The organism is Achromobacter sp. JD-1 (genome assembly GCF_038594925.1).
In the GTDB taxonomy this organism is placed as follows: Bacteria; Pseudomonadota; Gammaproteobacteria; order Burkholderiales; family Burkholderiaceae_B; genus Achromobacter; species Achromobacter spanius_C.
Window position 1 is genome coordinate 114933 of record NZ_JBCGCS010000001.1, and the last position, 57055, is coordinate 171987.

Sequence of the window (57055 nt, forward strand, 5' to 3'; positions counted from 1 at the left end):
GCATGGCTGTCCACGATGCCTGTGGACGGCGACACCAGCGCGGCGGTGCATTGCAGCGCGGGTTCCAGGCGCATGGCTTCTTCCCCCGAGATGAATTGCAGGTCGTCCACGCCATTGGCGCGGGCGCGCTGCGCAATGCCTTCCAACTGGGCCGCCTGGTCACGGTCGGTGGCGACGATGAGCTTGCCCAGGCGCTTGTGCGGCACGCCGCGTTCGGCGCAATAGGCGTACAGCAAATGTTTACCGCGCACGCACAGGCGCGCCTTCAGGCTGCCTGCGGGGTAGTAGATGCCGGCATGGATGACTTCGGAATTGCGCGAGCTGGTGCCCGTGCCGATGGCCTCGGTGGCTTCGGTCACCAGCACTTCTCGGCCGGACTGCGCCAGCGCCCGCGCGATGGCCAGGCCGACCACGCCCGCGCCGATCACGATGCAATCCACATCCGCGCTCATGGTGCTTTCCTTTCAGAGCGGGTGCCGGCGGGAGTCAGGTCGAAGCCGCCCGCGTGAAATACCAGCGGCGGCTCGTGGCTGTGGCCGCAGCGCTCTACTTCGCCCACCATGATGATGTGGTCGCCTTCTTCGTAGCGGCTGCGGTTGCGGCATTCGAACCAGGCGGCGCAATGGCCGTCCAGCATCGGCGTGCCGCCCGGCGCGTAGTGCACCGTCAGGCCGGCATAGCGGTCGGGCGTCTTGCCGGTGGCAAAGCGCCGCGCCAGCGCGATCTGCTCGGCGCTCAGCACGTTGACCACGTACCGTTCGCATTGCTCGAAGATTGCCAGCGACGACGACGCGCGCGACAGGCTCCAGAGGATCAGCGGCGGGTTCAGCGATACCGAGTTGAACGAGCTGACCGTCAGGCCGATGGGGGCGCCATCAAGCCCGGCGGCCGTCACGACCGTTACGCCGGTGGCGTAGCGACCCAGCGCGGTGCGGAAAAAAGCGGCGTCAAAATCAGGGGAGGAGGCGGGCATGCAATCGGTAATTGGGCGGGCGCGGCAAGGCGCCCGGCATCAGGGCGACAGGCGTTCGATCTTCCAGGCCGAGCCGTCGGCTACATAGCGCAGACGGTCGTGCAGGCGCGAGGGCCTGCCTTGCCAGAATTCAATGGCGGTGGGCTTCAGGCGGTAACCGCCCCAGTGCGGCGGACGCGGCGGCTGTTCGCCAAAGCGTTCGCGGAATTCCTTTTCACGGGCTTCCAGCGCTTCGCGGGTAATGGGCTGGCTCTGGGGCGAGGCCCAGGCGCCGATGCGCGAACCGGCGGGGCGGCTGTGATAGTAGGCATCCGATTCTTCGGGGGCCACTTTTTCCACCACGCCTTCGATGCGGACCTGGCGTTCCAGCGGCTGCCAGAAAAACAGCAGGCTGGCGCGCGGCTCGGCCAGCAGGTCTTGGCCCTTGCGGGATTCGTAGTTGGTGAAGAACGTGAAGCCGCGCTCGTCAAAGCCCTTGATGAGGACGATGCGGGCGCTGGGCTGGCCACTGGCGTCAACCGTGGCCAAGGTCATGGCGTTGGGTTCGGGCACCTTGGCGGCCAGGGCTTCGTCGAACCAGCGGGTGAATTGCTCGAACGGCGAGGCGGCGGCCTGGCTTTCCAACAGGACGTTCTTTTCGTAGCTTTGACGCAGATCGGAGACGGACATGGAGGCGTGGGATTCAGCGTGGATAACAGGGAGTTTATACCGCCCGGGTGGCCGTTCCCTTATTGACCCCGCGCAGCCTCGGGCATGTTTTCCGTCTTGGGGGCGGCCAGTGACGCGCTCAGGCGCCTTCTGGCAGGGTGTGTCCGTCTTCTTCCAGCAGCCGCGCGATGGCGTCCAGCCGGGCGTCGTGGATGCCGGCGGCGCGCAGCGCCTGGGCCGTTTGCACCACGTAATCGGTGCAGGGGCCATAGCGGCCAGCCGCGCGGCGCACAATGGCCAGCAGTTCGGCGTCGGGCAGCGCGCGGATGTAGGCGGGGTTGTCGCGGTTCATGATGAAGACCAGGGCGCGGACGGTGCCGGCGTCGGTCGTGCAATTGATCCAGCGGGGCAGGTAGGCGCCGGTGGACATTTCGCGTTCCCACAGCGCCGGGAAGTAAGCGGGTACCTGGCTGCCGGCCAGGCGGTAGACCACGCCCCGGCACGAGCCGCCACGGTCCAGGCCGAACACCAGGCCGGGGCATTCCGGCGTGCCCCGGTTCACGCGCGACCACAGGCACAGCGCCCGGTGATGACCGCGCAGGGTGGCCAGCCGGCGTTCCATGAAGTCAAAATCAGGGCGCCAGATCAGTGATCCGTACCCATATACCCAGACGTCTTCCCCGGCTTGCCAATGGCGCAGCGCGTCATCCAGCGATGCCTGCCTTTCCTCGGGCGTCCAAAGACGGAAGGGCAAGCTGGCGCCGGCAATGCCGGAGGCGGGGGAAGAAGACTGCATGGTCAAAGCTCTACGGTTTTCGTTCAGAGTCGAGCGGGGGATTGCGATTGGCCCAACCGCCCGCCATCAAGGCCAGCGAATAGGCCCAGAACAACGGGGCGACGCCAATTACCGCACCCAGCGCGCCGAAGGTCAACGGCAGGGACACCTGCGAGCCGTTGATCAGCGCCATGCGCAAGCCCACGGCTTCGGCCGCGCGCCCGGGCGGGCTGTGCTGGTGCAAGAGGGAAAGCATACTCGGTTGGCAGCACCCCAAGGCAAGCCCCAGGATGAACGACAGCACGATCAGGACGGTAACGTCGGTGAAAAGCGGGTAAAGCAGGAAGTCGATGGCGGCCGTGGCCATCGCCACCCGCACCAGCGTCCACGAGCGCACCCGGCGCATGATCAGCGGCAATACCAGGCGGATAACGAAAGTTGCCGCCGCGAAGGACGCCAGAATGACGCCGATGGTGGTGGCGGACAGCCCGATCGCCACGCCAAAGATCGGCACCACGAACAAATGCGTGTCCCACGCGCCGGACAATATGGTGTTGACCATCAGGATGCGGCGCAGGGCCGGCACGGCCAGCAATTCGGTCACGCGGCGGCGCTGCGCTTCCTTGGCGCCCGACAGTTGCGAATCCACCGCCTTCAATTGGTGACGCAAGGCGTACAACCCGATGCCGGACAGGATGGGCCCCAACGCCAGCAAGCCGAACGCGGTACGCGTGCCCAGGTTGTCGATGGCCAGCCCGGCGATCAGCGGCCCCGAAAATCCGGACGCGGCCAGCGCCAAGGACAGGAAGGAAAAGTTGCGCATCCGTTGCGCGGGTTCAGCATGGCCCAGCAGGTCTTGCGTGGCCACCTGATGCAGCATGAAACCGATGCCGATACAGCAGGACGCAATCAGCAAGGTCGTTTGAGTCTGCGAGATAAACGGCAAAGCGGTACCGATCGCCACCAATGACGTGCCAATGACGAGCGGGCGTACGATGCCCACCCGATCGACCCAGCGCCCCGCGCGCACCGAAAACAGCATGGGCAGCACCGCGAACACGGCAACCAGCATGCCTACCTTGAACGTGGACAGCCCCATTTGCAGGGCCGTCAGGGATACGGTGATGCGTCCCCCTGTCAACGCCACATGATTCATCATCGCCAGCAGGCACAGCAGCACCGCCCCGGAAAATTCCGGGGAACCAGAGGGCGAAGAGGGGGATCTGTTGGAGGTAGACACGGCGTTAACTGCATTCATTCTGTTCGTATCGTCCCCCTATGTCGAGGCGCGCTTTTTTTGCAGCGCCGCATATTGTTCTTGAGCGTGTTAACAAGATAGGCGCCATCTAGCGGCCAAGTTGCGCGCTTACGGTGCAAGATCGCGGCAGGTTGTCGGCATGTTGACGGCGGGCGCCCGGGGCGGGTTTCACGCGCGGGTCGTTGGCGTTGTATCGTTCACGCAACGGAACAATCCAAAGCGCGTTGCGCCGCGCGGTGCAACGCTAGTGTTTTTTTCCCGTTTCAACCGACGACAGCCGGTTGATTGGCCATCCCGCCCGTTTAGGATGGCGTCCTGGTTCCGCAATACGGGCGGCGTGGCTCGCCCCTTATCCACTGGTGCAATGAAAAAGTCCCGCAGTAAGTTCAAACGCTACGCAATCATCGCCGTCGTGATCCTCTTGGGGGTGTGGGGCCTGCGAGCCGCGTTCTTCTCGGCGCCGCCGCCACCCACTTTCGCGGTGGCGGAAGTGACCCGGGCCAATCTGGAAGACAGCGTGCTGGCCAGCGGCACCATCGACGCCATCGAGCGGGTCAGCGTGGGTGCCCAGGCCACCGGCCAGTTGAAGTCCTTGAAAGTGGAACTGGGCGACCGCGTCAAGAAAGGCCAACTGGTTGCCGAGATTGACGACCTGACCCAGCAGAACGACTTGCGCAACGCCGAAGCCGCCTTGCAGACCCGGCGCGCCGAGCGGGCCGCCAAGGTCGCCATGCTGAAACAGGCCGAGCTGGCGTTCAAGCGCCAGCGCCAGATGCTGGCGGCCGACGCCAGTTCGCGCGAAGCCTATGAATCCGCCGAAGCCACGCTGGGCGTGACCCGTGCCGAGATCGCGTCGCTGGACGCCCAGATCGCGCAGGCTGAAATCCAGGTGGATACGGCCAAGGTCAACCTGGGGTACACACGCATTGTGTCGCCGATCGACGGCATGGTGGTGGCGGTGGTGACCAAGGAAGGCCAGACCGTCAACTCGATCCAGAGCGCGCCCACCATCATCAAGGTGGCCCAGGTGGACACCATGACGATCAAGGCGCAGATTTCGGAAGCCGACGTCACCCGGGTCAAACCGGGGCTGCCCGTGTACTTCACCATTCTGGGCGAGCCCGACCAGCGCTATCACGCCACCCTGCGCGCCGTGGAACCCGCGCCGGACTCCGTCCAGAAAGACGACGCCACCACGTCGATGACCTCGTCCAGCAGCAGCTCCACCACCGCCGCCGTGTACTACAACGGCCTGTTCGATGTGCCCAACCCCGACGAAAAGCTGCGCATCTCGATGACCGCGCAGGTGTTCATCGTGCTGGGCGAAGCCAAGGACGCCGTGGTGGTGCCCGCCTCGGCGCTGGGCAAGCGCGGTGACGATGGCCGTTATGCCGTGCGCGTGGTCCTGGAAGACAACAAGACCGAGGTGCGCCAGGTCAAGATCGGCATGAACAACAACGTCCAGGCGCAGGTGCTGGAAGGGCTGGAGGTGGGCGACCGGGTCGTGTCGGCGGATTCCGCCCCAGCCGTTGGCGCAGCACCGGGGGCCTGACATGAGCGGTCCGCTGATCGCGCTGTCCGGGGTGCGCCGCGAGTTTCCCGCGGGCGACCAGACCATTGCCGTGCTGAAAGACGTCAACCTGACCATCGAGGCCGGCGAAATGGTCGCCATCGTGGGCGCGTCCGGTTCGGGCAAGTCCACGCTGATGAACATCCTGGGCTGCCTGGACCGCCCGACCCGGGGCGACTACCGCGTCGACGGCCGCAGCACGGGCGAGCTGGACCCGGACGAACTGGCTGAACTGCGCCGCGAGCATTTCGGCTTCATCTTCCAGCGCTATCACCTGCTGTCTGACCTTAGCGCCCAGGGCAACGTCGAAATGCCCGCCGTCTACGCCGGCAAGCGCCGCGAGGCGCGCATTGACCGCGCCGACCAACTGCTGGACCGACTGGGCCTGGGCGACCGCTCGGAACACCGCCCCGGCCAGTTGTCCGGCGGCCAGCAGCAGCGCGTGAGTATCGCGCGCGCGCTGATGAACGGCGGCGACATCATCCTGGCCGACGAGCCCACCGGCGCGCTGGACACGCACACCGGGCAGGAAGTGCTGCGCATCCTGGAAGAGCTGAACGCCGCCGGGCACACCATCATCATCGTCACGCACGACATGAACGTGGCGCGCCACGCGCAACGCATCATCGAGATCAGCGACGGCGAGATCGTGGCGGACAAGCGCAACCCCGACGCCCCACACCGGGACGCCGTGCGCGACGAGCCGCCCGAACTGCCCAGGCGGCCGGCCTGGCAGTCGTACCTGGACCGCTGCGGCGAAGCCTTGCGCATGGCGCTGCTGTCGATGAACGCGCACCGGCTGCGCACGTCGCTGACCATGCTGGGCATCATCATCGGCATTGCCGCCGTGGTGTCGGTGGTGGCGCTGGGCGAGGGCTCGCGGCGCAAGATCCTGGAAGACATCAGCGCCATCGGCACCAATACGGTGGAGGTCTTTCCCGGCAAGGATTTCGGCGACGAAAAGGCCGTGAATATCCGCACGCTGGTCGCGGCCGACGCCGATGCCCTGGCGCGCGAACCCTATGTGGACAGCGTCACGCCGGAAGTGGCCACCAGCAACACGCTGCGCTATCGCAACGTGTCGGTCAACGGATCCATACAGGGCGTGGGCGAACAGTACTTTCGCGTGCGCGCCATCAAGCTGGCGCAGGGCAAGTTCTTCGACGAAACCAGCGTCGTGCGCCGGGCGCAGGAGGTGGTGATCGACGACGGCACGCAGCGGGCGCTGTTCGGCTCGCACACGGAGCCCATCGGGCAGGTCATCTTCCTGGGCTCCATGCCGGCGCGCGTGATCGGGGTGACCGCCAAGAAGGACTCGGTGTTCGGCAACAACGAGTCCCTGAACGTCTGGATTCCCTACACCACGGCCTTGTCGCGCGTGCTGGGCCAGCAGCACCTGAAGAGCATCACGGTGCGTGTCAGCGACGCCACGCCGCCCGCCGCCGCCGAAAAGGCCATCGAGCGCGTGTTGATGCGCCGCCACGTGGTGAAGGATTTCTTCGTGTTCAACACGGACGCCATCCGCAAGACCATCGAACGCACCACCGCCACCATGACGCTGCTGGTATCGCTGATTGCCTTGATCTCGCTGATGGTGGGCGGCATCGGCGTCATGAACATCATGCTGGTGTCGGTCACCGAACGCACCCGGGAAATCGGCGTGCGGATGGCGGTGGGCGCGCGGCGCAGCGACATCATGCAGCAGTTTCTGATTGAAGCCGTGCTGGTCTGCCTGATCGGCGGGGCGCTGGGCATCATTCTGTCGCTGGCTCTAGGCGTGCTGGTGTCCAAGGCCACGGGCGGCTCGTTCCAGATGATTTATTCCACGGCATCGATGGTGGCGGCATTTACGTGTTCGACGCTGATCGGTGTGCTTTTTGGCTATTTGCCGGCGCGCAACGCAGCGCGCCTGGATCCCGTCGAGGCGCTGGCCCGGGAATGAGGACGATGAAAGCGGTTTCCCTGAAATGCAAACCTGTCGCGCGGACGTTGGCGCTGGCTCTGCCTTTGGCTTTAGCGGGATGCGGCAGCTTGCTGCGCACCGACTATGAACCGCCGCTGACCCAGACGCCCGCCGCGTGGACCTACGGTGGAGCGGCAGACGGACAGGCCGGTGCCCAAGTCCCCCTGGCTGACGGCGGCGCCTGGTGGCGCAACTTCAACGACCCGGTGCTGAACGGCCTGGTCGATGCCGTCCTGGCGCGCAATAACGACCTGGCCGCAGCCGCCATCCGCGTGCGCCGCGCGCAATACCAGGCGGGCTTGACCGAAGACAAGCTGATCCCGCAGTTGGGCGGCGACGCCAACGTGACGCGCAACCGCAACCTGTATGGCGACCGCGCCATCACGCGCGCCAACCAGGCGCAACTGACCGTCAGCTACGAGGTAGACCTGTGGGGCAAGCTTTCGCGCCAGCGCGACGCGGCGCAATGGGAAGCGCTGGCCACCGAGCAAGACCGCCAGTCCGCCGCCTTGTCGCTGGTGGCCACCACCGCCACGCTGTATTGGCAGACGGCCTTCATCAACCAGCGCATTGCCAGCAGCGAGGAAAGCATCGCCTACGCGCGCCGCACGCAAGACCTGGTGCGCGCGCAATACGCGGCGGGCGGCGCGTCGGCGCTGGAACTGGCCGAAGCCGAGCAGACCGTGGCCAGCCAGCAGGCAGCGCACACCCTGCTGGTGCAGCAGCGCGTGGAATACACCAATGCGTTGACGATTCTGTTCGACGGCCCGCCCGACCGCAGCATGGCCAACCCGCCCAGCTTGCCGCAGTATCCGCTGCCCGAGGCGCGCGCGGGCGTGCCCGCGGACCTGCTGAGCCGTCGCCCCGACCTGCGCGCCACCGAGCTGCGCCTGCGCGAGGCGCTGGCTACCGTGGATGCCACCCGCGCCAGCTTTTATCCGCCGGTGACGCTGACGGGTGCGGTGGGCAGCGCCAGCCCCACGCTGTCGAACATGCTGCAAAACCCCATCGCCACGCTGGGCGTAGGTCTGACGCTGCCGTTCCTGCAATGGAACCAGATGCAGTTGAACATCAAGATCTCGAAGGCGGATTACGAAGAGCGTGTGGTCAATTTCCGGCAGGCGCTGTATCAGGCCATGGCCGATGTGGAAAATGCGCTGTCGAATCGAACCCAGTTGGCCTTGCAGGCCGAGCAGCTTGCGCGGTCGCTGCGCGCGGCGCGCGAGGCCGAGCGCCTGTACGAGGTTCGGTATCGGGCGGGGGCGGTGTCGTTGAAAGACTGGCTGGACGCGCAGGAAAAACGGCGCACGGCCGAGATTGCCCGCGATGAGAACGGCCTGAACCGCCTGGTGAACCAGGTGACGGTGTACCAGGCGTTGGGCGGGGACGATGCGGTCTGAGGCTGGAGTTGAAGTTACAAGCTTGATGCCTGCCCTAAAATAGCCGCCATGAACTCGCCCGACCACCCAGCCCCCTCCGCCGATCTGGACCGCCGTTTCGGCGGTCTGTCCCGTTTATATGGCCCCCAGGCGCCCGCCCGCCTGCAAAGCGCGCACGTTGCCGTGGTGGGCCTGGGCGGCGTGGGGTCCTGGACGGTCGAAGCCCTGGTGCGATGCGGCGTGGGCGCGTTGACGCTGATCGACCTGGACCACATTGCCGAGTCCAACGTCAACCGTCAGATCCATGCACTGACGTCCACGCTGGGGCAGTCCAAGGTTGATGCCATGGCCGAGCGGGTGTTGGAGATCAACCCCGAATGCCGCCTGACGCGTATTGACGACTTTGTGTCGCCCGAGAACGTGGCCGAGGTCTTGCCGGGGCCGTACACCGTCATCATCGATTGCACCGATCAGGCCTCGGCCAAGATCGCCATGATTCTGCATGCGCGCGCGCTGGGCGTACCCATGCTGCTGTGCGGCGGCGCGGGCGGCAAGACCGACCCGCTGGCCTTGCGGGCGGGCGACCTGTCGGCAGCGGTGAACGACGCCTTGCTGGCCAAGCTGCGCAACAAGCTGCGCCGCGAGCACGGCTTTCCCCGCGCGTCCGACCAGAACGGCAAGGCGCTCAAGCGTGTGCCGAAGATGGGTGTGCATGCGCTGTGGTTCGACCAGCCGGCCATTCTGCCCGATGCCTGGACGCGCCCCACCGAGGGCGAAGACGACGTTGGCGCGGCAGCGCAGAGCCCCGCGCCGCAGGGTTTGTCTTGCGCGGGATACGGGTCGGTGGTGACGGTGACCGCGGCCATGGGCATGGCGGCGGCCAACGAAGCGTTGCGAATGGCAATCTGAACGCGGGCCGCGCGGCTTGCTATCGCGGTGGCCACGTGGGCTGCGGCATTGGTAGTCGCAGCGGCCGCTACATCCCCACGAACACCATCCCGTCCTCGATCCTGACCGGGTAGGTCGCCACGTTGTCGCGCAAGGGCGAACACAGCGCGCGGCCGTCGCGCACGTCGAAGCGGCCCTGGTGCAGCGGGCATTCGATTTCATGGCCGGTCAAGAAGCCATCGCAGAGGCGAGCGTTGCCGTGGGTACAGAGGTTGTCGGTGGCGTAAACCTGGCCTTCCACGCCGTACAGCGCGATTTCGCGGTCGCCCGCCTGCACGGCGATCACGTCGTCTTCGGGCACATCGGCATGGGCGATGGCCTTGATCCATTGGGTGGTCATAGTCATGGCTGTGATCCTGGCTAGGCTAGATGGGGTAGATAAGCGAATTGGGCACCAGTTCGCTGTCGAAGATGCACAGCCGCGATTCAAACTTCAGCCCGTCCGGCGTGCTGCGCACCACGTCCAGGTAGCGGCCCACGTTGAACACCGTGGTCAACTGGTTGGGCTTGGTGCGAAAGACGGCGTAATTGGCTTCGGATTCGATGCGGTCGCCTTGCACCAGCAGCACGCGCGGTGCGCCCACCACATGGCGCTGGTAGTAGGGGTCGTGGAAGATCGTTTCGGTGGCGCCGTAGATGCGGTCTTTCAGCATGGCGCGGCTTTCGAACGCCATGGTGGCCAAGGGGTAGCCGCGTTCGTGGTTCTCGCGGGGCAGCACCTTGTAGGTACAGTCTTCGAGAAAGAAGTCCGGCCACTTCTCCCATTGCTCGGCGTCCAGCGCGGCGGCGTAGTCGGTGTACAGGCAGGTCAGGCGGTAGTAGAGCGGAAAGTCCAGCATCGTCATGCCTCCATTACGCGGCGCCAATACGCGTACATGCCGCGTATCAGCGTTTCGGTCACCATGTGGTCGGTGTTCTCGGCGGTCTTGCCGCCCAGTTCCGCCACGCTGCGGTGCCACGGTTTCTGTTCAAAGCCTGATTGCGAAAATTCAATCACTTCGCCGTCGTCCGCCGATACGAAGCCGGCCGGGCCGAACAGGTTGGCCTGGCGCAGCCGCCGCCGCGTCATCTCGGGGGTGTCGTCGGCAAAGCCGAAATGTGTCCAGACGAAGTCAAACGCGTCATGGCCCACGGGCTGGATGTGGCGGGTGGACAGCGAATTAACCTGCTGCTGGATGATCACGCTGGGAAACAGCGTCATCAGCACGGCAGTGGGGCCGTTCCACCAAGGCTCCGGCACGATGTCCAGGAAGCGGTCGTCGTTCAGCGACATCTGTTCCTTGAAGCTGGACACGCCGCTGGTCACGCTGCCCTTGCCGCCCTGGCCGCGCGTGGAAATCATGGCGGCGTGGCGGAAATGGCGGTCCATCTTCAGTTCCGACCGGTTGTCCGCGCGCCACAGGCCGAAGGTGACGAACCAGGTGTGCAGCAGGCCGGGGTGATAGGGATCCTTGATGTTCTCCTGCATCAGCTTCCAGTTGCCCGGAATGCGCTGGCGGCTGTAGCCATGGATGACCAGTTCACGGCCATCGAAGACACGGTCGAAATAGTGCAGGATGTCTGGCCCCAGATAGTCTTCCAGCGGTTCGGCGTCGTGGTCGAACGAGGCGAACACCACGCCGTTTCGACAGGCCACCGCCAGCTTGGTCAGACCGTGGTCTTCGGTCTTGAAATCGGGCGGCATGCCGCCGTTGACCTTGCCGTCTTGTTTGACGCCGCGCCGGAAGGGTACGCCGATAAGGTTGCCTTCCAGGTCGTAATTCCATTGGTGATAGGGGCAGACGAATTCGCTGCGGTTGCCGGCGCGTTCACGGCAGAACTGCACGCCGCGATGAGCGCACACGTTTTCCACCACGCGCACCTGGCCGCTCTGGTCGCGCAGCAGAATCACCGAGCGCTCGCCGACAGCGGTGCGCTTGAAGTCGCCCGGGTTGGGAATTTCAGCTTCCAGGCCGACGTAGCACCAGTGCGCCCGGTAGAAGAAGCGTTCCAGCTCGCGTTGGTGCAGCGCGGCGTCGGTGTAGACGCCAAAGGGAATACGGTGGGAACCGTCGCCCTGCCAGGGCGGGTCGATGTGCATGGCTTGTCTCCTATTTTTATTGCTTCATCATCGGGCAGGCGATGAAATAAATAAATAGAATCTGATCAATAGAAGACATCACCAACATCAATATTGGTGGAGACAAACGCATGAACCTGAAAGACGTGGACCTGAACCTGCTGGTCGTCTTCAACGAGCTGCACAAGCACGGCCGGGTGTCGGCCGCCGCGCACAGCCTGGGTATCTCGCAACCTGGCGTCAGCAACGCGCTGAGCCGCTTGCGCAAGCTGCTGGGCGATGAATTGTTCCTGCGCACCTCGCGCGGGATGGTGCCCACGCCCTATGCCGAAGCGCTGGCGCAACCCATTGCGGATGCCTTGGGCGCGCTGCATGGCACGCTGAACGCACGCGCCGTGTTCGACCCGGCGCGCAGCGAACGGGCGTTTGTGATTGGTGTGAACGACGTGGGCGAAACCTATTTCCTGCCGCGCTTGATGCGGGCGCTGGACTCCGCCGCGCCGGGCGTCACGATACGCACGGTGCGGACCACGTCGATCGATGTGCGCGATGAGATGGAACGCGGCCGTATCGACCTGGCCATGGGCTTTCTACCCAGTCTGCAAAGCGGTTTCTTTCAACGCAAGCTGTTCAGCCAGCCCTATGTGTGCATCTTCCGGCGCGACCATCCGCTGGCGCGTTCGGGGGTGACGGCCAAGCAGTTTCGGGCGGCCGAGCATGTGGCGATCGTGTCCGAGGGCACGGGGCATGGCGTGGTGGATGAGGTGATTGCCCGCGCGGGCATCCGCCGCCGCTTGCGGCTGACGGTGCCGCACTTCATGGCGGTGGGGCCGGTGCTGCAGGCCACCGACATGATCGCGGTGGTGCCGCGACGCTTTGCCGATTGCGCCTGTACGCCCTTCGGGCTGGCCACGGCGCCTTGTCCGGTGAAGATTCCGGAGTCGGTCATCAATGTGTTCTGGCACGCCGGCAACCACCGCGAGCCGGCCAATCAATGGCTGCGCCAGGTGGTGGTGGACCAGTTCGCGGATCAGGACGGAGGGGTCAGGCTTCCCGCAGCGTGACGGTGAACCAGCCGCGCAGCGCGTTGGACAGGCGGATTTCCTTGGCCTCGTGCAGGTCGTCCAGCGTCAGCACGCGTTCGCGGGCGTTGGCGGTGTCCAGTAATTCACCACGTTGCACGCCGGGCAAACAGCCGCTGGACACGGGCGGCGTGCACCAGCGGCCGTCCAGCAGCAGGTAGACGTTGCTGCGGCTGCCTTCGCAGAGCTCGCCGCGTTCGTTCAGGTAGAGCAGGTCAAAGATGTTGGGATGCGCGGGCAACCATTCGATGGTCTTGGTGTACCAGGGCCGGTGCGTGGTCTTGTAGCGCAGCAGCGGTTCGGACGACCGCAGCGTTTCAGGCGCCAGCATCACTTCCTGCACGGCGGGCAGCGGGGGCAGCGGGGCGGTCTGGATATGGCGGCTGCCGTCGCGGGCCACCAGCAGGCGCAGCCGGTGCGGGCCCGGCGTGACCAGGCCCATGGCCGCGATCATGATGTCGCCTTCAATGGCGCGCCCAGCCCATGCGTAACCCAGATCCTTGCAGGCGGCTTCCAAGCGCTTCAGATGGCGCGCCAGCAAGGGCACGCGCTGTTCGGCATCGACCAGGATGGTCTCGATCAGTTCGGGTTGCATGGGACGCTCCTGGAAAATCGCGGTTGTGGACCGCGCTCTATGCTACTACCGAGTGGTGGATCGCGGGGGGCGTGGGCGTGGCGGGTCGCGGGACATGGTCGTAGGATGGGTGAAGCGCGGCAGGGCCGCCCCAAGAACACCTTCGTCAATCGCGCGTAACCCATCAATCGGCGCCGGGTATATCACCAACGCTGCATGATGGGTTACGCGCGGCAGATGTTCGCGTTCTTGCGCACACCATCGCGCGCTTCACCCATCCTACGATTGCGGATTGCGGATTGCCGACATGCGTCGCGCCAGCCATCACCCCCGCAAGATCCGCGCTTTCCAATGGCATTCCTGCCATTCCTCCGCGGGGTCGGAATCGTGCACTATCCCGCCGCCTACGCTATACACGCCGTGGCCATGGTCATCCAGCACCAGCGTGCGGATCGCGACGTTCAGTGAAAAATCGCCATTTGGCGCCAGCCAGCCTACGCTGCCGCAATACAGACCGCGCGGGGCGGTTTCCATTTGGCGGATCCTCCGCATCGCAGCCACCTTCGGGGCGCCGGTAATCGACCCGCAAGGAAACAGCGCATGCAGCACCTCTTGCAGCCCGGCCCCGGGCGCCTCGGCGGACACCGTGGACGTCATGGTCCACACGGTGGGGTAGCGTTCCAAGGAAAACAACGCATCCACCTTGACCGAGCCCGGCTGCGCCAGGCGGCCCAGGTCATTGCGCAGCAAGTCCACGATCATCAGGTTTTCGGCGCGGTTCTTCTCGCTGGCCAGCAAGGCCTGACCCAGGCGCGCGTCTTCGATCGGGTCGGGATGGCGCGGCGCCGTGCCCTTCATGGGGCGGGTCGTCAGCCGCGATCCCTCGCGCCGCACAAACAGTTCGGGCGAAAACGACAGCACCGTGCGCGCGCCGTCTTGAATGAACGCGCCATGCGCCACCGGATTGCGCGCGGCAATGCGCCGGTACAAGGTGGCCGGGTCGCCCTGGTATTGCAGGTCCAGCGGCTGGGTGTAGTTGACTTGATACAGCTCGCCGTCTTCGATCAGCCCGCGTATGGCGTCGACCTGACGCACGTAGTCGGCCTCGGTCATGCGCGGCGTGGGCAGGCTGATGGCGGCGGGGGCGCTGGCCGCATCGGGCGCGTCCCAGGGCGCTTCGTCCACCTTGCGTTCGAACACCAGCGCCGTCAGCCGGGGCCGGCCATCATCTTGCGGGGGCGTCCAGGGGCCGGCGGGCGCGGCCAGCGTGGCTTCGGGCAGCAGCCATTCACCCAGTTCATAGTCCAGCAACAGGGCCACCCAACGCCCCTGTTGCCGCGCGGCCTCGATGGCCGCCAGCGCCGGAGCGACGTCGGCAGCGGTGCGCGCTTCGATCCGGGAACAAAAGCCCTCGAACCGAAACGCGCGACCGGCCAGCCGGTCTTCAAAACGACAATCCATGCTTGCTACCGCGCTTGATGTGCCAGGAATTCCGTCAGGACACGGCCGGTGTGGGAATGATCGGCCAGGGTCATCACATGTTCCGGCGAGCCTTCGGCCACCAGTTGGCCGCCGCCCGTGCCGCCTTCGGGGCCCAGGTCCAGCAGCCAGTCGGCTTCGGCGATGACGTCCAGATTGTGTTCGATCACCACCACCGTATTGCCGGCTTCCACCAGGCGATGCAGCACGTGGATCAGCTTTTCAACGTCGGCCATCGACAAGCCCACCGTCGGTTCGTCCAGCACGTAGAGCGTGTGCGGAATGCGCGAGGCGCGGCCGGTCTTGATCAGCCCGTCGGTCAGACGCGCCTTGGACAGCTCGGTCACCAGCTTGATGCGCTGCGCCTCGCCGCCCGACAGCGTGGGCGACGGCTGGCCCAGCGTCAGGTAACCCAGGCCCACGTCTTGCATCAGTTGCAGCGGGCGGTGGATCTTCGGATGCGCCGCGAAGTAGCCGATGGCGTCGTCCACTTCCATGGACAGCAGCTCGCCGGCGTTCTTGCCGCGCATCTGCACGCTGAGCGTGTCGCTGTTGAAGCGCGCGCCGTTGCAGGCGTCGCACGGCACTTTGACGTCGGGCAGAAAGTTCATTTCGATGGTGCGCATGCCCTGGCCTTCGCAGATGGGGCAGCGGCCGTCGCCGGTGTTGAACGAGAAGCGCGCCGCCGTCCAGCCGCGCATGCGGGCTTCGCGGGTGTCGGCGAACTGCTTGCGCACGTCGTCCCAGAAGCCCACATACGTGGCCGGGCACGAGCGCGGCGTCTTGCCGATGGGGGTCTGGTCCACTTCCAGCACGCGGTCGATGGCTTCCCAACCCTTGATGCTTTCGCAGCCGGCCCAACCCGGCGCCTTGCCTTGCGACACGGCTTGCATCAGGTTGTCCAGCAGCACTTCGCGCGCCAGCGTGGACTTGCCGGAACCGGACACGCCGGTCACGACGCTCAATCGGCCCACGGGGATCTTGGCGTCCACGCTGCGCAGGTTGTGCAGGCGCGCGCCACGGATTTCGATCATGGGCGTGTCGGCCTCGACCGGACGGCGGCCTTGCAGCGGATGCGCCAGCGGCGTCTTCAGGTAGCGGCCGGTGATGGATTCCGGCGCGTTCATCACGTCTTCCACCGTGCCTTGTGCCACGACTCGGCCGCCACGGATGCCCGCGCCGGGGCCGATGTCGATCACGTGCGAGGCGCGGCGGATGGTGTCGTCGTCATGTTCCACCACCACCAGCGTGTTGCCGTTGCCTTCCAGGCGCGCCAGCGCGTCCAGCAGGATGCGGTTGTCGCGCGGGTGCAGGCCGATGGTGGGTTCGTCCAGCACGTAGCAAACGCCTTGCAGGTTGGACCCCAGTTGCGCGGCCAGACGGATGCGCTGCGCTTCGCCACCAGACAGCGTGGGCGCGGCGCGGTCCAGCGCCAGGTAGTTCAGGCCCACTTCCTGCATGAAGTTCAAGCGACCGCGGATTTCGGTCAGGATGTCGCGGGCGATCTCGCCTTCGCGGCCGCGCGCCACCAGCCCGGTGAAGAAGGTGTGTGCGTCCGACACCGGCAGCGACGCCAGTTCGGCAATGGACTTGTCGCGCCAACGCACGGCGCGCGCCACGCGGTTCAGGCGCTGCCCGTCGCATTGCGTGCAGGCCTTGGCTTCGCCTTCATACCAGGCGTTCCAGGCGGTTTCCTCGCCGGTCTGCTCTTCGTCAAAGCCCTGCAATTGCAGGCCCGTGCCGTAGCAGCCCGTGCACCAGCCGTGCTTGGAGTTGTACGAGAACAGGCGCGGGTCGGGTTCGGGAAAGCTGGTGCCGCAAGACGGGCAGGCGCGCTTGACCGAAAAATGCTGCTGCTGCAAATCGCTGTTCAGCGCTTCGTGCAGCTTGTTTACCGGCCATACCACCGACATCACGCCCTGGCCGTTTTCAAGCGCGCTCTTGACGGCGGCGCGCAGGTCGGCTTCGTTGGCCGGGTCCACCACCACGTCCGCCACGGGCAGTTCAATGGTGTGTTCCTTGTAGCGGTCCAGGCGCGGCCACGGGGCCACGGGGATGAACTCGCCGTCCACGCGCAAATGCGTATGGCCCTTGGAACCGGCCCACTTGGCCAGGTCCGTGTAATAGCCCTTGCGCGCGGTCACCAAGGGCGACAGCAGCCCGATGTGCACGCCCTTGTGGTCGCGCAGCAGGCGGGCCACGATCTGGTCCGTGTTCTGCGGTTCAACGGCCACGTTGCAATCCGGGCAGTACTGCGTGCCCAGCTTCACATACAGCAAGCGCAGGAAATGGTGGATTTCTGTCATCGTGGCCACGGTGGACTTGCGGCCCCCACGGCTGGTGCGCTGTTCGATGGCCACGGTGGGCGGAATGCCGAAGATGGCATCCACGTCCGGCTTGCCGGCCGGCTGCACGATGGCGCGCGCGTAGGCGTTCAGCGATTCCAGATAGCGGCGCTGGCCTTCGTTGAACAGGATGTCGAACGCCAGCGTCGACTTGCCGGAGCCGGACACGCCGGTGATCACGGTGAATTTGTCGTGCGGGATTTCAACGCTGATGTTCTTCAGGTTGTGCTCGCGCGCGTTGCGGATCTCGATGGCCATATTGCCTTGGCGACGCGCGCGCATCACGGACTGCAGCGGCGTGCCGTCGCCCGCGCCGGAGGCCACGGCGGCGTCGTTGTACACGGCGGTCGGCTCGGCAATGCGCGCGGTCAAACCGGCTTGCTCGACTTCTTGCGCGTCGATGTCGCTGGTGACCACCACGTCGGCCGGCAGAATGCTGACTTCGTAATCGCGCAGGGCTGCGCCCGTGTGCGACTTGGGGTTGTCCATCAGGTCTTGCGGCGTGCCCACGCCGATCAGCAGGCCGCCGGCGTCGCCGCCTTCAGGGCCCAGGTCGATCAGCCAATCGGCCGCGCGGATCACGTCCAGGTTGTGTTCGATGACCAGCAGCGTGTGGCCGGCGGCCAGCAGCTTGCGGAAGGCGCGCATCAGCCGCGCCACGTCGTCAAAGTGCAGGCCGGTGGTGGGTTCGTCGAACAGGAACAGGCTGCCCTTCTTGGCCACCTTGGCCGTGGAAATACCGCTGCGGGCGGCTTCGGCCAGGTGGCCGGCCAGCTTCAGGCGTTGGGCCTCGCCACCGGACAGCGTGGGCACGGGTTGCCCCAGCCGCACGTATTCCAGGCCCACGTCGGCTAGCGGCGCCAGGCCGGTCTGCACGTCGCGCAGGCCCTTGAAGAAGTCCAGCGCTTCGCTGACCGTCATGGCCAGCACTTCGTCTATCGATGCGCTTTTGCCCAGATGTTCGACACGCACTTCCAGCACTTCGGGGCGGAAACGCTTGCCGTCGCAATCCGGGCAACGCAGGTACACGTCGGACAGGAACTGCATTTCGACGTGTTCAAAGCCGGTGCCGCCGCACGTGGGGCAGCGGCCGTCACCGCCGTTGAAGCTGAATGTGCCGGCTGTGTAGGCGCGTTCGCGCGCCAGCGGGGCCTGGGCGAACAGCTTGCGGATGGCGTCAAAGGCGCCCACGTAGCTGGCGGGGTTCGAGCGCGCGGTCTTGCCGATGGGAGTCTGGTCCACCATGACCACGTCGGCGATCTGTTCGGCGCCCAAGAGGCGGTCGAACGCGCCGGGCGCTTCTGACGGCTTGCCCTTTTGCTTCAACAGCGCGGGGTACAGCACGTCTTGCACCAGCGTGGACTTGCCCGAGCCGGACACGCCCGTCACGCAGACCAGTCGGCCCAGCGGCAGTTCAACGGACACGTTCTTCAGGTTGTGCGCGTTGACGCCTTCCAGCAGCAGGCGCGGCGTGTTCGCCGCCACCGGCATGGGGCGCGGCGCTTCCACGCGCTGGCGCGCGCCCAGGTAGTTGCCCGTGAGCGTATCGGCAGCGCGCAGTTGTTTCGGCGTGCCGTCAAAAACGATGTAGCCGCCGCGTTCACCGGGGCCGGGGCCGATATCGATGATGCGGTCGGCGGCCACCATGACCTGCGGGTCGTGCTCTACCACCACCAGCGTGTTGCCGGCGTTGCGCAAGCGGTGCATGACTTCAACCACGCGGTGCATGTCGCGCGGGTGCAGGCCGATGGACGGCTCGTCCAGCACGAACAGCGTGTTCACCAGCGAGGTGCCCAGCGCGGTGGTCAGGTTGATGCGCTGCACTTCGCCGCCCGACAGCGTGCGGCTCTGGCGGTCCAGCGTCAGGTAGCCCAGACCCACGTCGCACAGGAACTTCAGGCGCGCGCGGACCTCGGTCATGAGCAGGTCGGTGGCGGCGTCCAGCGCGCCCGAGAACGACAGCCCGTCAAAGAAACGCCGCACCCGTTCGATGGGCAGCAGCATCACGTCATGGATAGACAGGCCGCCGATGTTATTGAGTTGGTCGCGCGACCAGTTGGCGCCCACCGGCATGAAGCGCTGATAGCGGCCGTCTTCAGGCGGCAGCACGGTGTCGGCTTCTTCCTTGGTGCCCAGGCGCCACAGCAGCGCGTCGGGTTTCAGGCGCGCGCCGTTGCAGGTGGGGCAGGGCGTATAGCTGCGGTACTTGGACAGCAGCACGCGCACATGCATCTTGTAGGACTTGGTTTCCAGCCAGTCAAAAAAGCGCTGCACGCCGTACCACTGATGCTTCCAGGCGTCGTTGCCGCCCTTCCAGTCGGGCGTGCCATAAAGCACCCAGCGCTTGTGTTCTTCACTCAGGCTTTTCCAGGGCACGCCCAGCGGCACACCCGCGCGCGGCGCGTACTTTTGCAGTTCGTCCTGGCATTCCTTGTAGGACGGCGTGGTCCACGGCTTGATGGCGCCTTCCATCAAGGTCTTGTTTTCGTCGGGGATGACCAGGCCGAAGTCGATGCCGATCACGCGGCCAAAGCCCCGGCACGCTTCGCAGGCGCCCAGCGGCGAATTGAACGAGAAGCTGCTGGGCAGCGGGTCGGTGTATTCGATGTTGCAATCGGCGCAGTGCAGGCGGTCGCTGTATTTCCAGATATGCGCGTTGTCGCCGTCGGCGTTCACGACGTAGACGGCCAGGTGCCCGGCTCCCATGCGCAGCGCGGTGTCCAGCGCTTCCATGACGCGCTCGCGTTCGGTGCCGGCAAAACGGAAGCGGTCCTGGATGACGTGCAGGATGCGGCGTTCTTCGCCGGCGTCCTTGGCGGCCTTGGCTTTCTTGGCGCCTTTGGCGGGCTTGGCGACGGTGGCGCGCGGCACGGCGGTTTCCTCGGCGTGCACGCGGGTGTAACCCTGCTGCTCAAGAAAGCCGCGCACTTCGTCTTCGGTGAAGTTGGCGGGCACGGCGATGGGAAAGGTCACCACCAGGCGCGGGTCGCCGGCCACGGCGGCGCGTTCGGCCAGCGAGTGGTAGATGGAGTCGGGCGTATCGCGCCTGACCACCTTGCCGCAACCCCGGCAGTACAGCCGGGCGCCGCGCGCGAACAGCAATTTCAGGTGGTCGTTCAGCTCGGTCATTGTGCCGACCGTGCTGCGCGAGCTGCGCACCGGGTTGGTCTGATCAATGGCGATGGCGGGCAGGATGCCTTCGATGCGGTCAACCTGCGGCTTGTCCATGCGGTCCAGGAACTGGCGCGCATAGGGCGAGAAGGTTTCCACGTAGCGCCGCTGCCCCTCGGCGTAGAGGGTGTCGAAAGCCAGGGAGCTTTTGCCGGATCCCGACACGCCGGTCACAACGACCAGTTCGCCGGTGGCAAGGGTAAGGTCCAGGTTCTTGAGGTTGTTCTGGCGTGCGCCAACGATGCGGATTTGGGAGCTCATGGACGGTATCGTAGCCTGAGGTAGGCGCCTGCCCGAGCGATAACCCTTCGCTGGTTCCAAGCGCGGCGATATGGAATAATTGCCTATATTGTGAGGCGCTTGTCCATATTGTGGACAAAACTAGGCGGTGTAGCTGTACAAATAAACAGTATCGCAGATTCGTCTGATATTCGTGCTGTTTGCCTTGCGAATTCTGCGGATTCATCAGCGCAGGCGTTGCTGATGGCGCATTGCCACATTTGGGGACGAACTTGTTGGAAACCAAGGTCGCGGGCGCCGCGGCGTTTGCGAAATTCATGGCGGTGCTGCAAGCCGTGGCCGATGCGCCCGAGCCTCCCACCGCCGCCACGCTGGCTCGCACCTGCGGCTATCCGCGTCCCACCGTCTATCGCATCGTGGCCGCCCTGGCCGAGCAGGGCATGGTGGCGGAATCGGGCGGGGCCTATCGCCTGGGCACGCGTCTGATGTCGCTGGCCAGCCGCGCGTGGTCACAGTTCGACCTGCGAGCCGCCTTGGCGCCCGACTTGCAGGCGCTGCGCGACGCTACCGGCGAAACCGTCCATCTGGCCGTGCCGGCGGGCCAGGAAATGATCTATATCGACAAGCTGGAAAGCCCCGGCCCGGTGCGTATGGTGTCGCGCGTGGGCTCGTCGGTGGCCCTGCATTCCAGCGCGGTCGGCAAGGCGTATCTGGCGGCGCTGGATGAGGCCACCCGTGAACGCCTGCTGCGCGGCCTGCCGTTGCCGGCGCGCATGCCCGGCACCGTCACCAGCCTGCCGGCCTTGCGTGCCGTGCTGGACGAAGCCCGCGGCCGTGGCTATGCCATGGACGACCAGGAAAATGAACCCGGTATCGTTTGCTATGGCGTGGCGCTGTGTGACGCGGCCGGCCGGCCCGTGGCAGGCGTCAGCGTCAGCACGCTGCTGTTCCGGCGGCAGCCCGAGCCGCAATCCGCCTATATCGATCCCTTGCTGCGGCTGCGCGATGCCGCCGTGGCCAAACTTGCCGTCTTGCCGGTGTCAGCCGGCGGCGCCTGACCGTCAGCCCCAGAGGAATTCCATGAACGCATCCGCTCCCCTCGCATCCAAGCTTTCCGCCCTGCTGGCGGCCCGGGTCGTGCCCGTGCTGCGCTATACCGATGCTGCCACCGCCGCCTATGCCGCCGAAGTGGCCGTGGCGGCGGGGTGCACCACCTTGGAACTCACCTGGACGATACCCGGCGTGACCGACCTGGTGCGCGCGCTGCGCGACAAGCACGGCTCCAGCCTGCTGCTGGGCGTGGGCACGGTGTTGGACGAAAACCAGGCGCGCGAAGCGCTGGTGGCGGGCGCCGACTTCCTGGTGTCGCCCGCCTTGGCCACCGACATCGTCGACCTGGCGCACGCCGCCGACGCCCTGTGCCTGCTGGGCGCCTTCACCCCCACCGAAGTGCTGGCGGCTCGCCGCGCGGGCGTGGACGTGGTGAAGGTATTCCCGGCCGACACCGGCGGCCCCAAGCATCTGGCCGCGCTGAAGTCGGTTTACCCCGACACCATCTTCTGCCCCACGGGCGGCATCACGCAGGACAACATGGGCACGTATTTCGCGGCCGGCGCCGGGCTGGTGGGCATCGGCAGCAATCTGTATGACAAGGCCGCGTTCGCCGCGCGCGACACCGCCGCCCTGGTGGCGCAAATCACTCGCACCCGAGAGGCCGCCCATGGCTGACTTCGACTTCGACATCGTCGCGCTGGGCGAGCCCCTGGTTGAACTGAACCAGACCCAGAAGGCAGACCAGACCCACAAGGGCCAACAGCAATACCTGCAAGGCTTTGGCGGCGATACGTCCAACGCCGTCATTGCGGCGGCCCGCCAGGGCGCGCGCTGCGCCTACCTGACGCGAGTCGGCAGCGACGCCTTCGGCGCGCAATTCCTGGACCTGTGGAAAACCGAAGGGGTGGACACCTCGGGCGTGCAAAGCGATGACGACGCTCATACCGGCCTGTATTTCGTGCAGCACGGACCGGACGGCCACGCCTTCAGCTATCTGCGCCGGGGTTCGGCCGCCAGCCTGATGACGCCGGCCTTGCTGGACAGCGGGTTGATCGAGCGCAGCCGCTTCCTGCACGTGTCGGGTATCAGCCTGGCGATCAGCACCAGCGCCTGCGACACGGTATTCGCGGCCATCGAACGCGCCCATGCCGCGCAAACGCAGGTCAGCCTGGATTCGAACCTGCGGCTGCGTTTGTGGCCGGTTGATCGCGCCCGCGCCATCCTGCGCGAAACCATGCGCCAGGCCGATCTGTTCCTGCCCAGCATGGACGACATGCAGCACCTGACCGGCAACAACGACCCTGAACGCACGCTGGACTGGATCCGCGACGGCGGCGCAACCGGCGTGGTGGTGTTGAAGCTGGGTAAGGACGGTTCCATCATCGACGACGGCAAGACGCGCACGCCGGTGGCTGCCCTGCGCGTGGACGCGGTGGACGCCACCGGGGCGGGCGACTGCTTCGCGGGCAGCCTGCTGGCAAGGCGCTGCCAGGGCGATAGCTGGGAAGACGCGGTGCGCTACGCCAACGTCGCGGCGGCGTTGTCCACGCTGGGCTATGGCGCGGTCGACCCGTTGCCCCGGGCGGAACAGGTGTGGGAGCGGTTGAAATCGCCAGGCGGCTGAACACCGTCCGGCAGGAAGAAGCGGTATCGGGGACAGGTTCAGTTCCGACCCTGATCGTCCCTTTTCCCTGCCATTGGCGCGGCCTTTGAATTTCAGGCTAAAATGCCAAGTTATCCGAATTTTTTCCGCCAGCCAGATTTCCGGTTGTGCGGTGACTTTTTTCCGCAAAATCAACAGGAGAATCAACATGGCTGAACGCAAACGCGTGCGTCGTAACACCCTGGAACGCCGTTGCCTGGGCAAGGCCTTCAAGCGCTTGTTCGTCAAGTCGCCCAAGGGTGTTTTCAAGATGCTGGAAAAGATCAAGCGCGTCTAATCAACGCTCTTGGTTTTGAAAAATCCCCGCAGGGCTCGCGCCTTGCGGGGATTTTTCTTTGTGGAAACGCTGCGGCGTTTCGCGTCAACCGCCCGCCGGCCCCAGTTTCGGGGTGATGAAATCCATGAACGCGCGCGTCTTCGCGGGTTGGATGCTTGACGGGAACACCACGTAGATAGAGATGGGGTCCACGGACCAGCCCGGCAGCACCCGCTTGAGCGAGTTGCGTTTGATGATCGGGTCCAGCGCCTGGCAATGCGGCATGCGCGTAATGGCCAGGTCCAGCCCGGCCAGCATGCCGGCGATGCTCATGTTGTTGGCCGCCAGGTGGCCGCTGACCGGCACCACTTCGCTGACCGCGCCGTTGTGCAGCGTCCAGTTCGAATGGGCGTCGTCGATGGTGGTGCGCAGGCACTGGTGTTGCGTCAGTTCGCCGGGTGTCTTGGGTTCGCCGTGGCGTTCCAGGTAGCGGTCGGACGCATACAGGTAGTTGTCCAGCGACACCAGTTCCTGCACCACGGCGCCGGTCGGACGCCCGGAGGCGCCATTGCCATTGCCCGTGTCGATCGCGCCCGTGGAAAAATCCGAGTCCCGGCCAAAGCGCAGCACCACGTCAAACGGTGTGCCTTGCGCGTCGGACGCGGTCATCATGCTCAGATCGAATTCGCATTCCACGTCCGGGTAGCGGTCGGTGAAGTCCTTGATGGTTTCGGGCAGCAGCCAGATCGCCAGGCTGAAAGGCATGGACACGCGCAGGTTGCCCGACGGGCCGCCCGACAGTGACAGCAGTTGTTCGTGCGCCAGCCGCGCCTCGTCAATCAGCCCTTGGCAGCGGCGCATATAGGCCGCGCCCGCCTCGGTCAGGTCCAGCCGGCGCGTGTTGCGGTTGATCAGCCGCAGGCCGATGGCGCGTTCCAGTTCGCTGATGCGCCGCGACAGCGTGGACGTGGGCATATCCAGCGCGCGCGCCGCCAGGCTGAAGCTCTTGCGCTTGGCCACCTCTACGAACAAGGCGATGTCATTGAGCTGGACGGTCGAAGCTTCCATAGGCATTCCGGTTTTTGGCCGCACGAGTTTACGCCACTCCCGTCGGTGCCCTCATTCAAAAAAAACGTGATTGCCGCCCAAAAAATCCACGGGTTGACAGATTTGATTGCAAATTTGCATGCCGTGGCATCGGTTAGGCTGGGCATATCCCCTACACTTCAGGCGAAAAGAAGCAGACCAAGACCGCAGCGGTGGCATGAAGATCGCAAAGGGGCACAGCAGGCATGACCGATACACCAACGTTTTTCACCGTTCTGACGCCCACCTACAACCGGGCGGGCACGCTGCACCGGGTGTATGAATCGCTTTCCCGCCAGACATTCAGGGACTTCGAATGGGTGGTGGTGGATGACGGTTCCACCGACAACACGCACGAGTCGATTCTGGCCTGGCAGGCGCGCGCGGATTTTCCCATCCGCTATATCTGGCAGAACAACCAGCACAAGAAAACCGCCTTCAATCGGGGCGTGCGTGAAGCGCAAGGCCAGATGATCGTGGCGCTGGACAGCGATGACGAAATGCCGCCCGATGCGCTGGCCATCTTCAAAGAAGCGTGGGACGCCATCCCGCCCGCGCGCCGCGAGTCCTACGTGGCGATCACGGGCCTGTGCGCGCGTCCCGATGGCAGCATCGTGGGGGATCGTTATCCGCAGGACGTATTCGACAGCACGGCGGTGGATGTGTATTTCCGGTATCGCATCAAAGGCGAAAAATTCGGCTGTATGCGTACCGACGTCCTGCGCAAATACCCCTTTCCCGAAGACGTCGCGGGGTTCGTGCCAGAAAGCCTGGTGTGGTGGGCGGTGGCGCGCGCGGGCTATCTCAGCCGCTTCATCAACCGCGTGGTGCGCACGTATCACGACACGCCGGGCGGCCTGTCACAAGGCGCCGTCTCGGTGGGCAGCAACGCACAGGGCCTGTATCTGCTGGCCTGGGACATGCTGCAGCACCACCTGGAATTCTTCCGCTACCGGCCGCGCGAATTCATCATGGCGGCCGCGCGATACACGCGCTTTCGCCTGCACCTGAAGCACTCCGGCGTGCCCACGGCGGTGGGCGCGTACCGGCTGACCAACCCCATGGCGACGTTCATGGTGGCGGCGATGTGGCCCTTGGGCTATGCGCTGTACCGCCGCGACCGACGCCGCGGCGTGGCTTAGGGCGCAGTGGTCGCAGCGGGTGCGGTGGGTACGGCAGGCGCAGGCGCGCCATGTCCCAGGCCCAGGTACACCTCGACCACGCGCGGGTCCACCGCCACCTCGGCGGCGGGGCCCTCCAGCGTGACGGCGCCCGTTTCCAGCACATAGGCGTAGTCGGCCACTTGCAGCGCCGCGCGCGCGTTCTGCTCGATCAGCAAAATCGAAACGCCCATCTCGCGCAGCCGCGCAACGATGTGGAACACTTCGCGCACAATGCGCGGCGCCAGCCCCAGGCTGGGCTCGTCCAGCATCAGCAACCGGGGTTTGGCCATCAGCGCGCGGCCCACCGCCAGCATCTGGCGTTCGCCGCCCGACAAGGTGCCGGCCAATTGCGCATGCCGCTCTTGCAGGCGCGGAAATAGTTCGTAGACTTCCGCCAGCGTCTTGTCCTGGTCGCGCACCCCGCTGCGAAAGCGGTGAAAGCCGCCCAGCATCAGGTTGTCTTCCACCGTCATTTCGGCGAACAGCTCGCGCTTTTCGGGCACCAGGTTCATGCCGGCCGCCACCATTTCCTCGATCTCGGCATGTTCTTGCGGTTTGCCGCCGAAGACGATGCGGCCGGTGGACGGCAACACGCCCATGATGGCCGACAGCAAAGTGGTCTTGCCCGCGCCATTGGGGCCGATCACGGTCACGATCTGGCCTTCGCCCACCGTCAGGCTGACGCCCGATATGGCTTCCACCTTGTCGTAGGCCACGCGCAGGTCGCGCACTTCCAGCAGATTCGCGCTCATCATTCCACTCCGCCCAGATAGGCTTCAAGCACCGCGGGGTTGTGCTGGATCTCGGCAGGCAGGCCCTCGGCGATCTTCTCGCCAAAGTCCATCACCACCACCCGGTCCACCAGGCCCATCACGAAGTCCATGTCGTGTTCAACCAGCAAGATGGCCATGCCCTCCGCGCGCAGCTTCTTCAGCAAGTCGGCCAGCTCACATTTTTCTTGATAGCGCAGCCCGGCCGCGGGTTCGTCCAGCAGCAGAATGCAGGGGTCCGACGCCAGCGCGCGCGCAATTTCCAGAATGCGCTGTTGGCCCAGCGCCAGCGAGCCGGCTTCGTCGTGCAGATGCTTGCCCAGCCCCACCCGCTCAACCTGGCGCGCGGCTTCGGCCAACAGGCGCGCCTCTTCCGCCCGGTCCAGGCGCCAGGCGGCCGGCAGCACGCCGCGATGACCGCGCAGGTGCGCGCCGATGGCCACGTTTTCCAGCACGCTCATGCGGCCCAGCAAGCGCACGTGCTGGAAGGTGCGGGACAGGCCCAGCCGTGCGATCTTGCGCGCGCCCGCGCCAGCCACGGACTGGCCCAGCAGCGTCACTTGCCCCGACGTGGGCGTGTCCACCCCCGAGATCTGGTTGAACATGGTGCTCTTGCCCGCGCCATTCGGGCCGATCAGCGCCAGGATTTCGCCTGCGCGTATCTCCAGGTTCATGGCGTTGTTGGCGACCAGGCCGCCAAACTTGCGCGTCACGTCCACCGCCTTCAACACCACCTCGCCGCGCGCCGGCATGGGTTTGCGCGGCAGCGGTTCGGCATCCATGTCCAGGCGGCGCACGGGCTTCTTCACGCGGATCCAGCGCGTCAACAGCGGCCACAAGCCGGTGCGGGCGCGGTGGAGCAGCAGCACCATGCCGAAGCCGAATACGATGACTTCAAAATTGCCCGTCTGGCCCAGCAGTTTGGGCAGCCAGTCTTGCAGCCATTGCTTGGCCACCGTGAACACGCCCGCGCCGACCAGCGCGCCCCAGACCTGGCCCGCGCCGCCGATGACGGTCATGAACAGGTATTCGATACCCATCTGCAAGCCGAAAGGGTTGGGGTTCACGAAGCGCTGCATGTGGGCGTACAGCCAGCCCGATGCGCAGGCCTGCAAGGCCGCGATGATGAAGATCACCATGCGCGAACGCGCCGTGTCCACGCCCATGGATTCCGCCATCACGCGCCCACCCTTGAGCGCGCGGATGGCGCGGCCTTCGCGCGAATCCAGCAGGTTCTGCGTGGACCAGACCGCCACCAACAGGAACGCCCAGATCAGGTAATAGATGTTGCCGCCGTCATGCAGCGACCAGCCGAACAGGCTGATGGCGGGAATGTCGGGAATGCCGGTGTGGCCGCCCAGCCCTTCGACGGAGCCGAAAGCGAAGTACAGCGACAAGCCCCAGGCAATCGTGCCCAGCGGCAGGAAATGGCCGGACAGCTTGAGCGTGATCGCGCCCAGCAAATAGGCGATGACCAGCGTCAACACCAGCCCGGCCAGCAAGGTCAGCCAGGGCGAGGCGCCCAGCCATGCCAGCCACGACGGCAGGGAGTCGGCGCGCGTGGTCAACAGCGCCGTGGTGTAGGCGCCCACGCCCACGAAGGCGGCCTGGCCGAAGCTCGTCAAGCCGCCCACGCCGGTCAGCAGCACCAGGCCCAGCGCCACCAGCGCGTACAGCCCGATGTAGTTCAGCAAGGTCACATAGAACGGCGGCAGGGCCAACGGCCCCAGCGCCAGCAGCGCCAGGAACACGAAGGGGATCATGCGGGGATTCATTCGTCTTCTTCCTCGACGTGGTGGCTTTTCAACGAGCGCCAGAGCAGCACGGGAATGATCAGCGTGAAGACGATGATTTCCTTGTAGGCGCTGGCCCAGAACGACGAGAACGCTTCGATCAGGCCGACCAGCACCGCGCCGGCCGCGGCCAGCGGGTAGCTGACCAGGCCGCCGATGATGGCGCCCACGAAGCCCTTCAGGCTGACCATGAAGCCGGAATCGAAATACATGGTGGTGATGGGGGCGATCAGGATGCCCGACACCGTGCCGATCAGCGCGGCCAGAAAGAACGTGGCGCGGCCCGCGAAGATGGGCGAAATGCCCATCAGCCGCGCGCCCAGCCGGTTGAATGCCGCCGCCCGCAAGGCCTTGCCGTACATCGACCGTTCAAAGAACTGGTACAGCACGACGATCAGCAGGGCCGACACCGCCACCACCCAGAGCGCCTGGCTGTTGACGTTGATGGGTCCCAGCGCCAGGCTGGCGTCGGAGAACGGCGCGGTGCGCGCGCCCTCGGCGCCGAAGGCCAAGAGCCCCAGGCCCACCAGCGCCAGGTGCACGGCAATGGACACGATCAGCAGCACCAGCGTCGAGGCCGATGCGATCGGCTGGTAGAACAGCCGGTACAGCTGCGGCCCCATCGGCACCACCAGCAACAGCGTCAGCAGGGCCTGCACGGCCATCGGCAATTGCGCCAGCGGCAGTCGGTACAACAAGGCCGCCAGGATCAGCGGGTAGATCGCCTTGGCCGCGATGCGCCAAAGCCCACGGGACCGGCCCGGGCGCTTGGCCCGGGCCATGAGGTCGGCCACGGCTTCGGCCAGCGCAAACGCCAGCAGCAACCAGACCAGCAGCACGGGCTTGCCGGCCTGGATGGCCGCCATGGTCAGCGCGCCGAAGGCGACGAACTCGCCCTGGGGGATGAACAGCACGCGGGTAACGGTGAAGACCAGCAGGATCGACAACGCCAACAACGCATAGATCGCGCCGTTGGTGATGCCGTCCTGCCCGAGTATCAAGGCGATCTGAGCATTCATGCGAAAAGGTCCAAGCCGTTACTTCACCAGCGTCCAGTTGCCGTCTTTGACGGTGATGAGCTCGCGGCCGCGGTCATCGAAACCGCTATGGTCGGCGGCGCTCATGTTGTAGACGCCCTGCGTGCCCACCAGCTCCTTGGTTTGTTCCAGCGCGTCGCGCAAGGCGCCGCGGAATTCCTTGGTGCCCGGCTTGCCGGCTTTTTCCGCGATGGGCACGGCCTTTTCCAGCAGCAGGCCGGCGTCATAGACGTTGGCACCGAAGGTGGCGGGCTTGGAGCCGTTCAGCTTTTCGTACGCGGCGATGTAGTCGGTGGCGACTTTCTTCGACGGGTTGCTGTCGGGCATTTCCGGCAGCACCAGCATCAGGCTGGCGGCCAGCACCGTGCCTTCGACCTTCTTGCCGCCCAGCTTCAGGAAGTCGGGCAAGGCCGCGCCGTGGGTCTGGTAGAACTTGCCCTTGTAGCCCTGATCGAACAGCGTGGTTTGCGGCAGCACGCTGGCGGCGCCGGGGGCGGCCACCAGCACGGCGTCGGGCTTGGCGGCCAGGATCTTCAGCGCCTGGCCGGTTACCGAGCTGTCAAAGCGCAGATAGCGTTCGTTGGCGGTGATCTTGATGCCCTTGGCGGCGGCCAGGCCCGAGAAAACCTTGTACCAGTTCTCGCCGTAGGGGTCGTTCAAGCCGATGAAGCCCACCGTCTTGATGCCGGTCTTGGCCATGTGGTCGACCAGCGCGCGGGCGATGATGTCGTCGTTCTGCGTGGTCTTGAATACCCACTTCTTCTGTTCGTTCATGGGCAGCACCACGGCCGCCGTGCCCACCGGCGCCAGCATCGGCACGCCGGCTTCGGCGGCGAACTGGATCACGCCCATGGCGTTGGGCGAACCCGACGGGCCGATCAGTGCGTCCACGTTCTGTTCCGAAATCAGCTTCTTGAATGCCGTGACCGAGTTGGTGGAATCGCTGGCGTCGTCCAGCGAGATGTATTCCACCGTCAGGTCGCCAATTTTCTTGGGCAGGAGCGGCACGGTGTTCTTCTGCGGAATCCCGACCAGGGCGGTCGGGCCAGTGGAAGACGTGACGACGCCGACCTTCATTTGCGCCAACGCGGGCAGGGCGAACAGGGCGGCAACGGCGGCGGCCGTGACCAGGGGGAGTTTCTTCGACAGCATGGCAAAACCTCCGGATAGGGAGCAGAGTGGGGGTGCAGCTGAAAAGCGGAGAAAACAGAAACAGCGGGAACGCGGGAATTACTTGTTGCTTAAAATTTCTAACCTGCAAGGATCAGCACTGTAGACGGGCTCTGGGTGCTTACCTATCCGTCAAAACCCGAAGCAAGCATTGCGCGCAGCCCGCTCAGATGGTGATGGAGCTGACGCTGGCGCCACCACAGACGAACAGCGTCTGGCCGGTAACGAAGCTGTTGGCCGGGTCGGCAAAGAACATCACGGCGCGCGCCACGTCGTCGGATCGGCCCAGGCGCTTGACCGGAATGCCGTTGGCCAACTGCTTTTCGCGTTCGCTGCCGGGTTCGATCACTTCGTAGAACATGTCCGTCTGGATGGGGCCGGGCGCCACCACGTTGACCGTGATGCCGTAAGGGGCAAGTTCCAGCGACCAGGTGCGCGCCATGCCGACCATGCCGGCCTTGGTGGCCGAATAGGCGGTGCGGGTAGGCAGGCCCAGCGCGCCGCGCGACGACATCATCACAATGCGGCCGAAATGGCGTTCCTGCATGCCGGGCAGCGCCGCCTGCACCAGGCTGATCGCCGCGCCCAGGTGAATCTGGGTCAGGCCGTGCAGTTCTTCCTGCGTGACTTGCGGCAGCAGATTCGGCCAGATCACGCCCGCGTTGTGGATAACGTGGCTGATGGGGAATTTGGCGGCCGCTTCCTGGCCCGCTTGCGCGGTGGCCTCGGCGTCCAGCAGGTCCACCTGCATGTTGTGCAGGCGCGGGTGGCTGAAGTCGGCGGCGCGGCGCGCCATCGAAATCACTTCATAGCCGGCATCCAGCATGCTGCGGCAGATCTCGGCGCCAATGCCGGCGCTGCCGCCGGTGACCAGCGCTACGTGTGGTTGAGTCATGCGTGTCCTTGGTTACGTTGCCGTCTTCGTCAGGCTCAGGCTTTCGGCGCCAGCGCCAGCACGCGCAGCGGGCTGCCCGAGCCGCTGCGGATCTTCAGCGGGGCCGAGAAAATCACCGCGCCGGTGGGCGGCAACTGGTCCAGGTTGGTCAGGCATTGCAGGCCATAGCGGTTGTTGCCGTGCATGTAGTAGTGGCAGGGGTAGGGCGGGTTCAGGTGATGGGCCTGGCCGGCGTCGGTGCCCACGGACTCCGTGCCGAAGCCGTGCACGTCGCGCTCCTTGATCAGCCAGGGCACCACGTCCGCGTCCGGCCCCGGCGAATGCGCGCCGTCTTCCTGCATGTTCAGGTATTCAACCGGCTTGGCGCGCTTGGACCAGTCGGTGCGCATCAGCACCCACGAACGCGCGGGGATGCGGCCATGCTTCTCTTCCCAGGCCTTGACGAAGTCGATGGTCAGGAGAAAGTCGGGGTTGTCGCGGGCCTCGGCGGAACAGTCGATGACGCAGGCGCTGGCAATGAAGGCGTCGATGGGTATGGTGTCGACGGTGTTGTCAGGCTGGTCCTTGCCGCTGACCCAGTGGGCGGGCGCGTCGAAGTGGGTACCCGTGTGTTCGGAACACGAGAAGTTGTTCCAGTACCAGGCGGGGCCGCGCTCGTCATAGCGCGAGATTTCTTCCATGCGGAAGGGCCAGGCCTGGCCGAACTCCGGCGGCAGCACGATGGTGGGGAATTCCGGCGTCAGCGTCTCGGTCAAGTCCACCAGGCCGATGCGGCCGGTGACGAGTTCCGTCATGAATTGGGCAAGAATGTTCTGGCTCATGCTGCGGCTCCTGGGTGTGGGCGCGTCGCTTGCGCGATGCGCCGGAGGGAATCTGGGGCGTTGTCTTGGGGGCAGTGGCGTGGTGGGCGCGGTCAGGCGCCCAGCTCGCGTTCCAGCCCCTTCGGGTTGTCGGCTAGGCGTGCACGGAATTCTTGCGCCACGTCACCCACGTACACGTCTTCCACGCCGTCCTTCAGCGCCCGCACGATGGCGGAGGCGATGGCGGCGGGGGCAACGCGCGGCGGCGGCGTGCGCTGTTCCCATTCGTGGTCGACGGGACCGGGGAACACATTCACCACCCGTACGCCCGCGCCGCGCATTTCGGCGCGCAGGCATTGGGCCAGCGACAGCGCGGCGGCCTTGGAAGCCGACCACATGCCGCGCGACGGCAGGTTCATGTGCGCGTAGATGGACAGCACGTTGACCCAGGCGGTGGCGTTGTTCACGCCGTCGGCGGCGCGGCCGCACAGGGCGGGGCCGAAGCTTTGCGCCAGGCGCATCAGGCCCAGCACGTTCACGTCCATGGCGTCGCGCGCGGTGTTCACGTCCTTGCGGTAAAGCAGGCCGCCTTCGCGTTCCAGGTCGGCCGTGTTCACCAGGATTTCGACCTTGCCGCCGATGGAGGCGGCCAGCCGGTCCACGGAATCGGAGTCCGTCACGTCCAGGGCAACCGACTGCACGCGCGGGTCGGCAACCAGCGCGTCAAAGGCGGCGTTGCGCTTCCAGGACTGCGCGTCGCCCAGGAATATCGTGGGGCAGCCCGCGTCCAGCAAGGCCCGCGCCACGGCCTGGCCCACGGCGGTCTTGCCGTCGGTGACCAGCGCGCGGCGGAATTTCGGGTCGCACGAGGTTTCGCGCAGGGTCTTGTCGTCTTCCATGTTGGGCGTGTTCCTTTCAGGCAGGGCGATCATCACGGCTTGGCCGCTGCGGTCCAGTTTCAGGGCCAGCCGTACGCGCGCCCCGTCGGCGCAATCCTGGTGCACGTGGGCGACCACGGACGGGCCTGCGTCCATCACCACCGTGCCGACGCGCCAGGGCAGGCGTTCGCGGAAATACAGGTCGTTGCTGTGATGCAAGGTGGTGCTGACCAGCAGCACGCCGTTGGGGTCGGCAGGGCGCCAGGGCAGGTGTTCGGACAGGCAGTGGCCGCACACTTCGCGCGGCGGATATTGCACCGCGCCGCAATCGGCGCAGGTTTGCAAATCAAAGCGGCCTTCGGCGGCAGCGGCCGTCAGCCCCAGGGCCGTGCGGCTGCGCGAGCCGGGCGGCAAGGTGGGCTGGCGGGTGCGCGCAACCGGATTCTTCCGGGGCGGCTTGGCTAGCGGCTCGGTCATGCGTCGCTCCTTGCCAGAATGGCCGCGGCGGTGCACAGCCCACGGTCGTAATTGATCATGCCGAAACCGCTGACCATGCCGATGCGGGCATCCGGAACTTGCGTGCCGCCCGCCGTGCCGGTCAATTGGCGCAGCGCCTCGACCATGCCCAGGTAGCCGCCGGCGGCGCCCGCCTGGCCCACCGACAATTGGCCGCCGTTGGTGTTGAAGGGAAAGCTGCCATCCACGGTGAACGTGTGGTCGCGGACGAAGGCGGGTGCGGCGCCTTTTTCGCAAAAGCCCAGGTCTTCAATCTGCATCAGGTTGATGACGGGGTAGTCGTCATAGGCTTGCAGGAAGTCCATGTCGGCCGGCGTGGCCTTGGCCTGGCCGTAGAGTTCATCCACGTCCATTGTCCAGCCGCCGCGCGTCTGGATCGGGTCGTCGATCCAGGCGTTGTGGCGTTCGATGGTGGACAGGATGCGGGCGTGGGGCAGGTTCAAGGCGCGGGCCTGCTCCTCGCGCATCACCAGGAAGGCATCCGCGCCCGCGCAGGGCATCACGCAGTCGAACAGATGGATGGGGTCGGTGATGACGCGCGCGTCCAGGTATTGCTGCAACGTCAGCGGCTTTTTCATCAGCGCGTGCGGGTAGCGCAGCGCGTTGTCGCGTTGGGCTACGCACAGCTTGCCGAAGTCTTCGCGCGTGGCGCCGGTGGCGCGCATGTAGTGCGCGGTCAGCAGCGCGAAGCTGGCGTTGGGGCCGCCCGCGCCATAGGGGTAGACGGCGTCTTGTGCAAAGCGCGAGAACTGGCTGACGGTGTTGCGAAACGAGTCCACATGATTGGTGTCGCCCGCGATGCAGGCCACGATGTTGGCGTCGCCCGCCTGCACGGCGCGGGCCGCGCGGCGCAAGGCCGCCACGCCGCTGGCGCCGCCCATGGGGATGTGGTCCAGCCAGCGCGGGCTCATGCCCAGGTGCTGAACCAGGCCCACGGCGGTGTCGGGCGCCAGCGTGAAGCTGGACACGCACAGGCTGTCGACATCGGTTTTGGCCACGCCGGATTGCCGGATCAACGCGCCCAGCGCGCGGCCCAGCCACCAGTGCGCGGCATGGGTGGAATAGCGCTCGTACGGAATGGTGACGGGCAGGGCCGCCACGATGCCGTCGTATCCCAGTCGGCTCATCGGGTAGGCTCCTGGCGCTTTTTCATGGCGTTGGTGTCGATGCAGCGCGCCGTGCCGGGCAAGGTCGGCGCCAACGCCTTCATTTCGCCGCGTTGGATTTTGTTGGTGGTGGTCAGCGGCAGGCTGTCCACAAAGGCCACATAGCCGGGCGCCTTGTAATAGGCCAGTTGTTGCAGGCACCACTGCACGATGCCGCGCGCGGCCTCGGTCATGGCGGCGTCATCGGCGGGCAGGGTTTCGGGCACGACGCAGGCCAGCACTTCGTCGCCACGCACCGGGTCGGGCACGGCGGCCACGGCCACGGCCTTGACCAGCGGATGCTGCATCAGCACGCTTTCCACTTCCACGGCCGAGATGTTTTCGCCGCTGCGGCGGATCACGTTTTTCTTGCGGTCCACAAAGCGCAGCGCGCCGTCGGCTTCGCGGCGCACGATGTCGCCCGTGTGAAACCAGCCGTCCTGCCAGGCCTCATCGGTGGCGGCTTCGTCTTTCAGATAGCCGGCGAAGAAACCGTAGCGCGGGTCCTCACCCGCGTGGCGCACCAGCAGTTCGCCGGGTTCGCCCACGGTGGCGGGCTGGCCGGCGTCGGTCACGATGCGGACCTGCACATCGTCTTCCTCGCGGCCAAAGCTGCTGGTGCCGATGTGGCGGGGTTCCTGGTTGGCGATGATGACGGCGCCCGCGCCGGTTTCGGTCATGGCCCAGGCTTCCAGCAAGGGGAAGCCGAAGCGCGCTTCAAAAGGCGCGTGCAAGGTGCGGTCCACGCCGGCGCCAAAGCCGAAACGGATGGCGGGCTGCAAGTCGCTGTCGGACGGCGCGGCCTTCATCAAGATGGCGGGCATCACGCCCAGGTAATGCAGCACGGTGGCGCCGGAGTTGCGCACGCTGTCCCACCAGGTCTTGGGATGGAAGCGGTCCAGCGGAATCAGGCAGCCGCCCGTCAGCACCATGGCCATGGCCGAATACGCCATGGCGTTCATGTGTACCAGCGGCAGCGGGGTCAGCATGCGTTCCTGACCGGGGCGCAGCGCGGCCAGCCCGCCGATGCGCGAATACCAGCCGCCCGCGTGCAGGAAATAGCGGTTGGGCAGGATGCAGCCCTTGGGTCGGCCCGTGGTGCCGGAGGTGTACAGCAGCGCGCATTCCGTCAGTTCGCTGGGCGGGGTGTCCGCCAGCGGCGCGGCGAATGGCGCTGACGGGGGCGCGTCGTCCGGGCTCATCACACGCAAGGGGCGGCCGGCGCGCTCGGCGGCGGCCATCAGGTCGGCGTGGCGCTGGGGCAGGGCGACGGCCAGGGCGATCTCGGAGTGGCCCGTCAGGTATTCGAGTTCGGCCGCGCGCAGGTCCGGGTTGATCGGCACGACCGACACGCCCAGCGCGTTCAACGCGAACCAGTGCAGGAAGAAGGCGGGGCGGTTTTCCAGCAGCAGGCCCACGCGGTGGCCGTGGCCGTAGCCCGCTGCCGCGTAGGCGGCGCGCAGCGTGTCAATGGCGTCGGCCGCGCGGCCATACGACAGTTCGCCAGCGGCTATGCCATAAACATCGGCCGTTTCCGGCAGGATGCACAAGAAGGGCTGGGCGCCATAACGGGCGGCGGTGTCGCTGAAAGCCTGATGGACGGTGGTGTTCACACGCCGCTCCTACATGAACAATTGGATGTTGCCGAAGGCGGCATCGCAGTTGACCAGGTCAACGCGCTTCAAGCGGATGCGCAGCGCGCCGTCCTGTTCCACCAGGTGGTGCGTGGCCCAGCCGGCGAACAGCGTCTGCGTGTCCTGCCGGGTTTCAACATAGTGAAAGGCGGTGCGCACCACGTGACGGCCTTCGGCGGGCGCGGCGTCAGGGTGGTCGTGCTCCACCGTGGGGGCTTGCAGCAAATGATGGCAGCGGCTTTTTGGCTGCTGCGAAAACGTGCGCTGGCCGGCCAGGCGTTCCACGCGCACGCGCAGCAACAGCTTGTCTTCGTACATCAGGGATGCATGCAGCTTCGGGTCCGTCTGGCCGTGCGCCAGTGGCATCCAGTAGTAGCCGTCTTCGGTGTACAGGTTCAGCCAGTCCTCAAAGCGCAGCTCGTCCAAGAGGCGCGCTTCGGCGTAGACAAAATCGATCAACTCGCGGTCGCTTGCGCTCATACCGACTCCGGTCCGGTCATGTAGCGGCCCCATGCGCGGTATTGGTTGCGCATCTGCCATTCGTTGGTGCCGTTGGTGGTGACGTTTTTCTGGCCGGCCTCATCGGGCGTGAACAGCCTGCCCACATTGACCCAGTCACGCGCGCGCGAATTCAAGCCGTCTTGCGCGCGTTCGTACATTTCCAGGTCGTCATGGCCGACGACGGACGTGGGCGCGTTGATCAGCCGGTTGTACATCAGCGTGCGTTCCAGCAGCAGGTCGGGTGCGCCGACCAGGCGGAACGTCCAGGACTCGACCAGCGTGCGGTCGGCGGCGATGGGCTTGAAGATGCGCAGCGTCTGGATCGGGCCTTTCACCATGATGTTGGGGAAGTACACGGTGTTGTGGCGCACGTCGCCCAAAATTTGCTTGGCGCGTTCCTCGCCGTAGGCGGCAACCATCGAATCCCAATAGCCCGGCACGCCGGAATACGAGGCATGGATGGAGTCCGACACGCCGGTATGGCCGTGGCCGTTTTCCCAGACGCGGATGCCCATGTTCTCGAAGAACTCATAGGGCGAGATAAAGGGCGCGAACAATTCCACCGCCATGGGCTTGGGCGTGCCTTCGGGCGCTTGCTCCCACACCTTTACCGCCGTGCCCGCCGACGATTCATGCGCCACCATCGGGTGGCAGGTGTCGGTCTGGTTGTCGACCAGCATCTTCCAGTTGCAGCGGTGCATGTAGCGCAACACGCCACCGGCCACTTCCAGGCGGCCTTCCGGCGAGCGGTCCACCATGTTGTCCAGCGTGGACAGCGATTCGCCAAAGAAGTCCTCGAACGACTGGCCTTCCGGGTTCAGTCGGCAGAACACGAAGCCGCGATGGTTCTTCACATCCTTGACGGCGGCCATGCCCTGGCTGGCTTCGCAGTTTTCCAGTCCGGTGTTCTCGTAGCCCTTTTTCAACGGTATCGACAGTAGGCTGCCGTCGGTCTTGAACGTCCAGGCGTGATAGGGGCAGCGAAAGAACTTGCCGGTGTTGCCGCAGGCCTCGCCCGCCACCATCGTGCCCTTGTGCGGGCAGCGGTTGTGCAGCACGCGCACGCTCTTGTCGCTGTGGCGCACCATCACCACGGGCTGGTTGCCGATGGTGGTGGTGATGTAGTCGCCGTTGTTCGGCACCTGGCTGTCGTGGCCGACGTAGACCCAGGTGTTGGCGTACAGGCGCTCCATTTCCAGGTCGAACAGTTCCTGGTCGATGAACAGGTCCTTGTGCACTTCCGTGTCGCGCAGCAGGGCGCGGATGGCGTCGGGGTTGTCGCGGTATTTGGCCATGGTCGCTTCCTTGTCGTCGGGGCCGGCGGCCTTACAGGTCCAGCACCAGGCGCTGCGATTTCGCGCGCGAGATGCAGATCTGGATGATCTTGCCGCTGGCCTTCTCGGTGTCCGAGAGGTAGTAGTCGCGATGGTCAGGCTCGCCTTCCAGCACGGTTGCCTGACAGACGCCGCATTCACCGCGCTTGCAGTCGTACATCGGGTCGCAGCCTTCTTCTTCCATGACGTCGACGATGGTCTTGTCGGCGGGGATGGTCAGCGTGCGGCCGGACTGGCGCAGTTCGACTTCAAAGGCTTGGTCGCCGGCTTGCGCGGCGGCGGTGACGAAGAGTTCGAAGTGGATGTGGGCATCCGGCCAATGGCGGGCCTTGGCGCCGGCGATGACGGCGTCGATCAGGCCCTTGGGGCCGCATACGTACAGGTGCTGGCGGGGGTTGGAGGCGGCCAGCAACGCTTGCAGGTCGAAGCGGCAGGCGGGGTCGTCGTCCGCGTGCACGGTCAGGCTGCTGCCTGCCAGTGCTTCCAGTTCGGGCAGGAAGGCCAGTTGATCCTTGCTGCGGCCACAGTAGTGCAGATGAAAGTCGCGGCCGGCGGCTTTCAGCGCGGCGGCCATGGAGGCCACCGGCGTGATGCCGATGCCGCCCGCGATCAGCACCACGGGTTCGTCGCCTGCCGGCGATTCATGCAGCGGGAAATCGTTCTTGGGGCCTTCGACGCCAAGCGTGTCGCCTTCGGCCAGCGCGTGCATGTGGCGCGATCCGCCCTGGCTGGTTTCCTCCAGCCGCACACCCAAGCGGTATTCCGTGGGCTGCGCGAACTGGCCGGCGTCGGGCGTCAGTTGCACCAGCGAATAGCAGCGCGGTTCGCGCAGGCCGGGCACGGTGACTTTCAAATGCGCGCCGGGGCCGAAGGCGGGCAGCGGCCCGGCGTCTTCGCGCGCCAAGCGGAAGGATCGAATCAGCGGCGACTCTTGCCGGACTTCGCGGATGATGAGTTTCAGTGTCTGCACGGCGTTTGTCTCTATCGGTATTCCGGTATTCGGGTCTTTGGATCAGGCCGCCAGCTTTTCAGCCATCTGACGTTCCATGGGGGCGCAGCTTTCGTTGGCCAGCGCGGTCTCGCGCAAGGCGCGCAACGAGGCGGCGGCGTCAGGCCGGCCCACCAGTTGTTCAGCCGCCGCAAGCAGTTGGCGGTACTTGCCGCCACCGCGCACATGCGTGTCGCTATAGCCCTTGACCAGGCGGCGGCAGTTCACGGTTTCAACCGCCAGCGCGTAGTCCCGTGGCGCGAGTCGGGTGATCAGGTCCAGCCATTGCCGCAAGCCTTCGGATTCAATCTGATGGCGCAGCGTGCGGCGGCGAAAGCGGCGCATGCCGGCCAGCGAATACAGCATTAGGAAACCGCTCAGCGTGCCGCTTTGCATCAGCCGGCCCTTGCCCAGCCGGCGTTCCACAAAGCCGCCGAAGGCCTTGGAACTTTCCAGCCAGCGGCCCAGGCCCGTGGGCATCGTGCCGCAGATTTCTTCCAGGCGTGGGTGCATGTAGTCGGTGGTCATGACCAGTTGGTCGGCGCGCGCGCCCACTTCGCGACGCACTCGTTCAAAGCGCGTGCCGCGCGTTTTCAGATCGGCCACGCGGATCACGTCGTCATAGGCCATGGCGGTGGCGACGTAGCGCGCGGCGGCACAGGTCAGCGCCCATTGCTCTGCGTCGCCGCCGTGTTGGGCATCCAGGTCGCGCAACGCCTTCATGTGGCGCAGGTAGTCAGCGGCGTAAGCGGCGTCCTGGAATTCAAGCTGGCGGCGCACGCCGGCCGTCAGCATGGGCTGCGCACAGGCGGGGAAGTCGCGCTTGATGGTGTCCAGCAGCGCTTGCGTCTTCGGGCTGGCGGCGCGTTCGGGCACGTCGGCCACGGGCCGCGTCAGGTCAATGGCGGCGGGTCGGGCGGGCGCCTGATGCGCCGCGTCGAAACCCAGCGCGAAGGCGCGCAGGCTGGCGTCCACGCCCAGGCCGGCGCGGCGCACGGTCGCTTCGAAATCTTCGCGCGTGAAGGGCAGGGCGCCGCTGCCGGCCACCGCGCCGAACAGGCTGGCGCTGATGACGCTGCCGGCGCGGTCTGCCAGGTCTTGCAAGTCAAAGCACAGGAAGCGCTTGGCGGCGGCGCGGCCGGCTTCCAGCACTTTGTTGGGGTCGGCAATGCCGTTGCCGGGCACGGACTTTTCGCTGACGGCGTAGCTGCGATGTGATGACGACAGCAACACCGTGCGTTCCGGTGTGACCAGGCCGCGCTGGATGGCGCGGCCGCCTTCCATCAATTCGGCGGCCACGACCAGGTCCACGTCGCCGGGCGTGGGCATCAAGGCCAACGCGGGCGCGCGTCCGGCGCGCGCCACGTCGGCTTCGGGCAGCAGTTCCAGGTAGTAGATGGTGGCGCCGGTGCGCTGCGCCACGCCGGGCACGGAAGTCGTCTGCGCCCACCAGCCGGCGTGCTCGGCCATGTCGACGATCCAGTCGGCCAGCACGCCACCGCCCTGGCCGCCCATGGCCAGGATGGCGATCTTGATCGGGTTGCCTTGCTGCATTGCCACCGGGTTCATGAAGGGCTAGTCCTTACAGGGCGTATTGGGCCAGCCGCGCGGCGCGGCGGCGTTGCAGGAAACCGATGACCGCACCGCGCACACGCGCCAGGAAGCGGTCGGTGCCGGTTGGGTTGTGCACGATGTCGGCACGGTAGAAAGACGGGCACAGCACGGCGGCATGGGCCACTTCGCCGCAGTTGCCGCAGCCCACGCAACTGCTTTCCACGTGCGCCACGGGGTCTTCCTTCAAGGGGTCGCCGCTGTCCTTGATGGACAAGGACGGACAGCCCGACAGCCGGATACAGGCGTGGTCGCCGGTGCAAACATCGGGGTCCACGCCAAAGCGTTCCTTGACCATGCGGCGGCCTTCCTTGACGGCCTTGTTGAACAGCGGCTTCACGCGGCGCTGCTTGTTCAGCATGCATTCCGACTGCGCGATGATGACCTTGGGGCCCTTGATGTCGGTGGTCAGCGCTTCTTCGATCGTGGCGCGCACCTTGGCCACGTCGTAGGTGCGGTCCAGCGTACGGACCCACTTCACGCCCACGCCGCGCACGGCATGGTCGATGGGATTGTTGGTGGACCGGTCGGGGTTGTCGGCGCGCGACGACAGGATGTCTTGCCCGCCCGTGGCCGAGGCGTAGAAGTTGTCGACGATGACGATGACGCCGTCGTACTTGTTGAACACCGCGTTGCCGATGCCGGACGACAAACCGTTATGCCAGAAGCCGCCATCGCCCATGATCGAGATGGGCCGCTTGGCGGCGGGCACGTTGAACGCCGCCGCGCTGGACGCGCCCAGCCCGTAGCCCATGGTGGTGGCGCCCAGGTTGAAGGGCGGCAGGATGGAAAACAGATGGCAGCCGATGTCGCAGGAAATATGGTGCTGCCCCAGCTTTTCCTGCGCCAGCGTCAGCGCGGAAAAGATCGGGCGTTCGGGGCAGCCCGTACAGAAGCCGGCGGGGCGCGGTGGCACCACCGAGGCCAGGCCCTGCACCTGCTTGTGGAAGGTGATGGGCTGTTCAGCGGGCTTGGGTGCAGGCTTCGGCCGCGAGACTTCCGTGATTTCCAGTTGCCGGGCTTCGGCTTGTGCATCCACCGCCACCGCCGCATGTGTCTGCAGCGATTCCGGGCGATGGCGCTTCAGGAATTCGCGCAGGCCGTCGCGCATCACTTGCGTGGTGTATTCGCCCGCCATCGGCAGCACGTCCTTGCCGGACAGATGCGTGTCGATGCCCGCCTTGCGCAGCACGGCGTGCAGGTTCTGTTCAATGTAATCGGGCTGGCCTTCTTCGAGCAGCAGCACGGCGCGCTTGCCACGGCAGAACTCTGTGACCTCGTCTTCGATGACGGGATAGGTCACGTTCATGACGTACAGCGGAATGCGGCTGTTGCCGAAGTTGTCGGCCAGGCCCAAGAGTTGCAGCGAGCGAATCACGCCGTTGTACAGGCCGCCTTGCAGGATCAGGCCGATATCGTTCTGGTCGCCGTCGAAGTGCTCGTTAAGCTTGTGTTCCTTGATGTAGCGAATGGCGGCGGGCCAGCGGTCTTTGATTTTTTCCTGTTCGTGCAGGAAGGACGCGGGCGGCAGCACGATGCGGCTGGTGTCGCGCGCGGGGCTTTCCAGCGCCTGGGCCAGCGAGAACGCGGGCCGCTTGTTTTCCTTGGCGATGAAGCGGCCATGCACGTGGCAACCACGGATGCGCAGTTGCAGCATCACCGGCGTCTTGCTGGCTTCCGACAATTCAAAGCCGTCTTCCACGGCCTTGACCATGCTTTCCAGGTTGGGGCGCGGGTCCAGCAGCCAGATCTGCGATTTCATGGCGAACGCGTGCGAGCGTTCCTGCATGATGGACGAGCCTTCGCCGTAGTCTTCGCCCACGATCACCAGCGCGCCGCCCGTGACGCCGCCTGACGCCAGGTTGGCCAGCGCGTCCGAGGCCACGTTGGTGCCCACGGTGGACTTCCACGTGACGGCGCCGCGTATCGGGTACATGACGGAGGCCGCCAGCGTGGCGGCGGCGGTGGCTTCCGAGGCGCTGGCCTCGAAGTGCACGCCAAGTTCTTGCAGGATCTCGTTGGCGTCCGCCAGCACGTCCATCAGGTGCGAGATGGGCGAACCCTGGTAGCCCGCCACATAGCCCACGCCCGATTGCAGCAAGGCCTTCGTGACGGCAAGTATGCCTTCGCCGCGAAACTCTTCGCCGGCGCCAATTCGCAACTGCTGGACTTCTTTCTTGAAAGACCTTTCAGCCATCTCGAACTCCTGGTCGGGCCGGTTTGCCGGTCCTCAAGCCTTGCTGCCATGCAGCATCGTCGTGTCACGAAACTTCCGTCTGAAAAATACTTTAGGAGTCAACGTTTTAGCTGTCAACAAAAAAGATGAAATTTCATGGAAATCAAAAAATATCACGCGAAAACAAGGATGTATATACTGGTTGTTCTCTAGCTTCGTGCCGGGTTTTCGTCCCCGGCATGGTGCAAAAATGGGTTGCGATTCGGGGTATACCCTGTGCTGCGCAACAGCATTGCGGCACATCATGGCGCGCGTTTGCGCCGTCGTGGTGCAATGCGCTTTCCGGCCCTGGGCCGTTCACGAAATTCCGGTGCGTGGGGGCACAGCAACATGCGGTTGGACAAGCAGCGGGACACCCTTTTGACTGGTCGCGGTACGTCGGGGCCGCGTTTCGTCGACGGCTATCTGGCCTATCTGCTGGCGCAGGCCAGCCAGCGCATCTCGGCCGAATTCCATTTGCAGGTGAAGGCAGCCGGCTTGTCGGTCACGGAATGGCGGGTGCTGGCCAGTCTGGAGGGCAGCCCCGGCGAAACCATTGGCACGCTGGCGGTGCTGGCCATCACCAAGCAGCCCACCTTAAGCAAGGTGGTGCAGCGCATGGAAGCCGAAGGGCTGGTGGCGCGCACGGGTGTGCGGGCCGACCGCCGGCAAACGCGGGTGTGCATCACCACCAAGGGCACCCACCTGATCGCGGGCTTGTGCGAGCAGGCCTTGCAGCATCAAAAAGCGGTGCTGGCTCCCTTTGGCGAAGAGAAGGCAGCACTGCTGATCAACATGCTGGAAGTGCTGATGACCGAGCATGTGCCGCTGGAGTTGCCGATTGACGACGAGGAATGACCGGGCAGCATCCAAGTCCGTTGCGTCCGCGCACTTGAACATTGTTCGGCCCAATTATTTTGTTGGATGCTTATGCGTCCCTTAATGGGTTTCTCTCTGTGAAAAGGGGTCACGGTACGCATAAACCCTGAATTGACGCGGGTCAACCGGCTAGGCACACTCGCGCCGGTATTCAGACTAATGTCAGGAGTTAACCCACTATGCGCCGCACCTTGATTGCTATCGCGATCGCCGCCGCCGTGGCCGTGCCCTCGATCGGGCAGGCCAAGACATTCCGTTGGGCCGCCCAGGGCGACATTCTTACGTTCGACCCGCACTCGCAAAACGAGGGCATGACGATCGCCGCCAACAGCTACATCTACGAACCGCTGGTGGACTACGACAAGACGTTCAAGCTGGCGCCGCGCCTGGCCACGGAATGGGAACAGGTGTCGCCGACCCTGTACCGCTTCAAGCTGCGCCCAGGCGTGAAGTTCCATGACGGCGCGGCCTTCACGGCCGACGACGCGGTGTTCTCGATTCACCGCGCCATGGCGCCCACGTCGAACTACAAGGCCTACACCACCGGCATCAAGGAAGCGCGCAAGGTTGACGACCTGACGATCGAAATCGAAACGTCGGCGCCCAACCCGGTGTTGCTGCGCCAGTTGACCAACGTGTTCATCATGAACAAGGCCTGGGCCGAAAAGAACAACATCGCCAAGCCGCAGGACTACGTCAACAAGGAAGAAACCTTTGGCGCCCGCAACACCAACGGCACGGGCCCGTACAAGCTGAAGACGCGCGAAGTGGACGTGCGCACCGTCTTTGAAGAAAACAAGGACTGGTGGAACAAGGCCGGCAAGGTCGGCAACGTGACCGAAGTGGTGTTCACGCCGATCAAGCAGAACGCCACCCGCACAGCCGCGCTGCTGTCGGGCGAAATCGACTTCGTGCTGGACCCCGCCGCCCAAGACCTGCAACGCCTGCGCCAGGCGCAGAAGGTGGTGGAAGGCAACGAATACCGCACCATTTACCTGGGCCTGGACCAGAAGCGTCCGGAATTGCAGTATTCGAACATCAAGGGCAAGAACCCGTTCCAGGACATCCGCGTGCGTGAAGCGCTGTACCGCGCCATCGACGTGGACGCCATCAAGCGCGCCGTGATGCGTGGCCTGTCCGCGCCCACCGGCACGATGATCGCGCCGCAGGTGCATGGCTGGTCGGAATCGGTGCACAAGCGCGTGCCCTACGATCCCGAAAAATCCCGCGCGTTGCTGAAGGAAGCCGGCTACGACGGCACCCTGAACTTCACGCTGGACTGCCCCAACAACCGCTACATCAACGACGAAGCCATCTGCCAGGCCGTGGTCGGCATGTGGGCCAAGGTGGGCGTGAAGGCCACGATGAACGCCATGCCGCGTTCCACGTACTTCCCCAAGGTGCAGTCGTTTGACACCAGCGCCTACCTGTTCGGCTGGGGCGTGCCCACGTTCGACGCCATGTACACGCTGCAGAACCTGATCCGCACCAAGGGTGAAGGCGCCGACGGCATGTACAACCTGGGCGGCTACAGCAACAAGGAACTTGACGTGATCATTGATCGCATCAAGACCGAGACTGACCCCGCCAAGCGCGACGCCGACATCACCACCGTGCTGCAAGGGCACGCCAAGGACTTCGGCCACATCCCGCTGCATGACCAGGTCATCCCCTGGGCGATGCGCAAGAACGTCACGGTTATCCACCGTGCCGACAATCGCCTTGTTGCCGATTGGGTCAAGGTTGACTGATCCCGGCTAACCAGACGGCGCGGAGCCCACCCGGCTCCCGCCGTTTTGTCTTGGTTGTTCCCCTATGTTTGCTTTCATACTGCGCCGCCTGTTGCAGGCCGTAGCGGTGATGCTCACCGTCGCGCTACTGGCCTTTGTGCTTTTTCAATACGTCGGCGACCCTGTCACCATCATGCTGGGGCAGGACGCCACCGATGCCGAGCGTATCGAGTTGCGTGAACGCCTGGGGCTGAACGAGCCCGCCATTGTTCAATTCGGCCATTTCGTGGCCAACGCCGTGCAAGGGAATTTCGGCATCTCCCTGCGTCAGAGCGAACCCGTTTCCACCCTGCTGAAGTCCCGCTTGCCGGCCACGCTGGAGCTGTCCATGGTGGCGGCCTTGCTGGCTTTGGTAGTGGGCGTGCCGCTGGGCGTGTACACCGCGCTCAAGCGCAACAGCCTGGTGTCCCAGATGCTGCTGGCCGGATCCTTGTTGGGCGTATCGCTGCCCACCTTCCTGATCGGCATCCTGTTGATCCTGGTGTTCTCCGTGCAACTGGGTTGGCTGCCCAGCTACGGGCGGGGCGACACCGTCGCCGTGGGCTGGTGGACGTCGGGCCTGTTCACGGCCACCGGCTGGAAGCACCTGATCCTGCCGTCCATTACCTTGTCGCTCTTTCAGATGACGCTGGTGCTGCGCCTGGTGCGTTCGGAAATGCTGGAGGTGCTGCGCTCGGACTACATCAAGTTCGCGCGCGCCCGGGGCCTGAAGCGCCGCGCCATCCATTTCGGCCATGCGTTGAAGAACACCATGGTGCCCGTCATTACGATTACCGGCTTGCAGTTGGGCGGCATCATCGCCTTTGCCATCGTCACGGAAACCGTGTTCCAGTGGCCGGGCATGGGCTTGCTGTTCATCCAGGCGGTGCAATTCGCCGACGTGCCGGTCATGGCCGCGTACCTGTGCCTGATCGCGCTGGTCTTCGTGGTGATCAACCTGGTGGTCGATCTTCTGTATTTCGTCGTAGACCCGCGCCTGCGTTCGGGAATGACTCGCGCCGGGGGGGCTCACTGATGCGCGCCGTACTCAAACGCTGGTGGGACAGCGACATCGCCTGGGCCTGGCGCCGGGCGCCCGTGGCCATTCTGGCAACGCTGCTGTTGGCCGTGTTGCTGATCGGCTCGTTCGGCGCCGGCTGGGTCGCGCCGCACAACCCCTTCGACCTGACCACGGTGGAACTGTTGGACGCTTTGTTGCCACCCGCCTGGGAGGACAACGGGCAGGCCAACTATCTGTTGGGCACCGACAGCCAGGGCCGCGATCTGTTCTCGGCCATTCTGTACGGCACCCGCGTATCGCTCTTGATCGGGTTGGCGTCGGTGCTGCTGTCGATGCTGATCGGCATTGTGCTGGGGCTGATCTCGGGCTACGCGGGCGGGCGCATCGACGCCTTCATCATGCGTGTGGCGGACGTGCAGTTGTCGTTCCCCGCCATTCTGATTGCGCTCTTGATCGATGGCGTGGCGCGGGCCGCCGTGCCGCGCGAGATGCATGAGCTGATCGCGTTCCCCGTGCTGATCGGCGCCATCGCGCTGGCCGGCTGGCCGCAGTATGCGCGCACGGTGCGCGGCTCCACGCTGGTGGAGAAGAACCGCGAATACGTGCAGGCGGCGCGCGTGATCGGCGTGGCCTCGCCCGTGATCATGTTCCGCCACGTGCTGCCCAATGTGCTGGGGCCGGTGCTGGTGCTGGCCACGGTGCACCTGGCCACCGCCATCATCACCGAGGCAACGCTGTCGTTCCTGGGGGTTGGGGTGCCGCCGACCGCGCCGTCGCTGGGCACGCTGATCCGCATTGGCAACGACTTCCTGTTTTCCGGCGAATGGTGGATCACCATTTTCCCGGGCGCGGCGCTGGTGCTGCTGGTGCTGTCGGTCAACCTTCTGGGTGACTGGCTGCGCGATGCGCTCAACCCGCGGCTGAATTGAGGTAAGCATGAGCGCACTACTGGAAGTCCGCAATCTGCGCGTGGAATTTCCCACGCGCCGCGGCACGCTACGCGCCCTGGACGACGTGTCTTTTTCCATCCAGGCCGGCGAAGTGCTGGGCGTGGTGGGGGAATCGGGCGCGGGCAAATCGCTGACCGGCGCGTCCATCATCGGCCTCTTGGAACCCCCGGGGCGCATCGCCGCGGGTGAAATCCTGCTGGCGGGCCGCCGCATCGACAACCTGCCCGACGAGCAGATGCGCCGCGTGCGCGGCCGCGAAATCGGCGCGGTGTTCCAAGACCCGCTGACGTCCCTGAACCCGCTGTACACGGTGGGCCGGCAGTTGGCCGAAACCATCGTCACGCACCTGGACATGACGTGGTCGCAAGCGCGCAACCGCGCGGTGGAATTGCTGGCGTCCACCGGCATTCCGGCGGCGCGCGAACGCATCGACCACTATCCGCACCAGTTCTCGGGCGGCATGCGCCAACGCGTGGTCATCGCGCTGGCGCTGGCGGCCGAGCCCAAGCTGGTGGTGGCCGACGAACCCACGACCGCGCTGGATGTGTCCATTCAGGCGCAGATCATCGAACTGCTGAAACGCCTGTGCCGCGAGCATGGCACGGCGGTGATGCTGATCACGCACGACATGGGCGTGATCGCCGAAACCGCCGACCGCGTGGCGGTGATGTACGCGGGCCGCGTGGCCGAGATCGGGCCGGTGGCCGATGTGATCCACAAGCCGCGCCATCCGTATACGTCGGGGCTGATGGGATCGATTCCGTCCATGGACGGGCATACGGAACGGCTGGTGCAGATTGACGGCAGCATGCCGCGGCTGAACGCCATTCCGCCGGGCTGTGCGTTCAACCCGCGTTGCGGCCAGCGCTTGCCGCGCTGCGCGACCGAGCGCCCCGAATTGATGCCGGCGGGCACGTCCCGCGCGGCCTGTTGGTTGCATGACGACAAAGCGATGGTGGCCGCATGAGCACGCCCTTGGTGGAAGTGAAAGACGCGGCGCGCTGGTTCGATGTGTCGCCGCCCTGGTTGGAGCGCAAGCTGGCCGGCAAGCCGCGCGTGATGCTGCGCGCGGTGGACGGCGTGTCGTTCGACATCGCGCGCGGCGAAACGCTGGCGCTGGTGGGCGAATCGGGCTGTGGAAAATCCACGGTCGCGCGCATGCTGGTGGGCCTGTACGGGCTGACGCGCGGCGATATCCGTTTCGATGGCCAGCCGCTGTCGCGGATGTCTGAGAAAGGCGGGCGCAACTTGCGCAAGCGCTTGCAGATGATTTTCCAGGATCCCTACGCCAGCCTGAACCCGCGTTGGCGCGTGGGCCGCATCATTGCGGAGCCGATGCTGACGCATACGCAGATGACGGCCGACGAGCGCGTGGCGCGCGTCAGCGAACTGCTCAAGCAGGTGGGCCTGGACCCGGCGGACCAGGGCCGCTATCCGCATCAGTTTTCAGGCGGTCAGCGCCAACGCATTTCGATTGCGCGGGCGCTGGCGGTGAACCCGGAATTCCTGGTGTGCGATGAGCCCACCTCGGCGCTGGACGTGTCGGTGCAGGCGCAGGTGCTGAACCTGATGAAAGACCTGCAGCGCGAGCTGGGGCTGACCTACCTGTTCATTTCGCACAACCTGGCGGTGGTGCATCACGTGGCCGACCGGGTGGGCGTGATGTACCTGGGCCGCATGGTGGAAGTGGCCCCGCGCGACGAGCTGTTCGCGCGACCCCGGCATCCGTATACGCGCATGCTGCTGGAGGCCATTCCGGACATCAATGGGGCCGGAAAATCGCGCACGGCGGTGGCGGGGGAAGTGCCGAACCCCTTGAATCCGCCCTCAGGGTGTACGTTTCATCCGCGCTGCCCGCATGCGAACGAGCGGTGTCGGGCCGAAGCGCCGGTGGCGATGCTGGCGGGGGTGTCAATCGTGGCGTGCCACGCGGTGGAGGAAGGCCGGGTGTGATTGCAGGGGCGGGTCGGAATGGCGCACAAGCCGTCACCGGTCCCGCCTTGTTTCAGTGGCGAGGCTCGTGGACCGAGTCATACGGCGTGTCGTCGTCCTCGTCGTCCTCATCCTCGTCGTCTTCCTCTGTGCTTGGCTCCGGCTGCGGTTCCTCGGTCAGGGCGAAGGGCAGCACGTCTTCCAGATTGTCGGACCACGCGGACTCTTCGCCGTCGTGGTCCAGCTTGATGAAGCGTTCGCCTTCGTTCAAGGAAATCTGCACGGCCCACAGGTAGAGGCAATCGTAGGTGTCGTCATCGGCATGCGGCAGGCCGCCGCGATTGCCCAGCAGGCGCGAGCCCGCGCCGCCCATCTGGACGTGGGTCTGCTCTTCGTCCGCTTCGGCGCCTTCGTCCAGCGGGACACCGAACGTGACCCACTCGGTGCCTTCATCGCCCAGGATCACTTCGGCCAATACGGGCTTGCCCAGGTAGGCGCTGAGCGCATCGGCGGTCTTGGCCAGCATGTCCAGTTCGGAGGTACTGAAATGGGTCACGGAGGCGGGGGGGGTGGCAGAGGCGGACATGAAGGGATTCCTGGGCGCGATGAAGCCGCGACGGCACGGCAAGATACATAAAGTCAGGCGCTATTGTCGCGCGATCGGCGTTGCGTTGCATCCGACGCTTGGATGACGCGGCGTGACAAGGCTGTCAGGCTGGCGCGGGCTTGGGCTGCAATCGTGATTCAGGCGTAATGCCCTGCGCCGTCGTTCCGGCATGCTCGGCCCGCGGCGCTATCCGGATGGTGTACGGCGACGACACACCGTCATTCGGACTGGGCCTACACTTGCGGCCTGTTCCGATATTCCCACTACGCATCACCGTCCTCCGTCCATGACGCCCTCAGAACCTTCCGCCATTCCCGCCCGCTATCTGCTGTTTCCGCTGCTGGCGGCCCTGATCTGGTCGATCAATATGATCGTTACCAAGATGGCCGCCGGCGTCATCTCTCCTGCTGTCATCGGGTTTTACCGCTGGGCGCTGGCCGGCGCCGTGCTGACCCCGTTCGCCTTGCGGGGCGTGTGGACGCAACGCCGCCTGATCTGGCCCTATCTGCCGAAATTCGCCGTGCTGGGTGGCTTGGGCATGGCGCTATACCAGGGGCTGGCCTATGTGGCGGCTTCCAGCACCACGGCCACCAACATGGGCATCATCACTGCCATGATCCCGCTCTTGACCATCGCGGTGGGCACGGTGGTGCTGCGCCAGCGGCCCACGCTGATGGCGATGCTGGGCGGTGTGGTGTCGCTGGCGGGCCTGGCCTTGCTGATCGGCGAAGGGGACCCCGCCCGGCTGTTGTCCGTGGGCGCGAACCCCGGCGACCTGCTGATGGGCCTGGCCGCGCTGGCCTATGCGCTGTATGGCGTGTTGCTGCGCCGCTGGGGCTTGCCGGTGGGGCCGTGGGTGTCGCTATACGTGCAGATCGGCTTCGGCGTGCTGTTCCAACTGCCCGCGTTCCTGATGGCCGCGCCATCGCCGCTGAATGCCGACAACGTGCCGCTGGTGTTGTATGCCGCGATTTTCCCGTCCCTGTTCGCGCCCTTCCTGTGGATGCAGGGCGTCAAGCACCTGGGCCCCAACCGTGCCAGCATTTTCCTGAACCTGATGCCGGTGGGTACGGTGGCCATCGCGTCGGTCTTCCTGGGCGAAAAGCCGCATCTGTTCCACATCGTGGGCGGTTTGCTGGCGCTGGCGGGCGTCATGTTGGCGCAGATGCGTACGCCTCGTCTGGGTGGGCGCGCAGGCAAAGCGGCGGGTTGAATGGGCTGTTCCGTCCCTGACGCGCGCCTGTCAGGGTTCCGGCCTACAATCGACGGTTCATCAGCTTTCTTTCCCTATACGAGCCCATGGCCCAATACGTCTACACCATGAACCGCGTCGGCAAGATCGTGCCGCCCAAGCGGCAGATTTTGCGTGATATCTCGCTTTCGTTTTTTCCTGGCGCCAAGATCGGCGTGCTGGGCCTGAACGGCTCGGGCAAGTCGACGCTGCTGAAGATCATGGCGGGCGTCGATAAAGAGATCGAAGGCGAAGCCATCCCCATGCCGGGCCTGAACATCGGCTATCTGCCGCAGGAACCGCAACTGAACCCCGAGCACACGGTGCGCCAATCGGTCGAAGAAGGCCTGGGCGCCGTCGTCACCGCCAAGAAGCGCCTGGACGAGGTCTATGCCGCCTACGCCGAGCCGGATGCCGACTTCGACGCGTTGGCCGCTGAGCAAGCCGACCTGGAAGCCATCATCGCCGCCGCCGCATCCAGCGGTTCGGACGACATCGAACACCAGATGGAAATCGCCGCCGACGCACTGCGCCTGCCGCCCTGGGACGCCATCGTCGGCAACCTGTCTGGGGGTGAAAAGCGCCGCGTGGCCCTGTGCCGCCTGCTGCTGTCCAAGCCCGACATGCTGCTGCTTGACGAGCCCACCAACCACTTGGACGCCGAAAGCGTGGAATGGCTGGAGCAATTCCTGCACAAGTTCCCCGGCACCGTGGTCGGCGTGACCCACGATCGCTACTTCCTGGACAACGCCGCGGAATGGATCCTGGAACTGGACCGTGGCTACGGCATCCCCTGGAAGGGCAACTACAGCTCGTGGCTGGAACAGAAAGAAGACCGCCTGAAGCAGGAAGAGTCCTCGGAATCGGCCCGTCAGAAGACCATCAAGAAAGAACTTGAATGGGTGCGCCAGAACCCGAAGGGCCGTCAGGCCAAGGCCAAGGCGCGTCTGGCCCGCTTCGAGGAACTGTCGTCCTACGAATACCAGAAGCGCAACGAAACCCAGGAAATCTTCATTCCGGTGGGCGAGCGCCTGGGCAACGAGGTCATTGAATTCAAGAACGTCAGCAAGGCCTATGGTGACCGCCTGCTGATCGACGACCTGAGCTTCAAGATTCCGCCCGGCGCCATCGTCGGCATCATCGGCCCCAACGGCGCCGGTAAGTCCACGTTGTTCCGCATGATCGCGGGCCGCGAGCAACCGGATTCGGGCGAAGTCAGCATCGGCCAGACGGTGAAGCTGGCTTATGTGGACCAGTCGCGCGATGCGCTGGAAGACAAGAAGACGGTATTTGACGCGGTGGCCGACGGCGCCGACATCCTGACCGTGGGCAAGTTTGAAATGTCGTCGCGCGCCTATCTGGGCCGCTTCAACTTCAAGGGCGGCGACCAGAACAAGGTCGTGGGCCAACTGTCGGGCGGTGAACGCGGCCGCCTGCACATGGCCAAGACGCTGATCGCCGGCGGCAACGTCCTGCTGCTTGACGAACCGTCCAACGACCTCGACGTTGAAACGCTGCGCGCGCTGGAAGACGCCTTGCTGGAGTTCCCCGGCAGCGTCATGGTCATCAGCCACGATCGCTGGTTCCTGGACCGTATCGCTACCCACATCCTGGCATTCGAAGGCGATTCGCAAGTGGTGTTCTTCGACGGCAACTACCAAGAGTACGAAGCCGACAAGAAACGCCGCCTGGGCGAAGAGGGCGCCAAGCCCAAGCGCCTGCGCTACAAGGCACTGAAGTAAACCAAAAGATCCCGGCGACGCCGGGATTTTTTTGTGGGCCTATCCCTTGTAGGATGGGTGAAGCGCGGTACGGTTTGCACAAATACCCCGCCGCCCAACGCGCGCAACCCATCACGCAATCGTCGCGTTATGGCCAATCTTCCCCATGGTCCACCGTTGCTTGATGGGTTGCGCGCGTTCGATATCGCATTCTTTTCTTTGTCGTATCGCGCTTCACCCATCCTACGACCTGCTGTAGATTCTAGGCACCACTTGGGAGCCACTCATCATGCTGCTGCAAGCCTCCGATTCCACGTTACTCATCGTCGATATGCAGGGCCGGCTGATGCCCGCCATCCACGATAACGAAGCCGTGCTGCATAACGCGCACAAGCTCGCGCAAGCCGCGCGGATACTTGATGTGCCGGTTGTCGCGACGGAACACCACGGCAAGATGCTTGGCGTTACCGTAGACCCGCTACGTGATCTTGTGCAATCCACTTTCCAGAAAATGCACTTCTCTTCCACGCGCGAACCTGGCTTTGAAGCGTGGTTGCCGGCGGCGCGAAAAACAATTCTGGTGGCCGGTTGCGAAGCGCATATCTGCGTGCTGCAAACGGTGATCGGCCTGGCGGACATGGGCTACAACGCGGTGCTGGTGTCGGACGCCGCGGGGTCGCGCAAACCGTCGGACCATCATGCCGCGCTGCGTCGCGCGCGGGCGCATGGCGCGGATATCGTCACGTCGGAAATGGCCATATTTGAGTGGATGGAAACTTGCGAGCACCCGCGTTTTCGCGATGTGTTACGTCTGGTCAAATAGCCGACGCGGCTTGCAACATCGTCCCTGGGGCGTGCAAAGATTCTCTCGCTGTTTGACACAATTCCTGGGCAAACCTAACACCCCGGCCCCCGATATTTTGAGATCCTGAAGCTTCTAAACCCAAAAGGGGATCGCGCGCTCGCGTCAGATCCATGGTGCGGCCCCCGGGGTACAAGAATAGGAGCCTCATCATGAAAATCGCATCTCTTTCCAAAATCTGTGTCGCACTGGCGATGACCGCCGCCATGGCTGGCTGCTCGTCCTGGGACGGCATGAGCCATCGTCAAAAGAGCACGGTGGGCGGGGCCGCGTTGGGCGGCGTCGCGGGCGCCGTGATCACCAATGGCGGCGTGCTCGGTACGGTTGGCGGAGCAGCGATCGGTGGCGTGATCGGCGATCAGGTCGGCAAGCACTAAACGCCTGCCCAATATGCAAAATGCCCGGCACTGCCGGGCATTTTTTTGTGGCCGCGCAGGGCAGCCAAGCCGCATCACGGTTCGTTTTGCGGCATCTCGATCTTCACTTCCAACACCTCAAGTGTGTCCTGGCGTTCCAGGTGCACCTTGATGTCTTCAGGGTTGATCTTCACGTATTTGGAAATCACCGCGATAAGTTCCTGCTGCAACTGCGGCAGGTAGTCGGGCGAGTCGCCGCGGCCCCGCTCGTGGGCCAGGATGATCTGCAACCGTTCCTTCGCAACGGAAGCGGAAGTTTTCTTTTGACCAAGCAGAAACGACAGGAAGGACATTGCTTACTTGCCTCCGAACAGGCGTTTCAGGAAACCGGGCTTTTCGTAATCGGTAAAGCGCAGCGCTTTGTCTTCGCCCAGGTAGCGGGCAACGACGTCCTTGTAGGCTTCGGAAACGTCCGTGTCTTTCAGATGAATGGCGGGCAGGCCTTGGTTCGACGCTTGCAGCACGGCTTCCGATTCCGGGATGACGCCAATCAGCTTGATGCGCAGGATGTCTTCGATATCGCCCAAGGACAGCATTTCGCCGTCGACCACGCGCTTGGGGTTGTAGCGCGTGAGCAGCAGGAATTCCTTGACGGGTTCACCGCCATCCACCGCGCGCTTGGACTTGGCCGCGAGGATGCCCAGGATGCGATCGGAGTCGCGCACCGACGAGACTTCCGGGTTCGTCACGACGAGTGCGTCGTCGGCAAAATAGGCGGCCATCAGCGCACCCGTTTCGATACCGGCGGGCGAGTCGCAGATGATGTATTCGAAACCCATTTCCTTCAGGTCGTTGATGACCTTTTCCACGCCTTCCTGCGTCAGCGCGTCTTTGTCGCGCGTTTGCGAGGCGGGCAGGATGAACAGGTTTTCAAGCTGCTTGTCCTTGATCAGCGCCTGGTTGAGGGTGGCTTCGCCCTGAATCACGTTGACGAAGTCGTACACCACGCGACGCTCGCAGCCCATGATGAGGTCGAGATTGCGCAGGCCGACATCGAAGTCGATGACAGCGGTCTTGTGGCCCCGCATCGCGAGGCCCGCGGAAAAACTGGCGCTCGTCGTGGTTTTACCCACGCCGCCTTTGCCGGAAGTCACCACAACAATGCGTGTCATGACGATCAAACCCTTATGTTCGAAGAAACCGCGTTATCGTAAAGCAAAAAGCCTGTGTAAGGCTTCTTACAGAATGTGTTGAGACTTGATGTTCGATGCTGATGTTCGACGCTGCGATACCGCGTTGGCGCGCACGCCAAGCAGCGGCCACTGCTTCAGCTTTTCAAGGCTTCGATCCGCAGCGTGTCGCCATCCAGGCGCACCAGCGCCGGCTGGTTGTGCAACGTGCGGTCCAGCTTGTCTTCCACGACACGGTACACCCCTGCCACGGCCAGCAGCTCGGCGTCCAGATGCGTCGTGAAGATGCGCGCGGAGGTATCGCCGCGTGCACCTGCCATGGCCTTGCCGCGCAGAGGGCCGTAAACGTGCACATTGCCATCGGCAATGACTTCAGCGCCCTGGCTCACCATGCCGATCACGACCAGGTCTGTGTGGCGCGCGTACACGCGCTGGCCCGAACGCAAGGGCTTGGTAATGACCAATGCCGACGCCGAGTGCGGCGTGGCCTGCGTGGGCGTGGGCGCGGAGGTGGTGCTGCTGGCTTCGCGCGCGGGCATCGGCTCGGCGGCGGGCTTGGCAGGCGTGTCGGTGGAGTCGCTAGCCGTGGCCGCGTTATCGGTGGCCGCTTTATCCGTGGCTGCGTTATCCACCGTCGACGTGTCGGTGGGCGCGGGCGCGGTTTCGACGGCGGCAGCCGGCACCGACGGCACGGGCGTTGCCACATCATTGGGCGGCGCCGTATCCACGACCGGAGCGGGGCGCGCGGGTGGGGTGGAAAGCTCAACCGGAGCCAGGCCGGCCTCGCGCGCGGCCTTCAGGTTGGCGCCTTCGGCCACCACGCCGATCGCGGGCAGGTTGTGTGCGCGCAGCGCGTCGACCAGCGCCTTCCAGTCGACTGTTTCTTCGACGCGGCTGGCGTCGATGACCACGGGTTCGTTTTCAAAGAAGCTGCCGGCATCCGCCATGCGCTTGGCCAGCGCGGCGGCGAGGCGTTCGGGGTCCGCGCTGTGCAGAACCACGCGAATGGCGTAAAGGGTGGCGCTTTTGAAGTCCAGGGCTAGGGATTCAGTATTCATCTTGATTGTGGCTGGCGGTCCGGCGCCAGGAAAACGGCGCGCGCAACCGGCTGCGGGATGTCGGGCATGATAACCCGCGCCGGGGTGGGGTGCGCAGGGGGTAAGACGAAAGAAAAAAGCGCCCGAAGGCGCTTTTTCCCGTGTTACGCACGCGCGGCGGACTTAGCCTTGCGCCCAGGAGTCGCGCAGGGTAACGATGCGGTTCAGCACCGGAGCGGCCTCCGTGGAATCCTTGAGGTCGGCCGTGAAATAGCCCAGTCGCTCGAATTGCCAGGTGGCGCCCGGCGTGGCGACGGTGCCCGGTTCCAGCCAGGCCGTGACGGTCTGTTTGGAGTTCGGATTCAGGCAAGTCAGGAAATCCTTGTCGCCGCCGTCGGGACGCGCGTCGGCGAACAGGCGGTCGTACAGGTGGATCTGGGCGGCCACCGCATGGGCGGCGCTGACCCAGGTGATGTTGCCCTTGACCTTGACGCTGTCCGCGCCCGGGGTGCCGCTCTTGGTCTCGGG

51 protein-coding genes (2 of these 51 only partly in view) are annotated in these 57055 nt (G+C 65.1%); 20 read left to right on the top strand and 31 right to left on the bottom strand.

Annotated features, from left to right (window positions below):
- From WBR68_RS00480 to WBR68_RS00500, 5 genes are all read right to left on the bottom strand, one after another.
- On the bottom strand, positions 1–452 hold the 5' end (the start) of the coding sequence (locus WBR68_RS00480; RefSeq protein WP_230605794.1) for an NAD(P)/FAD-dependent oxidoreductase. The gene continues 658 nt to the left of window position 1, outside the view; only the first 452 of its 1110 coding nucleotides appear in the window; it begins with the start codon at positions 450–452; the stop codon falls past the left edge of the window.
- The gene (locus WBR68_RS00485; RefSeq protein WP_050448957.1) at positions 449–973 is read right to left on the bottom strand and encodes a flavin reductase family protein; all 525 of its coding nucleotides are present in this window, start codon (positions 971–973) and stop codon (positions 449–451) included. Before WBR68_RS00485 ends, WBR68_RS00480 begins: the two co-directional genes overlap by 4 nt.
- A 39-nt stretch (positions 974–1012) precedes the next feature.
- Positions 1013–1642, bottom strand: a complete 630-nt coding sequence (gene pdxH, locus WBR68_RS00490; protein ID WP_050448956.1) for a pyridoxamine 5'-phosphate oxidase — start codon at positions 1640–1642, stop codon at positions 1013–1015.
- Between the two features lie 118 nt (positions 1643–1760).
- Positions 1761–2417 carry a gamma-glutamylcyclotransferase gene (locus WBR68_RS00495; protein ID WP_127183595.1) on the bottom strand — a complete coding sequence of 219 codons (657 nt, stop codon included), beginning with the start codon at positions 2415–2417 and terminating at the stop codon, positions 1761–1763.
- Positions 2418–2427: 10 nt separating this feature from the next.
- Positions 2428–3636: an MFS transporter gene (locus WBR68_RS00500; protein WP_230605797.1), complete on the bottom strand. Its 1209-nt coding sequence runs from the start codon at positions 3634–3636 to the stop codon at positions 2428–2430.
- 382 nt (positions 3637–4018) lie between these two features.
- On the opposite strand from WBR68_RS00500, the gene WBR68_RS00505 reads away from it, so the two are divergent.
- The 4 genes from WBR68_RS00505 to WBR68_RS00520 are packed head-to-tail and all read left to right on the top strand — an operon-like array spanning position 4019 to position 9475.
- The gene (locus tag WBR68_RS00505) at positions 4019–5206 is read left to right on the top strand and encodes an efflux RND transporter periplasmic adaptor subunit (protein ID WP_050448955.1); all 1188 of its coding nucleotides are present in this window, start codon (positions 4019–4021) and stop codon (positions 5204–5206) included.
- 1 nt (position 5207) lies between these two features.
- The gene (locus tag WBR68_RS00510) at positions 5208–7166 is read left to right on the top strand and encodes a MacB family efflux pump subunit (protein ID WP_230605799.1); all 1959 of its coding nucleotides are present in this window, start codon (positions 5208–5210) and stop codon (positions 7164–7166) included.
- Positions 7167–7171: 5 nt separating this feature from the next.
- Entirely contained in the window at positions 7172–8587 is a 1416-nt protein-coding gene (locus WBR68_RS00515) for an efflux transporter outer membrane subunit (RefSeq protein WP_050448953.1), read from the top strand.
- A gap of 48 nt (positions 8588–8635) precedes the next feature.
- Positions 8636–9475 (top strand): tRNA threonylcarbamoyladenosine dehydratase, encoded by an 840-nt coding sequence (locus tag WBR68_RS00520; RefSeq protein WP_050448952.1) that lies wholly within the window; start codon positions 8636–8638, stop codon positions 9473–9475.
- Positions 9476–9542: 67 nt separating this feature from the next.
- Here the strand turns inward: WBR68_RS00520 and WBR68_RS00525 are convergent, their stop codons facing one another.
- Genes WBR68_RS00525 through WBR68_RS00535 form a run of 3 tightly spaced genes read right to left on the bottom strand, consistent with a single transcriptional unit; the run spans position 9543 to position 11594 of the window.
- The gene (locus WBR68_RS00525) at positions 9543–9854 is read right to left on the bottom strand and encodes a non-heme iron oxygenase ferredoxin subunit (protein ID WP_230693487.1); all 312 of its coding nucleotides are present in this window, start codon (positions 9852–9854) and stop codon (positions 9543–9545) included.
- A 25-nt stretch (positions 9855–9879) separates the two neighbouring features.
- Complete coding sequence (locus tag WBR68_RS00530) at positions 9880–10353, bottom strand: aromatic-ring-hydroxylating dioxygenase subunit beta (protein WP_050448951.1); 474 nt, start codon at positions 10351–10353, stop codon at positions 9880–9882.
- Positions 10354–10355: 2 nt separating this feature from the next.
- Positions 10356–11594, bottom strand: coding sequence for an aromatic ring-hydroxylating dioxygenase subunit alpha (locus WBR68_RS00535; protein ID WP_050448950.1), 1239 nt, complete (start codon positions 11592–11594; stop codon positions 10356–10358).
- A 110-nt stretch (positions 11595–11704) separates the two neighbouring features.
- On the opposite strand from WBR68_RS00535, the gene WBR68_RS00540 reads away from it, so the two are divergent.
- Positions 11705–12637 carry a LysR family transcriptional regulator gene (locus WBR68_RS00540; protein ID WP_230605802.1) on the top strand — a complete coding sequence of 311 codons (933 nt, stop codon included), beginning with the start codon at positions 11705–11707 and terminating at the stop codon, positions 12635–12637.
- Here WBR68_RS00540 and WBR68_RS00545 read toward each other — a convergent pair.
- The 3 genes from WBR68_RS00545 to uvrA form a co-directional block, all read right to left on the bottom strand.
- Positions 12618–13250, bottom strand: a complete 633-nt coding sequence (locus WBR68_RS00545; RefSeq protein WP_050448948.1) for an aminotransferase class IV family protein — start codon at positions 13248–13250, stop codon at positions 12618–12620. The two genes, WBR68_RS00540 and WBR68_RS00545, sit on opposite strands and share 20 nt — an antisense overlap.
- 303 nt (positions 13251–13553) lie before the next feature.
- Entirely contained in the window at positions 13554–14690 is a 1137-nt protein-coding gene (locus WBR68_RS00550; protein ID WP_050448947.1) for an aminodeoxychorismate synthase component I, read from the bottom strand.
- Positions 14691–14695: 5 nt separating this feature from the next.
- Positions 14696–20485 carry an excinuclease ABC subunit UvrA gene (gene uvrA / locus WBR68_RS00555; RefSeq protein ID WP_127183602.1) on the bottom strand — a complete coding sequence of 1930 codons (5790 nt, stop codon included), beginning with the start codon at positions 20483–20485 and terminating at the stop codon, positions 14696–14698.
- A gap of 251 nt (positions 20486–20736) precedes the next feature.
- On the opposite strand from uvrA, the gene WBR68_RS00560 reads away from it, so the two are divergent.
- The 4 genes from WBR68_RS00560 (at position 20737) to WBR68_RS00575 (ending at position 23457) form a co-directional block, all read left to right on the top strand.
- Positions 20737–21522, top strand: a complete 786-nt coding sequence (locus WBR68_RS00560; RefSeq protein ID WP_083447507.1) for an IclR family transcriptional regulator — start codon at positions 20737–20739, stop codon at positions 21520–21522.
- Between the two features lie 22 nt (positions 21523–21544).
- Positions 21545–22192 carry a bifunctional 4-hydroxy-2-oxoglutarate aldolase/2-dehydro-3-deoxy-phosphogluconate aldolase gene (locus WBR68_RS00565; protein WP_050448944.1) on the top strand — a complete coding sequence of 216 codons (648 nt, stop codon included), beginning with the start codon at positions 21545–21547 and terminating at the stop codon, positions 22190–22192.
- Entirely contained in the window at positions 22185–23141 is a 957-nt protein-coding gene (locus WBR68_RS00570) for a sugar kinase (protein WP_230605805.1), read from the top strand. The genes WBR68_RS00565 and WBR68_RS00570 overlap by 8 nt, the downstream gene beginning before the upstream one ends.
- A 187-nt stretch (positions 23142–23328) precedes the next feature.
- The gene (locus WBR68_RS00575; protein ID WP_006226408.1) at positions 23329–23457 is read left to right on the top strand and encodes a hypothetical protein; all 129 of its coding nucleotides are present in this window, start codon (positions 23329–23331) and stop codon (positions 23455–23457) included.
- An 84-nt stretch (positions 23458–23541) separates the two neighbouring features.
- On the opposite strand, the gene WBR68_RS00580 is transcribed toward WBR68_RS00575, so the two are convergent.
- Positions 23542–24504, bottom strand: coding sequence for a LysR family transcriptional regulator (locus WBR68_RS00580; RefSeq protein WP_230605807.1), 963 nt, complete (start codon positions 24502–24504; stop codon positions 23542–23544).
- 224 nt (positions 24505–24728) lie between these two features.
- On the opposite strand from WBR68_RS00580, the gene WBR68_RS00585 reads away from it, so the two are divergent.
- On the top strand, positions 24729–25664 hold the full coding sequence (locus WBR68_RS00585; protein WP_050448941.1) for a glycosyltransferase family 2 protein: 936 nt from the start codon (positions 24729–24731) through the stop codon (positions 25662–25664).
- On the opposite strand, the gene WBR68_RS00590 is transcribed toward WBR68_RS00585, so the two are convergent.
- From WBR68_RS00590 to WBR68_RS00655, 14 genes are all read right to left on the bottom strand, one after another.
- Positions 25661–26437 carry an ABC transporter ATP-binding protein gene (locus tag WBR68_RS00590; protein WP_050448940.1) on the bottom strand — a complete coding sequence of 259 codons (777 nt, stop codon included), beginning with the start codon at positions 26435–26437 and terminating at the stop codon, positions 25661–25663. The two genes, WBR68_RS00585 and WBR68_RS00590, sit on opposite strands and share 4 nt — an antisense overlap.
- On the bottom strand, positions 26437–28230 hold the full coding sequence (locus WBR68_RS00595; protein ID WP_230605809.1) for a branched-chain amino acid ABC transporter ATP-binding protein/permease: 1794 nt from the start codon (positions 28228–28230) through the stop codon (positions 26437–26439). The genes WBR68_RS00590 and WBR68_RS00595 overlap by 1 nt, the downstream gene beginning before the upstream one ends.
- Positions 28227–29267, bottom strand: a complete 1041-nt coding sequence (locus WBR68_RS00600) for a branched-chain amino acid ABC transporter permease (protein ID WP_230605811.1) — start codon at positions 29265–29267, stop codon at positions 28227–28229. The genes WBR68_RS00595 and WBR68_RS00600 overlap by 4 nt, the downstream gene beginning before the upstream one ends.
- A gap of 18 nt (positions 29268–29285) precedes the next feature.
- Positions 29286–30437, bottom strand: a complete 1152-nt coding sequence (locus WBR68_RS00605) for an ABC transporter substrate-binding protein (RefSeq protein WP_230605815.1) — start codon at positions 30435–30437, stop codon at positions 29286–29288.
- Positions 30438–30621: 184 nt separating this feature from the next.
- Positions 30622–31350: an SDR family NAD(P)-dependent oxidoreductase gene (locus WBR68_RS00610; RefSeq protein WP_050448936.1), complete on the bottom strand. Its 729-nt coding sequence runs from the start codon at positions 31348–31350 to the stop codon at positions 30622–30624.
- Positions 31351–31385: 35 nt separating this feature from the next.
- Positions 31386–32171, bottom strand: a complete 786-nt coding sequence (locus tag WBR68_RS00615) for a cyclase family protein (protein ID WP_100852969.1) — start codon at positions 32169–32171, stop codon at positions 31386–31388.
- Between the two features lie 92 nt (positions 32172–32263).
- Positions 32264–33505, bottom strand: a complete 1242-nt coding sequence (locus WBR68_RS00620) for an SDR family NAD(P)-dependent oxidoreductase (protein WP_230605818.1) — start codon at positions 33503–33505, stop codon at positions 32264–32266.
- A complete protein-coding gene (locus WBR68_RS00625) occupies positions 33502–34671 on the bottom strand; it encodes a thiolase family protein (protein WP_230605821.1) in 1170 nt (389 codons plus the stop codon). The genes WBR68_RS00620 and WBR68_RS00625 overlap by 4 nt, the downstream gene beginning before the upstream one ends.
- Positions 34668–36302, bottom strand: a complete 1635-nt coding sequence (locus WBR68_RS00630) for an AMP-binding protein (protein ID WP_230605823.1) — start codon at positions 36300–36302, stop codon at positions 34668–34670. Before WBR68_RS00630 ends, WBR68_RS00625 begins: the two co-directional genes overlap by 4 nt.
- 9 nt (positions 36303–36311) lie before the next feature.
- Entirely contained in the window at positions 36312–36803 is a 492-nt protein-coding gene (locus tag WBR68_RS00635; protein WP_050448931.1) for an aromatic-ring-hydroxylating dioxygenase subunit beta, read from the bottom strand.
- On the bottom strand, positions 36800–38119 hold the full coding sequence (locus WBR68_RS00640; RefSeq protein WP_230693353.1) for an aromatic ring-hydroxylating dioxygenase subunit alpha: 1320 nt from the start codon (positions 38117–38119) through the stop codon (positions 36800–36802). The genes WBR68_RS00635 and WBR68_RS00640 overlap by 4 nt, the downstream gene beginning before the upstream one ends.
- A 31-nt stretch (positions 38120–38150) precedes the next feature.
- On the bottom strand, positions 38151–39128 hold the full coding sequence (locus WBR68_RS00645) for a PDR/VanB family oxidoreductase (RefSeq protein ID WP_230693354.1): 978 nt from the start codon (positions 39126–39128) through the stop codon (positions 38151–38153).
- A 42-nt stretch (positions 39129–39170) separates the two neighbouring features.
- A complete protein-coding gene (locus WBR68_RS00650) occupies positions 39171–40715 on the bottom strand; it encodes an indolepyruvate oxidoreductase subunit beta family protein (RefSeq protein WP_230693355.1) in 1545 nt (514 codons plus the stop codon).
- Positions 40716–40728: 13 nt separating this feature from the next.
- On the bottom strand, positions 40729–42954 hold the full coding sequence (locus WBR68_RS00655; protein WP_230693356.1) for an indolepyruvate ferredoxin oxidoreductase subunit alpha: 2226 nt from the start codon (positions 42952–42954) through the stop codon (positions 40729–40731).
- 369 nt (positions 42955–43323) lie between these two features.
- Here WBR68_RS00655 and WBR68_RS00660 point away from each other — a divergent pair, with 369 nt between their 5' ends.
- From WBR68_RS00660 to WBR68_RS00685, 6 genes are all read left to right on the top strand, one after another.
- Entirely contained in the window at positions 43324–43830 is a 507-nt protein-coding gene (locus tag WBR68_RS00660; protein WP_050448963.1) for a MarR family winged helix-turn-helix transcriptional regulator, read from the top strand.
- A 200-nt stretch (positions 43831–44030) separates the two neighbouring features.
- Positions 44031–45602: an ABC transporter substrate-binding protein gene (locus tag WBR68_RS00665; RefSeq protein ID WP_230693357.1), complete on the top strand. Its 1572-nt coding sequence runs from the start codon at positions 44031–44033 to the stop codon at positions 45600–45602.
- A 64-nt stretch (positions 45603–45666) separates the two neighbouring features.
- Complete coding sequence (locus tag WBR68_RS00670) at positions 45667–46656, top strand: ABC transporter permease (RefSeq protein ID WP_230693358.1); 990 nt, start codon at positions 45667–45669, stop codon at positions 46654–46656.
- A complete protein-coding gene (locus tag WBR68_RS00675; RefSeq protein WP_050448924.1) occupies positions 46656–47570 on the top strand; it encodes an ABC transporter permease in 915 nt (304 codons plus the stop codon). The genes WBR68_RS00670 and WBR68_RS00675 overlap by 1 nt, the downstream gene beginning before the upstream one ends.
- A 7-nt stretch (positions 47571–47577) precedes the next feature.
- Positions 47578–48558: an ABC transporter ATP-binding protein gene (locus tag WBR68_RS00680; RefSeq protein ID WP_050448923.1), complete on the top strand. Its 981-nt coding sequence runs from the start codon at positions 47578–47580 to the stop codon at positions 48556–48558.
- Positions 48555–49544: an ABC transporter ATP-binding protein gene (locus WBR68_RS00685; protein WP_050448922.1), complete on the top strand. Its 990-nt coding sequence runs from the start codon at positions 48555–48557 to the stop codon at positions 49542–49544. Before WBR68_RS00680 ends, WBR68_RS00685 begins: the two co-directional genes overlap by 4 nt.
- A gap of 52 nt (positions 49545–49596) precedes the next feature.
- Here the strand turns inward: WBR68_RS00685 and WBR68_RS00690 are convergent, their stop codons facing one another.
- Positions 49597–50109, bottom strand: a complete 513-nt coding sequence (locus WBR68_RS00690) for a hypothetical protein (RefSeq protein WP_230693359.1) — start codon at positions 50107–50109, stop codon at positions 49597–49599.
- Between the two features lie 307 nt (positions 50110–50416).
- Between WBR68_RS00690 and WBR68_RS00695 the strand changes: the two genes are divergently transcribed.
- The 4 genes from WBR68_RS00695 (at position 50417) to WBR68_RS00710 (ending at position 54321) form a co-directional block, all read left to right on the top strand.
- Positions 50417–51343, top strand: a complete 927-nt coding sequence (locus WBR68_RS00695) for a DMT family transporter (RefSeq protein ID WP_050448920.1) — start codon at positions 50417–50419, stop codon at positions 51341–51343.
- Positions 51344–51429: 86 nt separating this feature from the next.
- Positions 51430–53103: an energy-dependent translational throttle protein EttA gene (ettA, locus tag WBR68_RS00700; protein WP_050448919.1), complete on the top strand. Its 1674-nt coding sequence runs from the start codon at positions 51430–51432 to the stop codon at positions 53101–53103.
- Between the two features lie 268 nt (positions 53104–53371).
- Positions 53372–53905 (top strand): isochorismatase family protein, encoded by a 534-nt coding sequence (locus tag WBR68_RS00705; RefSeq protein ID WP_127183615.1) that lies wholly within the window; start codon positions 53372–53374, stop codon positions 53903–53905.
- Between the two features lie 191 nt (positions 53906–54096).
- A complete protein-coding gene (locus WBR68_RS00710; RefSeq protein WP_039882797.1) occupies positions 54097–54321 on the top strand; it encodes a glycine zipper 2TM domain-containing protein in 225 nt (74 codons plus the stop codon).
- 74 nt (positions 54322–54395) lie between these two features.
- Here WBR68_RS00710 and minE read toward each other — a convergent pair whose 3' ends face one another.
- From minE to WBR68_RS00730, 4 genes are all read right to left on the bottom strand, one after another.
- On the bottom strand, positions 54396–54653 hold the full coding sequence (gene minE / locus WBR68_RS00715) for a cell division topological specificity factor MinE (RefSeq protein WP_050448917.1): 258 nt from the start codon (positions 54651–54653) through the stop codon (positions 54396–54398).
- 3 nt (positions 54654–54656) lie between these two features.
- The gene (gene minD, locus WBR68_RS00720; RefSeq protein WP_050448916.1) at positions 54657–55472 is read right to left on the bottom strand and encodes a septum site-determining protein MinD; all 816 of its coding nucleotides are present in this window, start codon (positions 55470–55472) and stop codon (positions 54657–54659) included.
- A gap of 155 nt (positions 55473–55627) precedes the next feature.
- Positions 55628–56548, bottom strand: a complete 921-nt coding sequence (gene minC, locus WBR68_RS00725) for a septum site-determining protein MinC (protein WP_127183616.1) — start codon at positions 56546–56548, stop codon at positions 55628–55630.
- A 162-nt stretch (positions 56549–56710) separates the two neighbouring features.
- On the bottom strand, positions 56711–57055 hold the final stretch of the coding sequence (locus WBR68_RS00730; RefSeq protein ID WP_050448962.1) for a glutamine--tRNA ligase/YqeY domain fusion protein. It continues 1425 nt past the right edge of the window; only the last 345 of its 1770 coding nucleotides appear in the window; its start codon lies beyond the right edge, outside the window; its stop codon occupies positions 56711–56713.

Coding starts and splice junctions, on each gene's coding strand:
- WBR68_RS00610 (WP_050448936.1), bottom strand. CDS start 31,350: ATGACTCAACCACACGTAGCGCTGGTCACCGGCGGCAGCGCCGGCATT.
- WBR68_RS00595 (WP_230605809.1), bottom strand. CDS start 28,230: ATGAATCCCCGCATGATCCCCTTCGTGTTCCTGGCGCTGCTGGCGCTG.
- WBR68_RS00665 (WP_230693357.1), top strand. CDS start 44,031: ATGCGCCGCACCTTGATTGCTATCGCGATCGCCGCCGCCGTGGCCGTG.
- uvrA (WP_127183602.1), bottom strand. CDS start 20,485: ATGAGCTCCCAAATCCGCATCGTTGGCGCACGCCAGAACAACCTCAAG.
- WBR68_RS00605 (WP_230605815.1), bottom strand. CDS start 30,437: ATGCTGTCGAAGAAACTCCCCCTGGTCACGGCCGCCGCCGTTGCCGCC.
- WBR68_RS00680 (WP_050448923.1), top strand. CDS start 47,578: ATGAGCGCACTACTGGAAGTCCGCAATCTGCGCGTGGAATTTCCCACG.
- WBR68_RS00695 (WP_050448920.1), top strand. CDS start 50,417: ATGACGCCCTCAGAACCTTCCGCCATTCCCGCCCGCTATCTGCTGTTT.
- WBR68_RS00530 (WP_050448951.1), bottom strand. CDS start 10,353: ATGCTGGACTTTCCGCTCTACTACCGCCTGACCTGCCTGTACACCGAC.
- WBR68_RS00650 (WP_230693355.1), bottom strand. CDS start 40,715: ATGAACCCGGTGGCAATGCAGCAAGGCAACCCGATCAAGATCGCCATC.
- WBR68_RS00705 (WP_127183615.1), top strand. CDS start 53,372: ATGCTGCTGCAAGCCTCCGATTCCACGTTACTCATCGTCGATATGCAG.
- WBR68_RS00655 (WP_230693356.1), bottom strand. CDS start 42,954: ATGGCTGAAAGGTCTTTCAAGAAAGAAGTCCAGCAGTTGCGAATTGGC.
- WBR68_RS00485 (WP_050448957.1), bottom strand. CDS start 973: ATGCCCGCCTCCTCCCCTGATTTTGACGCCGCTTTTTTCCGCACCGCG.
- WBR68_RS00635 (WP_050448931.1), bottom strand. CDS start 36,803: ATGAGCGCAAGCGACCGCGAGTTGATCGATTTTGTCTACGCCGAAGCG.
- WBR68_RS00625 (WP_230605821.1), bottom strand. CDS start 34,671: ATGAGCCGACTGGGATACGACGGCATCGTGGCGGCCCTGCCCGTCACC.
- WBR68_RS00515 (WP_050448953.1), top strand. CDS start 7,172: ATGAAAGCGGTTTCCCTGAAATGCAAACCTGTCGCGCGGACGTTGGCG.
- WBR68_RS00685 (WP_050448922.1), top strand. CDS start 48,555: ATGAGCACGCCCTTGGTGGAAGTGAAAGACGCGGCGCGCTGGTTCGAT.
- WBR68_RS00615 (WP_100852969.1), bottom strand. CDS start 32,171: ATGAGCCAGAACATTCTTGCCCAATTCATGACGGAACTCGTCACCGGC.
- WBR68_RS00670 (WP_230693358.1), top strand. CDS start 45,667: ATGTTTGCTTTCATACTGCGCCGCCTGTTGCAGGCCGTAGCGGTGATG.
- WBR68_RS00520 (WP_050448952.1), top strand. CDS start 8,636: ATGAACTCGCCCGACCACCCAGCCCCCTCCGCCGATCTGGACCGCCGT.
- minC (WP_127183616.1), bottom strand. CDS start 56,548: ATGAATACTGAATCCCTAGCCCTGGACTTCAAAAGCGCCACCCTTTAC.
- WBR68_RS00600 (WP_230605811.1), bottom strand. CDS start 29,267: ATGAATGCTCAGATCGCCTTGATACTCGGGCAGGACGGCATCACCAAC.
- ettA (WP_050448919.1), top strand. CDS start 51,430: ATGGCCCAATACGTCTACACCATGAACCGCGTCGGCAAGATCGTGCCG.
- WBR68_RS00690 (WP_230693359.1), bottom strand. CDS start 50,109: ATGTCCGCCTCTGCCACCCCCCCCGCCTCCGTGACCCATTTCAGTACC.
- WBR68_RS00570 (WP_230605805.1), top strand. CDS start 22,185: ATGGCTGACTTCGACTTCGACATCGTCGCGCTGGGCGAGCCCCTGGTT.
- WBR68_RS00540 (WP_230605802.1), top strand. CDS start 11,705: ATGAACCTGAAAGACGTGGACCTGAACCTGCTGGTCGTCTTCAACGAG.
- WBR68_RS00525 (WP_230693487.1), bottom strand. CDS start 9,854: ATGACCACCCAATGGATCAAGGCCATCGCCCATGCCGATGTGCCCGAA.
- WBR68_RS00590 (WP_050448940.1), bottom strand. CDS start 26,437: ATGAGCGCGAATCTGCTGGAAGTGCGCGACCTGCGCGTGGCCTACGAC.
- WBR68_RS00575 (WP_006226408.1), top strand. CDS start 23,329: ATGGCTGAACGCAAACGCGTGCGTCGTAACACCCTGGAACGCCGTTGC.
- WBR68_RS00620 (WP_230605818.1), bottom strand. CDS start 33,505: ATGACCGAGCCGCTAGCCAAGCCGCCCCGGAAGAATCCGGTTGCGCGC.
- WBR68_RS00550 (WP_050448947.1), bottom strand. CDS start 14,690: ATGGATTGTCGTTTTGAAGACCGGCTGGCCGGTCGCGCGTTTCGGTTC.
- WBR68_RS00710 (WP_039882797.1), top strand. CDS start 54,097: ATGAAAATCGCATCTCTTTCCAAAATCTGTGTCGCACTGGCGATGACC.
- pdxH (WP_050448956.1), bottom strand. CDS start 1,642: ATGTCCGTCTCCGATCTGCGTCAAAGCTACGAAAAGAACGTCCTGTTG.
- WBR68_RS00565 (WP_050448944.1), top strand. CDS start 21,545: ATGAACGCATCCGCTCCCCTCGCATCCAAGCTTTCCGCCCTGCTGGCG.
- WBR68_RS00580 (WP_230605807.1), bottom strand. CDS start 24,504: ATGGAAGCTTCGACCGTCCAGCTCAATGACATCGCCTTGTTCGTAGAG.
- WBR68_RS00640 (WP_230693353.1), bottom strand. CDS start 38,119: ATGGCCAAATACCGCGACAACCCCGACGCCATCCGCGCCCTGCTGCGC.
- WBR68_RS00660 (WP_050448963.1), top strand. CDS start 43,324: ATGCGGTTGGACAAGCAGCGGGACACCCTTTTGACTGGTCGCGGTACG.
- minD (WP_050448916.1), bottom strand. CDS start 55,472: ATGACACGCATTGTTGTGGTGACTTCCGGCAAAGGCGGCGTGGGTAAA.
- minE (WP_050448917.1), bottom strand. CDS start 54,653: ATGTCCTTCCTGTCGTTTCTGCTTGGTCAAAAGAAAACTTCCGCTTCC.
- WBR68_RS00505 (WP_050448955.1), top strand. CDS start 4,019: ATGAAAAAGTCCCGCAGTAAGTTCAAACGCTACGCAATCATCGCCGTC.
- WBR68_RS00510 (WP_230605799.1), top strand. CDS start 5,208: ATGAGCGGTCCGCTGATCGCGCTGTCCGGGGTGCGCCGCGAGTTTCCC.
- WBR68_RS00495 (WP_127183595.1), bottom strand. CDS start 2,417: ATGCAGTCTTCTTCCCCCGCCTCCGGCATTGCCGGCGCCAGCTTGCCC.
- WBR68_RS00675 (WP_050448924.1), top strand. CDS start 46,656: ATGCGCGCCGTACTCAAACGCTGGTGGGACAGCGACATCGCCTGGGCC.
- WBR68_RS00545 (WP_050448948.1), bottom strand. CDS start 13,250: ATGCAACCCGAACTGATCGAGACCATCCTGGTCGATGCCGAACAGCGC.
- WBR68_RS00535 (WP_050448950.1), bottom strand. CDS start 11,594: ATGCACATCGACCCGCCCTGGCAGGGCGACGGTTCCCACCGTATTCCC.
- WBR68_RS00585 (WP_050448941.1), top strand. CDS start 24,729: ATGACCGATACACCAACGTTTTTCACCGTTCTGACGCCCACCTACAAC.